At 39.1% G+C, this 57,671-nt stretch carries 47 protein-coding genes (2 of these 47 cut by a window edge); 38 read left to right on the top strand and 9 right to left on the bottom strand.

Annotated elements, in window-relative coordinates; genetic code table 11:
- From IFO69_RS10930 to IFO69_RS10945, 4 genes are all read right to left on the bottom strand, one after another.
- Positions 1-459 carry the 5' end (the start) of a C40 family peptidase gene (locus IFO69_RS10930; protein WP_192010140.1) on the bottom strand. Its footprint begins 711 nt before the window's first position, so 459 of the gene's 1,170 nt are visible here — the first part of the coding sequence; the start codon lies at positions 457-459; its stop codon lies off the left edge, out of view.
- 81 nt (positions 460-540) lie between these two features.
- Positions 541-1,845, bottom strand: a complete 1,305-nt coding sequence (locus IFO69_RS10935; RefSeq protein WP_192010141.1) for an amidohydrolase family protein — start codon at positions 1,843-1,845, stop codon at positions 541-543.
- A gap of 36 nt (positions 1,846-1,881) precedes the next feature.
- Complete coding sequence (locus IFO69_RS10940; RefSeq protein ID WP_192010142.1) at positions 1,882-3,261, bottom strand: amidohydrolase family protein; 1,380 nt, start codon at positions 3,259-3,261, stop codon at positions 1,882-1,884.
- 11 nt (positions 3,262-3,272) lie between these two features.
- Positions 3,273-4,949 carry an amidohydrolase family protein gene (locus tag IFO69_RS10945; RefSeq protein WP_225444096.1) on the bottom strand — a complete coding sequence of 559 codons (1,677 nt, stop codon included), beginning with the start codon at positions 4,947-4,949 and terminating at the stop codon, positions 3,273-3,275.
- Positions 4,950-5,235: 286 nt separating this feature from the next.
- Here IFO69_RS10945 and IFO69_RS10950 point away from each other — a divergent pair, with 286 nt between their 5' ends.
- The 5 genes from IFO69_RS10950 (at position 5,236) to IFO69_RS10970 (ending at position 11,009) form a co-directional block, all read left to right on the top strand.
- A complete protein-coding gene (locus IFO69_RS10950; RefSeq protein ID WP_192010143.1) occupies positions 5,236-5,595 on the top strand; it encodes a response regulator transcription factor in 360 nt (119 codons plus the stop codon).
- Between the two features lie 117 nt (positions 5,596-5,712).
- Positions 5,713-7,146 (top strand): hypothetical protein, encoded by a 1,434-nt coding sequence (locus tag IFO69_RS10955; protein ID WP_192010144.1) that lies wholly within the window; start codon positions 5,713-5,715, stop codon positions 7,144-7,146.
- A complete protein-coding gene (locus IFO69_RS10960) occupies positions 7,139-8,587 on the top strand; it encodes a glycosyltransferase family 2 protein (protein ID WP_192010145.1) in 1,449 nt (482 codons plus the stop codon). The genes IFO69_RS10955 and IFO69_RS10960 overlap by 8 nt, the downstream gene beginning before the upstream one ends.
- Complete coding sequence (locus IFO69_RS10965) at positions 8,584-9,816, top strand: YaiO family outer membrane beta-barrel protein (protein ID WP_192010146.1); 1,233 nt, start codon at positions 8,584-8,586, stop codon at positions 9,814-9,816. Before IFO69_RS10960 ends, IFO69_RS10965 begins: the two co-directional genes overlap by 4 nt.
- Complete coding sequence (locus IFO69_RS10970) at positions 9,816-11,009, top strand: hypothetical protein (protein WP_192010147.1); 1,194 nt, start codon at positions 9,816-9,818, stop codon at positions 11,007-11,009. Before IFO69_RS10965 ends, IFO69_RS10970 begins: the two co-directional genes overlap by 1 nt.
- Positions 11,010-11,020: 11 nt before the next feature.
- On the opposite strand, the gene IFO69_RS10975 is transcribed toward IFO69_RS10970, so the two are convergent.
- Positions 11,021-12,733 (bottom strand): LTA synthase family protein, encoded by a 1,713-nt coding sequence (locus tag IFO69_RS10975; protein ID WP_225444097.1) that lies wholly within the window; start codon positions 12,731-12,733, stop codon positions 11,021-11,023.
- 384 nt (positions 12,734-13,117) lie between these two features.
- Here IFO69_RS10975 and IFO69_RS10980 point away from each other — a divergent pair, with 384 nt between their 5' ends.
- The 28 genes from IFO69_RS10980 to IFO69_RS11115 all read left to right on the top strand — a co-directional run bounded on the left by IFO69_RS10980 (position 13,118) and on the right by IFO69_RS11115 (position 47,723).
- Complete coding sequence (locus IFO69_RS10980; RefSeq protein WP_192010149.1) at positions 13,118-13,660, top strand: class I SAM-dependent methyltransferase; 543 nt, start codon at positions 13,118-13,120, stop codon at positions 13,658-13,660.
- Positions 13,661-13,758: 98 nt separating this feature from the next.
- Positions 13,759-14,814: a PA0069 family radical SAM protein gene (locus IFO69_RS10985; protein ID WP_192010150.1), complete on the top strand. Its 1,056-nt coding sequence runs from the start codon at positions 13,759-13,761 to the stop codon at positions 14,812-14,814.
- 10 nt (positions 14,815-14,824) lie between these two features.
- The gene (locus tag IFO69_RS10990; RefSeq protein ID WP_192010151.1) at positions 14,825-15,031 is read left to right on the top strand and encodes a hypothetical protein; all 207 of its coding nucleotides are present in this window, start codon (positions 14,825-14,827) and stop codon (positions 15,029-15,031) included.
- A gap of 37 nt (positions 15,032-15,068) precedes the next feature.
- Positions 15,069-15,647, top strand: a complete 579-nt coding sequence (gene msrA, locus IFO69_RS10995; protein WP_192010152.1) for a peptide-methionine (S)-S-oxide reductase MsrA — start codon at positions 15,069-15,071, stop codon at positions 15,645-15,647.
- A gap of 111 nt (positions 15,648-15,758) precedes the next feature.
- Complete coding sequence (locus IFO69_RS11000; protein ID WP_192010153.1) at positions 15,759-17,426, top strand: DUF6909 family protein; 1,668 nt, start codon at positions 15,759-15,761, stop codon at positions 17,424-17,426.
- A gap of 250 nt (positions 17,427-17,676) precedes the next feature.
- Entirely contained in the window at positions 17,677-19,041 is a 1,365-nt protein-coding gene (locus IFO69_RS11005; protein WP_192010154.1) for a DEAD/DEAH box helicase, read from the top strand.
- A 562-nt stretch (positions 19,042-19,603) separates the two neighbouring features.
- Entirely contained in the window at positions 19,604-20,203 is a 600-nt protein-coding gene (locus tag IFO69_RS11010) for a DUF4255 domain-containing protein (RefSeq protein WP_192010155.1), read from the top strand.
- Positions 20,200-21,054: a hypothetical protein gene (locus IFO69_RS11015; RefSeq protein WP_192010156.1), complete on the top strand. Its 855-nt coding sequence runs from the start codon at positions 20,200-20,202 to the stop codon at positions 21,052-21,054. The genes IFO69_RS11010 and IFO69_RS11015 overlap by 4 nt, the downstream gene beginning before the upstream one ends.
- An 11-nt stretch (positions 21,055-21,065) precedes the next feature.
- Complete coding sequence (locus IFO69_RS11020; RefSeq protein ID WP_192010157.1) at positions 21,066-23,051, top strand: phage tail sheath family protein; 1,986 nt, start codon at positions 21,066-21,068, stop codon at positions 23,049-23,051.
- A gap of 40 nt (positions 23,052-23,091) precedes the next feature.
- Positions 23,092-23,523 carry a phage tail protein gene (locus IFO69_RS11025; RefSeq protein WP_192010158.1) on the top strand — a complete coding sequence of 144 codons (432 nt, stop codon included), beginning with the start codon at positions 23,092-23,094 and terminating at the stop codon, positions 23,521-23,523.
- A 3-nt stretch (positions 23,524-23,526) separates the two neighbouring features.
- Entirely contained in the window at positions 23,527-23,967 is a 441-nt protein-coding gene (locus IFO69_RS11030) for a phage tail protein (protein ID WP_192010159.1), read from the top strand.
- Between the two features lie 2 nt (positions 23,968-23,969).
- The gene (locus tag IFO69_RS11035; RefSeq protein ID WP_192010160.1) at positions 23,970-24,131 is read left to right on the top strand and encodes a DUF5908 family protein; all 162 of its coding nucleotides are present in this window, start codon (positions 23,970-23,972) and stop codon (positions 24,129-24,131) included.
- A gap of 38 nt (positions 24,132-24,169) precedes the next feature.
- On the top strand, positions 24,170-24,859 hold the full coding sequence (locus tag IFO69_RS11040) for a CIS tube protein (protein ID WP_192010161.1): 690 nt from the start codon (positions 24,170-24,172) through the stop codon (positions 24,857-24,859).
- Positions 24,856-26,601, top strand: coding sequence for a type VI secretion system tip protein VgrG (gene vgrG, locus IFO69_RS11045; RefSeq protein WP_192010162.1), 1,746 nt, complete (start codon positions 24,856-24,858; stop codon positions 26,599-26,601). The genes IFO69_RS11040 and vgrG overlap by 4 nt, the downstream gene beginning before the upstream one ends.
- A gap of 6 nt (positions 26,602-26,607) precedes the next feature.
- Positions 26,608-26,901 carry a PAAR domain-containing protein gene (locus tag IFO69_RS11050; RefSeq protein WP_192010163.1) on the top strand — a complete coding sequence of 98 codons (294 nt, stop codon included), beginning with the start codon at positions 26,608-26,610 and terminating at the stop codon, positions 26,899-26,901.
- Between the two features lies 1 nt (position 26,902).
- Positions 26,903-27,313 carry a GPW/gp25 family protein gene (locus IFO69_RS11055; RefSeq protein WP_192010164.1) on the top strand — a complete coding sequence of 137 codons (411 nt, stop codon included), beginning with the start codon at positions 26,903-26,905 and terminating at the stop codon, positions 27,311-27,313.
- Between the two features lie 13 nt (positions 27,314-27,326).
- On the top strand, positions 27,327-30,686 hold the full coding sequence (locus tag IFO69_RS11060; RefSeq protein ID WP_192010165.1) for a baseplate J/gp47 family protein: 3,360 nt from the start codon (positions 27,327-27,329) through the stop codon (positions 30,684-30,686).
- Positions 30,674-33,373 carry a hypothetical protein gene (locus tag IFO69_RS11065; RefSeq protein WP_192010166.1) on the top strand — a complete coding sequence of 900 codons (2,700 nt, stop codon included), beginning with the start codon at positions 30,674-30,676 and terminating at the stop codon, positions 33,371-33,373. The genes IFO69_RS11060 and IFO69_RS11065 overlap by 13 nt, the downstream gene beginning before the upstream one ends.
- A 12-nt stretch (positions 33,374-33,385) precedes the next feature.
- On the top strand, positions 33,386-36,856 hold the full coding sequence (locus IFO69_RS11070) for a PKD domain-containing protein (RefSeq protein WP_192010167.1): 3,471 nt from the start codon (positions 33,386-33,388) through the stop codon (positions 36,854-36,856).
- Positions 36,849-38,360 carry a contractile injection system tape measure protein gene (locus IFO69_RS11075; RefSeq protein ID WP_192010168.1) on the top strand — a complete coding sequence of 504 codons (1,512 nt, stop codon included), beginning with the start codon at positions 36,849-36,851 and terminating at the stop codon, positions 38,358-38,360. The genes IFO69_RS11070 and IFO69_RS11075 overlap by 8 nt, the downstream gene beginning before the upstream one ends.
- 15 nt (positions 38,361-38,375) lie before the next feature.
- On the top strand, positions 38,376-38,945 hold the full coding sequence (locus tag IFO69_RS11080) for a hypothetical protein (protein ID WP_225444098.1): 570 nt from the start codon (positions 38,376-38,378) through the stop codon (positions 38,943-38,945).
- Positions 38,942-39,817, top strand: a complete 876-nt coding sequence (locus IFO69_RS11085) for a DUF6734 family protein (RefSeq protein WP_192010170.1) — start codon at positions 38,942-38,944, stop codon at positions 39,815-39,817. The genes IFO69_RS11080 and IFO69_RS11085 overlap by 4 nt, the downstream gene beginning before the upstream one ends.
- A gap of 31 nt (positions 39,818-39,848) precedes the next feature.
- Positions 39,849-41,222: an eCIS core domain-containing protein gene (locus IFO69_RS11090; RefSeq protein WP_192010171.1), complete on the top strand. Its 1,374-nt coding sequence runs from the start codon at positions 39,849-39,851 to the stop codon at positions 41,220-41,222.
- Positions 41,223-41,254: 32 nt separating this feature from the next.
- Positions 41,255-44,599: an eCIS core domain-containing protein gene (locus IFO69_RS11095; protein ID WP_192010172.1), complete on the top strand. Its 3,345-nt coding sequence runs from the start codon at positions 41,255-41,257 to the stop codon at positions 44,597-44,599.
- Between the two features lie 8 nt (positions 44,600-44,607).
- Positions 44,608-44,994: a hypothetical protein gene (locus IFO69_RS11100; RefSeq protein ID WP_192010173.1), complete on the top strand. Its 387-nt coding sequence runs from the start codon at positions 44,608-44,610 to the stop codon at positions 44,992-44,994.
- Between the two features lie 38 nt (positions 44,995-45,032).
- On the top strand, positions 45,033-45,857 hold the full coding sequence (locus tag IFO69_RS11105; protein ID WP_192010174.1) for an N-acetylmuramidase domain-containing protein: 825 nt from the start codon (positions 45,033-45,035) through the stop codon (positions 45,855-45,857).
- Positions 45,857-47,164 carry an ATP-binding protein gene (locus tag IFO69_RS11110; RefSeq protein WP_192010175.1) on the top strand — a complete coding sequence of 436 codons (1,308 nt, stop codon included), beginning with the start codon at positions 45,857-45,859 and terminating at the stop codon, positions 47,162-47,164. Before IFO69_RS11105 ends, IFO69_RS11110 begins: the two co-directional genes overlap by 1 nt.
- A gap of 157 nt (positions 47,165-47,321) precedes the next feature.
- Positions 47,322-47,723 (top strand): endonuclease domain-containing protein, encoded by a 402-nt coding sequence (locus IFO69_RS11115; RefSeq protein WP_225444099.1) that lies wholly within the window; start codon positions 47,322-47,324, stop codon positions 47,721-47,723.
- Positions 47,724-47,836: 113 nt separating this feature from the next.
- On the opposite strand, the gene IFO69_RS11120 is transcribed toward IFO69_RS11115, so the two are convergent.
- The gene (locus IFO69_RS11120) at positions 47,837-48,253 is read right to left on the bottom strand and encodes an OsmC family protein (protein ID WP_192010176.1); all 417 of its coding nucleotides are present in this window, start codon (positions 48,251-48,253) and stop codon (positions 47,837-47,839) included.
- A 465-nt stretch (positions 48,254-48,718) separates the two neighbouring features.
- Here IFO69_RS11120 and IFO69_RS11125 point away from each other — a divergent pair, with 465 nt between their 5' ends.
- Entirely contained in the window at positions 48,719-49,114 is a 396-nt protein-coding gene (locus tag IFO69_RS11125) for a group III truncated hemoglobin (protein WP_192010177.1), read from the top strand.
- Positions 49,115-49,375: 261 nt separating this feature from the next.
- Here IFO69_RS11125 and IFO69_RS11130 read toward each other — a convergent pair whose 3' ends face one another.
- Together IFO69_RS11130 and IFO69_RS11135 are read right to left on the bottom strand one after the other, a co-directional pair.
- Entirely contained in the window at positions 49,376-50,842 is a 1,467-nt protein-coding gene (locus tag IFO69_RS11130; protein WP_192010178.1) for an SLC13 family permease, read from the bottom strand.
- Positions 50,843-51,507: 665 nt separating this feature from the next.
- Positions 51,508-53,340 (bottom strand): CPBP family glutamic-type intramembrane protease, encoded by a 1,833-nt coding sequence (locus tag IFO69_RS11135; protein ID WP_192010179.1) that lies wholly within the window; start codon positions 53,338-53,340, stop codon positions 51,508-51,510.
- A gap of 827 nt (positions 53,341-54,167) precedes the next feature.
- Here IFO69_RS11135 and IFO69_RS11140 point away from each other — a divergent pair.
- The 4 genes from IFO69_RS11140 (at position 54,168) to IFO69_RS11155 (ending at position 57,260) form a co-directional block, all read left to right on the top strand.
- Positions 54,168-54,386 (top strand): hypothetical protein, encoded by a 219-nt coding sequence (locus IFO69_RS11140; protein ID WP_192010180.1) that lies wholly within the window; start codon positions 54,168-54,170, stop codon positions 54,384-54,386.
- Complete coding sequence (locus tag IFO69_RS11145; protein WP_192010181.1) at positions 54,344-54,631, top strand: hypothetical protein; 288 nt, start codon at positions 54,344-54,346, stop codon at positions 54,629-54,631. The genes IFO69_RS11140 and IFO69_RS11145 overlap by 43 nt, the downstream gene beginning before the upstream one ends.
- Before the next feature lie 806 nt (positions 54,632-55,437).
- A complete protein-coding gene (locus IFO69_RS11150; RefSeq protein WP_192010182.1) occupies positions 55,438-56,199 on the top strand; it encodes a hypothetical protein in 762 nt (253 codons plus the stop codon).
- Positions 56,200-56,504: 305 nt separating this feature from the next.
- Entirely contained in the window at positions 56,505-57,260 is a 756-nt protein-coding gene (locus IFO69_RS11155; RefSeq protein ID WP_192010183.1) for a sulfite exporter TauE/SafE family protein, read from the top strand.
- Positions 57,261-57,306: 46 nt separating this feature from the next.
- Here the strand turns inward: IFO69_RS11155 and IFO69_RS11160 are convergent, their stop codons facing one another.
- A protein-coding gene (locus IFO69_RS11160) for a sialate O-acetylesterase (RefSeq protein WP_192010184.1) crosses the window boundary here: on the bottom strand, positions 57,307-57,671 show its 3' portion. It continues 463 nt past the right edge of the window; the window shows 365 of its 828 coding nt (coding positions 464-828); the start codon falls outside the window, past its right edge; it ends in the stop codon at positions 57,307-57,309.

The raw sequence follows: 57,671 nt of genomic DNA on the forward strand, positions 1-57,671 counted from the left end.
ATCTACCCAAGAAATATAATGATCAGGGGTTTGGATCAAATACCAACTGCCTTCCTGCTTAAGTACATTAACGGGAGTTCCCATAGTAGCTTGAGTCGCCAGTTCTGCAGAATGTTTTGGAGCACTTCTGATATTGGCCACAGAGATGGTCACCACAGCGTGGGTTCTTCCGTCCAAATCTGCGTCGGGTAACAGGGTAACTGCATTGACAAACTCAATTCCAGCACTATCCAATTTTGTTTCCAAAGCTTTCAATGCAACAGGTAAGTTGGTCTCTCCTGCAAGAGTGTCTCCAGACCATTGAATATCGAAAAGAGCAACACGTTTATCAGGAGCATATTGTTCTTTGACTGTACTTACCAAATCTGATATATCCTTTTTTTCCTCCTGGTGACAGCCAAAAGCAAATGCTGTAAGGACAATAAACAGAAAACAAGGGGCAATGTTAATCTTTTTCATAATTAGGTAATCTAAAACACAAGTGTAAAATTACTAATAAAAGAAATCCCCGGAAAGTTCACCGGGGATTTGCTTTGATACTTAGTGCTTTTCCAATCCTGGGTTTCGCTCCAAAAACTCTTGGTACAATCTGATATGTCTACTGGTCATCGGTATTTTATAACCATCTATAAAGACATGCATGATTTGGGTACTGGTTTCAAATGGATCACCATCAGAAATGAACAAGGTGGCGCTTTTGCCCTCTTCAATGGATCCTAGATGATCGTCTACACCGAAGATCTCAGCAGGCACAATGGTAATAGCTTTTAAAGCTTCTTCTTTGCCCATACCATAGGCAGCTGCAAATCCGGCATTGAAGGGTAAGTTTCTCACATTTTCAGCGTCAGAAGTCCTAATAGCCACTTTGACACCAGCTTCTAACATTTTGCCTGGATTGGTATAGGCTGCATCATATCGGTCAGAGCTTCTCGATGGTAAAGCCAATACTGGTCCAGTGATCACAGGAACATCGGCAGCTGCAATTTCATCTGCTACTCGGAAACCTTCAGATACGCCAGTTAATATGGCATTTTGAACCGCTTTCTCTTTGATCCATTTTAAGGCATTCTTAATATCTTCAGCCTTATTGACTTCAATCAATAAAGGCAGTTCACCTCTTACCACTTTGGCCAACTGTTGCATTTCAGGGTAATATTGAAGGTCAGCTTCTGCGTCCTCCAGCTTCATATAAGTACTTGCTCTTTCCCAAATATCATTGATGTCCTTCAATGCTTTTTCTGCGTCCTTCTTGATTTCATCATCACTTCTTCTGTCCCAGCGGCCCCTTCTTGCAGAAGTAGGGAAGTTCATCGGAACTCCGTTGAAACCTGTGTACATTTGATCAGGGGTATAGCCGTTCAAATTGATCAAAGCTGCAGTTCCGGGAAAAAGGCCTCCAGAAGGAACGGACAATACGGTGGTAACACCACTAACTCTTGTCACTGGAATGCTCACCGAGTTTGGGTTAATAGCAGTCAATGCCTGCATATTTGGTGTCACATTACCTATTTCAGAATAATCCTGTGTTTCGGCCAGTGAACCAACTTCCACCAAACCTAAACGGGTTCCAGAATCAATCATACCAGGGTAGATAAATTGACCGGAACAGTCAATTTCTGTTGCTCCACTTGCACTTAGACCCGTACCAATATTTGAAATTTTACCATTACTGATCAATACATCTGTATTTTCCAGAATCCCATTGGTTACCGTAACCACGGTAGCTCCCCTTAAAAGAAAGGAGCCTCCTTCTGGCTTCAGTACTTCCCCTTCAATTTGCCCATAAGAAAGCACAGGCAGAAGGAAGAATAAAAGCACATATATCGTTAAATTAATTTTTCTCATTTTATATATAATTTCCTAATTATCAAATAATTAAAATCAATGAGTATGGTTAAAAGCTGCAGCTTCTTGCATAAACAATTCCACACCATGCATACATCGCTCATCTTCTGCTTTAAGGTAAACAGGTTCTACCATTTCTGTGGGGCTAACCTTTATTCTTTGGTCATCTTCATCTTCATTGATATCAAAATATTTGACACCATCTATAAAGGTCATTTGTGGCACAGCATAAACCGAAAGAGGGTGATGGTCAAAAATAACCAGATCGCCTTGCTTACCTTCCTCTATGGAGCCTACAAATTCATCAATACCCAATTGCTTTGCAGGATTGATGGTAATCAATGATAGTGCTTGCTCGTCTGTCAAACCGCCATATCGTTGTGTTTTAGCCGCTTCATGATAAAGATGACGAATCAGTTCATCGGAATCGGAGTTGATAGAAGTAACCACATCGTTTTCCATCAAGATGGCAGCATTATAAGCAGTGGAGTAATACACTTCAAATTTATAAGCCCACCAATCGCTGAAAACAGATGCTCCCATAGTATATTTTGCCAATTCAGGAGCTACTTTAAAGCCTTCATTTACATGGGTAAACACCAACTTATCCACACCAAAATCCCTACAAACATTGATCAACATATAGATTTCATCAGCCCTGTAAGAGTGGCAATGGATGATGATTTTACCATCTAGGATATCAGCCAGGGTCTGTAATCTCAAATCATAAGTAGGAGGGGTAGCGGTGTTGTTTTTTTTGCCCTTTACCGAATTGTAACTTTCCCATGCCTTTTTGTACTGTTGCGCTTCAGCAAAACCATTTCGAATAATCGCTTCAACACCCATTCTGGTTCTAGGTTGGATGTTTTTACCACGACCATGTACTCTGGTAGGATTCTCTCCCAAAGCAAACTTAATCGTTCTGGGAGCTTCTTTCATGAAAATGTCTTCAGGATTAGAAGTGCCATACCTGAATTTCATGGTAATACTTTGTCCACCAATGGCATTGGCAGATCCATGAAGTCCATGTGCCACAGTAGTACCTCCAGCAAGGGCCCTATAGATACCAACATCAAAAGGGTTGACCACATCGGCCATGGATACTTGTGCTGTAATGGGTGCTGAGGCTTCATTGACCACGTCCAAAGCCAGATGACTGTGGGCATCAATAATACCTGGCATCAAAAATTTCCCAGTAGCATCTATGGTTTCAATATTTCCAGATGCGGAAAGGTCTTTCCCTATTTTCTTGATAATTCCATCTTCTACCAAGACATCTGTTTCTTCCAAAGTCCCTTGTGTAACTGTCAGCACCGTGGCATTTTGGATTAAAACGTCGCCTTTAGGTGTTTGTGCATACAAAGATTTTGCTCCAAACAATACGATTGAGAGCATGATATATGTAAATTTCTTCATAGTTCCCATCATTATAAGTTAAAATCCGGCTCTTTGGTGGCAGTAAAAGGGAATGTCCCCATGTCTTTGATACTGAGGTTTCCTTCAAATTCATTTCCACTCAATGTACCTTTGGTATTTACAACTATTTCTTGCCCTTGAACGATGATGGAAAAGGTATAAGAAAGCTCTTTACCATCATAATGGACGTTTTCTAGTTGACGGGTTACTTGTCCGCTTCCATCTGGATCATCTACCAGAATCTCACCCTTTAAATTACCTGACTCCTGAGCAAATGTAATGGTACCTTTGGAAGTACCTCCGGGAGTTTCAGACGTATAATTCCATTTCCCCACTACATCTTCTACATTTTCATTTTTCTTTTTGGATTTTGAAGCTTCATATTCAAACAAATAACCATCAGCCATCACATATTTAATTTTAGCATCCTTACTAAAAAGGCTGTCAGTAGTCAATACAAGGTTGGCCAGTTTCCCTTTTTCAACTGTTCCAGTATAAGAACTAATCCCTAGCATATTAGCTGGGTTTGTTGTTAAAGCTGCCAATGCTCCTTCTTCACTCAAGCCGTTTTCAATCATGGTTTGAATGTTTTTGAATACGTCACCATTTTTTGCTCCTTTGGAACTAAATGCAAATGGGATTCCTGCTGCTTCAAATGAAGCTGCTTCAGACAAGGCTTCTTTATAGGCGGCAACCACTCTTTCATGGGCTTTTTTAGCCTCTTCGGTGGCATCCTCCATTTTTGCTTTCGAGGCTTTGTCATCAGGAAGGTCTAGGGATAACACTATCTTAGCGTCAGCACCCTTGATATCTTCAGCTAATTTGCTTCCTTCTTTTACACCAGTGATGACAACATCAAATCCCAATTCTTTCTTAAGCCTTAAAACTCGTCTAATTTCCAATTCATCTTCAGCTTCAAAAACAACAGGGATTTGGCCATTGATTACTTTATAAAATGCTTCTAGGCTTGGATCTTTTTCAGGCCTATTAATCCCATTTCCCTTTTCTTTGAAGAGCGAAGCATGTTCATATTTGAGCTGGGCATTTTTATAAAGTTCCCTCCATTTGGCCATTAAGCCTAGGATGGTTCCTGGATAAACACCTCTCGCCGTTTCAAACTGTGCATAAAGCCCTGTGGATTCGGCAAGTATGTTGGTTGATTCTTTATCACCATAAACGACCAGGGCAGTTTGACCAGGCAGCATTTCTCCTTTTGGAACTAATTGTGCAATGGAAAAACCTGCTTTCCTCCAATTGGTGATTTCTCCATTATTAATATCCCAGTATTGAAGCACTTCTCTTTCAGGAGTGATACCTGCCACTTCATTACTTGGATCAGAGGGGTCCATATCATCAGACCTTTTTACGTCCTCAGGCTTGCTTACTCCAGCTTCGGATGCTACATCAATGAAACCCGCATATACAAATAAAGAATCTCCCTTGATGACTTGTGCATCAATAGGAATATTTAAATCATTACCGACGGCTTTGATCAAGCCATCCTTTAAAATAATGGTAGCACTGGAAATACTTTTACCAGGCTGAGTAAAAACAGTTGCATTAGTAATGGCGTAAGTTCCTGTAATCCTTCTTTGTCCAGAGTGATCGCTCTGTGCAAAAGCTGGATTGATAAACAGCAAACAAAACATCAACACTAAATACATTAAAGTGTTTTGTCTTTTAATCATACAAGTTAGAGATAGGTTGGTATTTATACTTTTGTTAGAAACCTTTAAACTAGTAAAAGATTTATTTTTGGCCACAGCTTATTTTTTGAAAGGCATTATTTTTTTTGGAAGGTAATTTTTTTTTAGCCTTAAAAACATTTAAAGGCATAAAAACAAGTTCAAACCGCAAATAACATAATACGAAAATAAAACAGAGGAAATCGTGTTTATACGAATGGTTTTTGTTAATAGAATTATGACTAAAAGTCTATATTTTTAGGAATTAAAGTAATTTTATTAATCTGTCATGAAGGATATTTTAGTGATTGAAGATGACCAGTTAATTTTAAAAATGGTAGAATTCCGTCTTAAAAAGGAGGGGCACAATGTAAGTATTGCAGAAGATGGAAATCAAGGTATTCAAGCATTGGAAGAGCACTGTCCAGACCTAATTATTACAGATATCATGGTGCCGTTTAAAAGTGGGATCGAGATCATTGAATTCGCAAAATCCAAATACCCTGACTGTCCCATCATTGTTCTTAGTGCCTTGGGAGAAGAAGAAGGTACTGTTATGGAAGCTTTTAATATGGGGGTATCCGATTTTGTTCCTAAGCCTTTTAATCCAAACGAGCTGGCTATCAGAGTTAGGCGGCTCATTAACTAAAGGGAGTTTGTTGAAGTGATAAAAAAAGTTTGCTATTTCATTGTTTTTCTTTCGCTTGGCTTAGTCAATACCTCAGAAGCTTTTCAAGAGAAGGATTCTCTAGTTACTACTACATTTTTGAAAAAAGTAGGTAGGGTAGAATCTATGACTTTCAAGGTATCTAAAAATGATGATCAAACGAATAGCCTACCAGGGGAAGTAGCCAAAGAGTTTAATGACTTTAACCAGGCATTATCTTACAGAGACTCGCTACTTTTAACTGGCTTTGGCGATGCTGCTATTAAGTTTTACATATTTGATGAAGAAAAAGCTTTTGATGGAGTAAAGGAATACATTTCCATAATTAAGACAAATGACCTTTTTATTCCTGAAACAGAAATCATGGAGGCTAAAAATGAGATACTTTTGGCAGCCAATAAGCTGGATTTCAAAGCCTATTATACGTTAAGAAGCAGGATTTTTAATGATATTAAATTTATGATCCTGATGGGGATATTGACCCTTTTTATCATCACGTTCTTGGTATTATTATTTTTTCTCACTTTCGTAAGGTCAAAAAATAGAAATAAGGCCAATAGGATAAAGTTATACCAAAGTATCGTCGCAGATCCATTGAGTAATTTGTTGTTTACTTATGAACTTGAAGAAATTCAAGCTATGGACTACCAACAAATAAAAGGAATTTTCAATACGGAATATTTCGAAGAGAGCCTGTTCAAGGACACCTTGATAAAAGAAATTATCTATGTGAATAAAAACTTGAAGGGGGATTTTAAAGATAAACTGAAAGAAATATACCTGATCTTAAAGTTGAACAACTTTTCCCTAAAGAAGCTTAAGAGCAAAAACTGGGAAGACCAAGCATCCGGAATAGTAGAGCTTCATGAGATGAATATCAAAGAAGCTGTGCCGCAGTTAACACCATTGCTGCAAAGCAAGGTTTTCCTTGTGCGTACCAATGCAGTGAGGGCCTACTTGCACCTTTCTCCCAGCAAAGACCTCAAGTTTTTGGCCGATCAGGATTTCCCTCTTTCAAGATGGCAACAAATGTCTTTGTATAGGGTGATCAAACAAATCTCAAAAAACGAACAAGTCAAAGTAATTAACCTTCTTGATTCCGATAATCCCAGTATCAGGGTATTTGGAATTAAATTGGTTCGCCTCTTGGGCAGAATGGACAGGATTTCAGAATTATCAAAAATGTACCCTATAGCTACTTTAGCTGAAAAGGTAGAAATTTTAATCACTTTCAAATCTCTCAATGCATTTACCGAACTGGATTTGACCCACCGGGCTTTTTTGGGGCCTGAACCAAAGTTATCGGTTTTGGCAGCGGAGCTGATGGGCGTGATAGGAGATGAATCATCTGCAGATTTACTTTTTGAAAAGTTAAAACAAAAAGGCAACTCATTTGAGTTATTAAAAAGCATGATGGTGAGTTTGTTCAGTCTTGATAAGCAGAAGTTCGAAACAGTTGTGGAACAGCAGGATAATGAACAGTTGTATAAATTGAGAGCACATATTAAAGATTCTTTATTAGCCTATGTATAGTTTATTGTTTGAGCTTATCGTCCAAGTTTTTGGCATCTTCTTTTTGCTTTACGGGTTTGCCGTAATCATGATTTACATGACCATTACTTTACTTTCCGGACTAGAGCTTAGGAAACAACTTAAAAAGAACAAGTTTGTGGACTATAAAGATGTGATTACCACGCCTGTTGGCCCTGGCGTTTCAATCCTTGCTCCAGCATATAATGAAGGAAAGACTATTGTCCAAAATGTAAGAAGTTTGCTATCCTTGCATTACAGCAAATTCGAAGTGATTATCATCAATGATGGCAGTAAAGATGACTCTATTGATATTCTCATCAAAAATTTTGATTTAAGAAAAACCGATTTCGCTTTTGAGGCCTCCATTGAAACACAGCCTATTAAGGGAGTGTACAAGTCTAATAACCCTTCATTCGGTAAATTAATTGTTGTAGACAAAGAAAATGGAGGAAAGGCAGATGCTTTGAATGCAGGCATTAATATTTCAGGCCAAGAGCTTATAGCCTGTATTGATGTGGATTGTATTTTGGCGCCAGATTCAATTATAAGGATGCTGAGACCATTTTTGGAAGAAACCAACAAAAAGGTCATTGCAGTAGGAGGGGGCATTGGAATTGCCAATAATTGCGATATCAAAGACGGGACGGTGATAAAATACAGGGTGCCGGATACTATTTTAGGACGGTTTCAAGTCATCGAGTATTTCAGGTCTTTCTTACTGGGCAGGATGGCTTGGTCAAGGGTCAATGGTTTACTGCTGATATCAGGGGCTTTTGGCTTTTTTGACAAAGAGTTGGTGTTGAAAGTAGGTGGTTATTTTTCAAAAACAGTAGGAGAAGACATGGAACTGGTTGTTCGGATGAGGCGCTATATGGAAGAACAAAATATTCCGTATAAAGTAGCTTTCGTTTCGGATCCGTTATGTTGGACAGAAGTGCCTGAATCCGAAGAAATCCTTAGTCGCCAAAGGAACAGGTGGATGCGTGGCACCATAGAAACCCTTCAATTACACAGAAGTATGCAATTTAACCCAAAATATGGAATCACCGGCATGGTATCCTTTCCTTTTTGGGCCATGTTTGAGAAAAATGCACCCATTATTGAGTTTTTAGGACTGATTTACACAGTGACTTTGATTTTTATGGGAGAATTTAGTTCTGTCTATTTCATCAGCTTGTTTGTCCTCATTTATTTTTTCTCAGTAATGCTATCTTCATTCAGTATTCTATTTGAGGAATTGGCATTCAACAGGTACCGGGAAAAAGGGGATTTATTGAAATTAATTATAACAGTATTAAAAGAGCCACTTTTTATCCACCCAAAACTGATGCTTTGGTGTATGAAAGGACATTGGAATTTTATCAAAGGCATTGGTGGCTGGGGTGAAATGGTCAGAACAGGTTTCAACAATACAATTAAAAAAGGTACAGCTCAATCATGAACAGTAAGTGTATTATAGTGTGTTTGGTAATGCTATCCATTGGTTTTCACGCAAAAGCACAAGAGAATTTTGATCCTGACAAAAAATTCTTTGAAGCTAGAGAGATGGCTCTCAATGGACAAAGAGAAGAGGCTATTGAGCTGGCTTTGAAAATCGTAGAGAAATATCCAGGATATTCTGATGTTTGGATACTCTTGGGCAGAATCCACAGCTGGGAAGGGAAAAATGATTCTGCTTCTGTCTACTTTGAAAGGGCCATTGAAGAAAGTCCAGATTATGAAGACGCCTATATTGGCTATCTTGACAATTTGTTCTGGGCAGAACAATATGATAATGCGGAAAAAGTATTGGACAGAGCTTACAAGCAATTTGGAGAGGGGGCATCGTCCCAGTTAAAATATAGAAAGTCTAGGCTGTATTATTATAGAGAGGATTATAAAGAAGCCATTGACATAGCAGAATCCCTCTATGAAAATGAGGCTAAAATAGAAGGCCTACTCTCATACATTCAACGCTTAAAACGACTAACCATAAAAAGTGCAGTAGGGTTTACTTTTGATCATGATAGTTTTGAAGGCCAAATAAGTCCTTGGCAAACCTATTCCTTATACGCTAGAACACAAGCGGGCTTTATGGGAAATGTCATTGGTAGAGTGACTCATTCCCATCGTTTTGATGGATATGGTACACAATATGAGCTGGATGCATATCCCAGTTTGGGAGAGAATTCCTACGCTTATCTAAATGTAGGTGTTTCAAATGCCTCCTTTTTTCCAAATTATAGGTTTGGAACATCCATCTATTGGAGCCTGCCCAAAGCTTTTGAGTTTGACATAGGTTACAGACACTTGAACTTCAGTGAAACCACTCACATCATAACCGGATCAGTTGGAAAATATACTGGTAATTGGTGGCTAAACTTAAGGGCTAACCATGTACCCTCCAGTGCTGGGGGTTCGATCAGTGGAAACTTCCAGGCTAGGTATTACTTCAAGGGAGCTGAAGATTATTTTATGTTTCAATTCAGTACAGGAGTATCTCCCGATGAAGAGGACAGGGACCTTCAGTCTCAATTATTGGATTCTTACCGCGGAAGAGTAGGTTACCAACAGCTTTGGAGTCCTAAGTGGTTGGCGTATGCTTTTGTGGGCTATTCATATGATGAAATTACACCTGATAATTATCGCCCCAATCTTAATATATCTGTAGGAACGGAATTCAGATTTTAATGCCATCTAACCAATCTCCCTATAAGTTTACCAAAAGTGGCTTGAGCCTGATATTCACTTCTTTTCTGATAGTGATTACTCCTTTGATTGTAATTCCTGGAATAAGCCACTTGATCTGGAAGGTAAAACCATCTTCCAAGATGGATATCTTGGTAATTGATAAAACAGTCCCTGATAAAAGTCGTTTGGAACATCGCTCTTTTTTTTGGGCCTTAAAGCATCTTCGGATCAAAAGGCAGGATGGAGCATTTTATCAATATGATAAAGATTATTTGGGCTTTTATCCGAAGAAAGACGGAAACCACAAAGTAAAAAGTTTAAGGTACTACAGTGATGAGAAAATAGATTCTATATCTAAAGCATTGGATGTACTATACTTGGCTGACACTTATGGGGTTTATGAGTCTGATTTTAATGACCAGAGTGAATTGGAATTTTCCAGAAAAATCTATGGGGGGCTATCCTCCAATGACCTCAAATTGACCCAAAAAGTAATTGATGCAGAAGGTTTATTAATTGCCGAGTTTAATAGCATCGGCGCACCCACTTCATTTGCTTTTAGAACCCAATTCGAAAAAATGATGAATTTCAAATGGACCGGATGGATCAGTAGGTATTTTGATGAATTAAATCCTGAACTTAATGAAGAAATTCCAGAATGGCTCATTAATAATTATAAAGAACAACACAATGGAATATGGGAGTTTGAAGGTGCAGCTCAGGTCTTTGTGAGTGAAGAAGGAAGGATAGAAGTGCTAAAATATGGAGAGGACATAAGTAACCAAGTGCCCAAAGTTATCTCTACATTACAAAGCCAACAAAAATTTGATATACCAAAAGAAACCAATTATCCTTATTGGTTTGAAATATTGCGGATAGACAGGTCCTATGAAGTCATTAGCTACATCGATATGGCACCAACAAAAAGTGGAGAAGAAAAGCTAAGGGAAATGGGCTTGCCCAGATACTTCCCTGCTACTATTGTGAGAAATAACGGCAAAGGAAAAATCTACTATTTTACCGGAGATTATGCAGATAACCCAATTCCATTGAGTTCTGCACCGTTTTTTGGAGTTCCTACAATTTATAAATTAGTCAATGACAAGAACGATTACTCCAATAGGACTTCATTCTACTGGAATTATTATTTCCCTTTGATCAAGGAAATATTGGAGGAACATAGCCTAAACTAATACTTGTCTCTTTATTTTTGAGGCAAAATAGCATTGTTTTCCATTGCAAAATTATCTTTTGCTTTATACTCCTCAAAACTGCTATGAAGTCTGGAAAATATGTCTGGTCTGTCGATTAAATCTATATTCATATTATCAGAAATCATATATAGGTCATTGTCCGAAATAAAATAGTATCCATCCAAATAATCCCCAAATTGGTATTTGTTTCTCATCAATGCATGGGTAACCTTTGATTCAAATTGCGCTACCGTATCCAGGACTGTACCTCTCCATGCCACGGACTCAGGCATTTTTAAATTATAATTATGCTGAAGAAAAGCCAATAATGAAGGGGCAATTTCAAAATGGGTATTGACAGCATCCATGTATTTACTTCTTTTGAGCTTTGGTGAATAAATTATCAATGGAACATGAAACCTGTCTATTTTAGTAGACATTGGTATCTCAGGCAATCGATGATCCCCTGTAATGATAAAAATGGTATTGGCTGCTTTCTCCTTTTTTAAATAAGTAGTTAGAAATTCCTTGATCGCATCATCTACGTATAATATACTGGCCAGTTCTCGCTTATAATTTTCCAATTTAATGGTTGTGTGACTATAGTCCTTTTCTCTCAGAAACTTTTCAAATTTTTGATTGTAAACTTCCTGTTCTGGAATTACAAATGGAGAGTGTGAAGACATGGTCTGAAAAATATTCACTTGGGCCTGATCTGTAACGGGTAGCCTTTTTAGACCATTTCTGAAGTTCTCCTTGTCAGCATACCCCCAAGTAAATCCAGAAACTGATGGTGACTTTCGAAATTCAGGATCAAATTTATCTATATCCACCAAATTGTCAATTCCTTGATAGTTCATAAAAGCGGCAACATTGTCAAATTCTTTATCAGCGCCAATATAATAATTGACCTGATAACCATCCTTTTTTAACATTGAAAGCATGGTTGCATGATAAGGAATGGGAGTTTTTTCCATAAAACCGTTTTTACCAAATGGCAAGCCTCCAAAAATTCCAGATAATACTCCAAAAGTCCTTCCAGTCGTGGACAGGTTATTTTTCCAGTACAGACTGTGGTCTGCTAAAGAATCCAAAAAAGGCGTCCAACTCCCCAAGTAGGCGTCAGGACCTGAATAGGCTTTACCTAACCCTTCCACGATAATAAAGACTAAATTAGGTATCGTATCAAATTCAGAGAAATAAGGACCCAAAACGTCCGGGTAACTGTTTTTGTGAAGGAATGGATAGGATGGATCCAAGTATTCTTTTTGGACCAAGCTGTTTTGGTTAGAACTGTTTTCCAAATAAAAGTCAAAATAGATGTTTTGCGACTTAGAGAAATAATCGTAGGATTCCTCATAGAAATACAAAGATTTATTCTCTGCAAGGTTAGTTTCCAAATTAGAATAACCTGCCGGCATGGCTACTGGAATGATTAAAAGAACAATTAGAAAAATATAAGTAAAGACAGAAAATACGATTGTCGTCTTAAAACTATATTTAAATAAGGTCCCTGCATTTAAAATTAAAAAAACTATTGCCAAAGCAATAATCGCCCCTATCATACTAAATACATTCAATGCCCCCGCTGCTCTTACTGTTTCAATTAAATCAGCTACTGAATAAGTAAAGAAATCGGCACCTAGCGGTACCAGAGTTTCTGAAAAATAAAACATCAGGCAAACCTGTCCCAGTATCAAGGCACTGAGAATCAACTTATACATAAAATATGAAACCTTTGGCAGAACAACCCCCATGAGCATTTGGATAATAAAAAATATTCCCACCGTATATAACCCCCACTGGAAGCTTTGGAGAAGGTTAATCAACAAAACACTCTTGTTCGAAAGTGGGGCTACGCCGTGAATATTACCGACCCAAAAGACCTCAACTACGCTCAACAAAATCAATAATAAAAGGAAAACAATACTGATTTGCCAGAATTTATTCAAATTACTAGTAATATTACTGAACAAATTGGATTGAATAACCGTTTTTTGGCCCATTGTGCTTTGATAAATAATAAAATTTAGAAACCATTAAGGTTTCAATTCAAAAACATTTTGATACAAATTAACTATATTGTAAAACAAATTTGACGATTAAAAATGAATAAAAGTTCCTTAATTAAAGAACTCTTTGCCAACATAAAAACTACAGGCGCAGTAACTTTTAGCTCTAAATCCCTGGTTAACAAAATGCTATCTTTTGCTGATTTTGAAGGAGCAAAAATAATAGTAGAATTGGGTGGGGGAGATGGAAGCATAACACGTGGAATTATTAATCGTATGGATGAAGATTCCATACTTTTAGTCTTTGAAATTAGTAAACCTTTTTGCGAAAACTTGAAGAAAGAATTTCCTCAGGACAATGTCCACATCATTTGTGACTCAGCCGAAAATATGGACCAATACCTTGAAGGTAAGTCTGCTGATTTGATTTTATCTTCACTTCCTTTTAGTCTTATACCAAAAGAATCTCGCAACGAAATTTACAAAAAAAGCCGTTCACACCTGAATCAAAACGGTTATTTTATACAGATTTGTTATTCATATCTGCTTAAATTTCAGTTTGCCAATTATTTTCAAAGTATTAGGACTGCATTTACCCTCAAAAATTTCCCACCGGCTTTTATTATTATTTGCAACTGAGGACAATAAATTGCACGAAACAATGCTGAATTTTCCTTTTTGAGACATTTTGTGTCCACAGCTTTTGGACTTTATTTTCATAAGCTTAACTTGAATTGATGAACAAGGATGTATTCAAAGGAAGAGGAGCAAGCATTTCACCAGACAACCCTTATTTAAAGAGAAGGGAAGTTCTGGAGCATATTGAAGGTTTGGATGAAGAAAAATACATTAATAAACCCCAAACAAAGTTTTATAAAGAACACACTAAAGGTGGCTTGAGTAAAAACGATAGCCCTGACCTGCCCTTAAACTATTCTGTAAACCCATATCAAGGCTGTGAGCATGGTTGTATTTATTGCTATGCGCGTAATTCACATCAATACTGGGGCTTTGATGCCGGTTTAGGATTTGAAACCAATATCATGGTAAAAACCAATATTGTGGAAGTATTAAGGGAACAATTCAAGAAAAAAGGACATCAGCCTCAAGCCATCATGCTTTCCGGAAATACGGATTGCTATCAACCGGCTGAACGTAAGTTTAAATTGACCAGAAAGATACTTGAGCTGTGTTTGGAGATGGGGCATCCGGTAAGTGTCATTACAAAAAACACCTTGATACTACGCGATCAAGATATACTGGCAAAATTAGCTGATAAACAGCTGGTGCATGTCTATTTCTCCATCAATCATCTTGATCACCAACTCAAAGCTTTGTTGGAACCAAGAACAGCAACAGGGCAGAAGAAGATTGCTGCGATCAAGACATTAAAAGATAGAGGTGTTCCTTGTGGCATTATGGTTGCGCCAATTATTCCAGCTTTGAACACGATGGATATCGCCGATATCATTCGACAAAGTGCTGATGCTGGTGCTTTAGCTGCAGGCTATACAGTGGTCCGTTTAAATGGAAATGTAAAGGAAGTCTTCAAACATTGGATCAAAGAACATTACCCGGAAAGAGCGGACAAAGTACTTCACCAAATTGAGCAATTACACGGCGGTAAATTGAACGATACCGAGTGGGGACGAAGAATTAAGGGCAGTGGGATTATTGCTGAAATGATCCATCAAATTTTCAATACTGCCAAACAAAAATATATGAAGGATAGGTCCATGCCTGATTTTAATTATGATGCCTTCAATCCCCACGGACAATTAAAACTATTTTAATCTATTGATCATGGATAATATACTTGAAATAGCTATTTTAGAAATGTGCAGACAGAAAGGAGAAAAGTCTTTCTCATGCGATGAGGTGATTCAATGGATGTATCCACAAGATTGGGAGAAATTTACAAAGGATATTCATTTAGCTGCTCAAGGATTAAAGCAAAAAGGTAAAATAATGCTCTCTGAAAGCTGGGAAATCAACGAAGTAAAAAATTGACCATGCATGCAATGAGGGCTATAATTGTTTAAAAAGAATGACGAAACTTCCTCAAACTTCAGTTGAAAATATTCCCGATGGCCTTGAAATGGCCACTTTGGGATCTGGTTGTTTTTGGTGTATAGAAGCAGTTTACCAAAACATACGTGGTATTTCCAAAATAGAACCAGGATACAGTGGTGGGCATATTGAAAATCCAAGTTACCAAGAGGTTACTACTGGAACAACTGGCCATGCTGAGGTAATACAGTTTTTGTATGACCCAAAGATCATTTCATTTCAGGATTTATTGGAGGTATTCTGGGCAACCCATGATCCAACTACACTCAACCAACAAGGAGCTGATGTAGGGCCTCAATATCGGTCAGCCATATTTTATCATTCTGACTCACAGAAAAATACGGCTATAGAATTTAAGAAAATTATTGAGGATGCGGAAATATATGATAAGCCCATTGTCACAGAAATAACTCCTTTTAGTAATTTCTATCCGGCAGAAAACTATCACTTTAATTATTATGAAAGTCATAAAAACCAACCTTATTGCCAGTTTATCATTAGGCCCAAAGTAGAAAAACTGAAAAGAGTATTTGGTCAACACACCAAGCTGATTTAAGTAAAAGACAGGCAAACGCACAACTTTATATCCTATATACAGTGGAAAAGTCTAATGCCTTGATTTTTTATCCAGCAGTGATGTTTTAATTTGTTTAACAAAAAATCGATTATGAGAACCAGAGCACAAGAGTCAAGAGCAGCAATTGAACGGTTGTATATTACCATGAGGCACCTATTTATGCGAGGTACCTACAAGCCTCTTGGGGTCTCAGGAGAGTCACTGATCGATGCCCTTTTGATCCTTAGGCCCGAAATTTACGGTTTGGTTTCAGAAATAGAAAAAGTAGAACTGGATGGCTTATTGTATATAATGGAAAGGCTGCCCCGAGGAATAGAAGAATGTCGTTATATTAGGTTGATCAGCCGGGAAGGATATGAAAATTCAGATTTTGAAAAATTGATTCCGAGTAAAAGGAGAAGGAATTGTTACAGGGTGGATAAAGACCAGATGTTTGTAGAAATGACACGCGGTAAAAGCGATATATATGATATCCTTACCCATCTTACTTTCCTATACATAGAAGCTGAAAAGATCAGAAGGAACAGCACTGATAGCAAAGGTAGAATCCACCTGAATTGGAATATGCTGAAAAAGATAGTTCAACAGGAAGAAAAAGGGGAACCTTACGATAAAGAAGCTGCTTGTTCTTACTTGAGCCACCTTACGGGTCGGACTTTTGATGAAACGCATCAAGCTATCCAAAAATTTGAAGCTTCTAGAAACTCCAACAGCTTATTTTCCATTATCTATCATCTGGGCAGGCTATCCATTGATGAAGCACTCAACGACAATGATCGTGAAATCTCCTTTTCTGCTACCCTAAGAGAAAGGATAGGTCATCATGTCTACGGTGAGATGTGGGCTCAAAACATCAAGGCAATCTTGGATGAGCATGACCTCCTTAATCGTCCCATCCATATCATCAGCGCGAACCTTCATAGTGTTGTCAATACGATTTATGGACATCAAGCTTTAGGCCTATCCTCATTTGAAGATATAGAGCAAATGGCCATAGATATCAGTTTGGGCAATAAAAACAACAAAGCTAAGGAAATCGAAAAATACGCACTGAAACATGGTTTTGTGAGTATACCCGATATCTCAGGTACCAATATAGGCGCTCAGATCATTGACACATCCAAAATGGTTGCTGAGACATTGATTCCTGGTGTAGAGCTTCCTGAGGATGTCAAAAAGAAACCCGTTATTGTTGTGATGGATTATGCATTTGGAGAGCAGGCTTATGAATGTTTTGACGAATTGTTGAAGCCATTTGAGGTGGGGAATCAATCAATACCTCTGGACGTAGTGTCAGCATCTATCATGGGAAAAGCTGGGATTTTAGAAGGTAACAAAGGGGATTTGATGATCCCCAGCAGTCATGTATTTGAAGGTACAGCAGATAATTATCCTTTTAAAAATCAATTGAAGCCTGATGATTTTAAAGGTTATGATTTAGGGGTTTATGAGGGGCCTATGATTACTGTGCTAGGTACTTCTTTGCAAAACAAAGATGTGCTCAATTATTTTCTGGAATCATCATGGAAAGCCATTGGTCTGGAGATGGAAGGAGCACATTATCAAAAGGCCATCCAATCAGCTAGTAAAATAAGAAGAAGCATTCGGAAAAACGTAAAGGTCCTTTATGCCTATTATGCTTCCGATAATCCATTAAAAACAGGAAGCACATTAGCTTCGGGGAGTCTTGGAATGGAAGGAGTGAAGCCTACATACCTGATTACCTTCAAGATTTTAGAGACCTTATTTGCCAATTAAGGTTGATACAGTTCAATTAATGCGTAAATGATAGCATTATACTTTAATTAAAGATCGATTACTTCAATACATTGGTTATATTTGTCAAAGTCAAAGCTTTATTTACATTCAATACTTTGACAAAATCCAGACAGGTCCCTTATAGGACATGTTCCGATAGTAATAACTCCATCCCAGTCAGTTTTTAGTACTTAAACCCTATTGAACTTACTTGAAGGGTTGACGACTTCGGACAAACATTCATTATTTTATGGAAATAGACAATTTCAATAGTTTTAATTTCAATGATTCCCTACAAGAAGGTCTTGATGCAATGGGATTCAGCAAGCCTACTCCGATACAACAGCAGGCCATTCCGGAGATATTAGAAGGGAAAGACCTAATAGCCTGTGCTCAGACAGGAACAGGCAAAACTGCTGCTTTTATATTACCAGTCTTACACAAAATAGCCGAAAAAGGCGAAGGTAAATTAAACACCTTAATTTTAGCCCCCACTAGGGAGTTGGCCATTCAAATAGATCAGCAAATTCAGGGACTAGCCTATTTTGTAGGTATCAGCTCCATTCCAATTTATGGAGGGGGTGATGGTTTGGCTTGGGAACAACAAAAAAAGGCCCTTGAGCATGGTACTGAAATTGTGGTGGCCACACCAGGTAGATTGATAGCCCTTCTTGCCGGAGGAAAAATCAACTTGGATAGTTTGGAGCACCTCATATTGGATGAGGCAGATAGAATGCTGGATATGGGATTTTCAGATGACTTATTGAAAATCATCAATTATCTTCCTTCGCAGAGACAAACTGTCCTTTTTTCAGCCACTATGCCTTCCAAAATCAGGCAGTTCAGCAAAAAGATCCTTCAATCTCCAGTAGAAATTAATATAGCCATTAGTAAAACGGCCGAGGGAGTCAGCCAAATGGCATATCTCGCTTATGATCAACAAAAGGAAAAACTTTTGGAAAATATTCTGTCCCAAAAATCCTATGAAGCTGTGGTGATTTTTGCTTCGACAAAAGACAAGGTGAAGAATATTTTCAAAATCCTGAAAAGAAAGTTTGAAGTTGAAGCTTTTCACTCTGACTTGGACCAAGTTGATCGGGAAAAAATTATGTCTCGTTTCAAAAACAAGACGTTAAAAATCCTGATAGGTACCGATATTATTTCAAGGGGAATTGATGTGGAAGGTATCGAACTTGTAATCAATTATGATACACCTAGTGACCCAGAAGATTATGTACATCGAGTGGGGAGAACAGCCAGGGCAGACAAAAAGGGGGAAGCGATTACTTTTGTCAATGATAAAGATCTTTTCAAGTTACATAAAATCCAAAATTTGATTGGAATTGAAATCGACAGAATACCTTTACCGGAAGGATTTGAAGAAGGTCCGTCGTATAACTCACCGAGTAAAAGATCTACTTCCGATAAAGGAAATTCCAAATCAAAAAACAGAGGGAAATTCAGCAAAAACCGTTCAAGAAAGCCAAATTCAAAAGGCACTAGTACCAAATCAAACAGTAATGGTCAGCCAATGAATACAGGACATTCACCTCAAGCAAAACCGAAAGATTCATCAGGGAAATTTAGGGCAAGGACAAATGTGAAGAAGGACTAAATACCAAAGTTTAAACTGAAAAGACTTGTTGGCGACCAAACTTTTGGTCGCTTTTTTGTTTGTCTTGAAATATAGCTGTCTGAGCTGTTCTTATGTTTCATTGATATCTTTTTATATTCCATTTATTGATAATCTTGGCCAGTTGGTTAGAAATGAGGCCTTAAATTTTACCTAAATAAAAAAATACCGCTAAATAGGTAAATTAGAAAAAGCATGGAGATGGATTAGTAAACCTATATTTGTAATTAGAATAAATCAATAATTAATTTCTTAGTATCGAAATTATATTTTTAAAAGTAATTTTACCACAATAATTAATTTGATTTTTAGCTGCAATCATCTAACTTTATATCACACAAAATTTTGTAAGGACTGTTCTGACAGTCAGTGGAGTAATAGTATCACAGTTATTGCTCAAGGTTACTGAAACGAGTTTTGAAGCATAATTTTTGAACGTTTCTTCAAACTCCAGTAAAGCACATACACCAAAGTTTCAATTCCGATCACCTTGCCTTTTTAGGTGCTTGTGGAATTTGATTTTTATAGTTGAATCTTTTGTAAAATGATTTTCGAAGTTCTCAAGATAATTGCTGGAGAGGTAAATCAGTATTTTGTTGAATTAGAAATGGAAGATTCCGAGGTGATCCTCGAGAATGTGGCCATGATCGATTCACAACAGGAAAATGCTGATGCATTAAAAAATAAATTGATCCTTTCACTTATAAACCTGAACGAAGAAGTTACTTTAAAAAACTTCCCTAACCATGTTTTGGAAGGTACGAAGGTCACCTATAAAAACCCTATCGTCAACCTTAATCTTTTTTTAGTTTTTTGTGCCAACCGCAGCGTTTACAAAAAGTCACTCAGTGATCTTTCCAGAATTCTCGAATTCTTTCAGTCGAAAAAAGTGTTCACCCAATCCAATACCAACTTTGATAGGGATTTGGATGAAATGAGTGGAATCAAGAACTTCCGTTTTACCGTGGAACTATTTACTCCAACTTTTGAGGAACTGAACTACATCTGGGGAACCCTAGGGGGTCGACAGCTACCATCCATTTTTTATAGACTTAATCTTGTTGAAATCAATAGGGATCTTTCCACCTCCGAAGATGCAGTTATTTCTCAAATAAGCAGAAACTATAAAAATATACTGAAATGAATGTATCTTCTATCTATAAAACCTTAGCTACTGTTTCCATCTATCACAATTATTTTTTGGACAATGGGGAGACATCCTTTGCATCCATGAACACTGATGAACAAGCTGAACAATTAAAATACTTTGACTTCAGAAGTTTCCTAAAGATTACACCAACACAAGAAACTTTGAAAGTAATGAGTGGTCAAAAGATCATTTTTAAACTTTATCCAAATAGCATTTTACTCGCCATTAAAGTCGGCGCAACAGACGAAAGTATTCCCTTTATTCCACTAGAGGATTCATTAAAGCTTAATTTCAATTTATATATAGTTGATTCTTACTTTGAAAATTATACCGCCTTGGAGCTGGATACGAGTAAACTAATGTTCTTTTCCAATGAATCCCCCATATTTCCTGATCCTGCTAGTTTTGAGTCCATCCCAAGGTTTAACCAAAATAAGTTGATTGATGGTGATTATTTATATGAGGGTAAAAACAAAGATTTTTTGTTGGCCAATTTTGCAGACAATCCACTTTTACTGAGTGGTATATTAAGTATCCAAATCAAGTCAAGTAATACTGCCGATAGTTTGATCAACAACGATGGAAGCTTAAAAAACACACCACCTCACTTTAAAATACAATTTGATAACCAGAAAACCATTTGGAAATATATCCACCGTAAAGATGAGTTTGAGGTAGAGACCAAACAGGCAATGCCCCTTACCAAGTATGGATATATCAAATTGGAGAATCCTACTGATTTTAAATCTTCGCCACCCAGTCCTGATAAATATCAATTTCCGAATCCAAGCGCTAATAGCGTTAAATTAATATCTAACCAACTCTATTCAGAAATATTCATTTAAACCTTTTTATTATGGCAACATCATATAAAACACCCGGTGTCTATGTCGAGGAAATTTCCATTTTTCCTCCTTCAGTGGCACAGGTAGAAACCGCCATTCCGGCCTTTATTGGCTATACCAAAATGGCAAAGGAAACCATAAGTGATGATCTTTTAAATGTCCCCACAAAGATTTCCTCCGTACTGGAATTTGTCCAGTATTATGGTGGAGCTCCGGACATAGACATCACTTCTATCGAGCTCGATGCATCCAATCAGGTAACTTCTATTCTGATGGATGACAAATATTATATGTATGAATGTATTAGAATGTTTTACGCAAATGGGGGTGGAGACTGCTACATTACTGCAGTGGGAAAATACGGTGAAACGCCACAAAATGGCGATGGGATCACGGCAGGTTTTATAAAAGGTCTAAATGAAATCAAAAAGGTGGATGAACCAACAATTCTTTTAGCCCCTGATGCTGTTTTGATGAGCCAATCCAACATGAATTCATTGCATCAAGCGATGTTGGCACAATGTAACGAGCTGAAAGATAGGTTCAGTATTTTCGATCTCAAAGAAAATACAGGCTCCCATGATGATGCTGCTGACAATTTTAGAAACGGTATTGGGATTAATTACCTGAAATATGGAGCTGCTTACTCACCTTGGCTCAAGGCAAACTTACCCAGAGCGGTCAACTATAAAGACATCAAGGATAATTTGGTATCTGGGGGTGGTTCGGTAGATTTAGCTGACTTAGTAGCAGATCCTGAAGGAAAAGATCTAGCAAATCGTTTAGATAACTTGGTGGATGATCAATTGGCAATAACAGCCGAGAAGGAAAGCTTACATGCAGGATTCAATTCCTATGAAAGTAAATATGAAAGCCTATCCACAACGCTGAGTACCAATCCTTCCAAGGCTAATTTAGAAGCCTTGCTAAATTATTATGTACAATGCATAGACTTTGTAAGGGACACCATAGAAGTAGGGACAGATGTATCAATAAGCCTTTCAGATGTGAGTACTCCTGCAGGTGATACCGAATATTTATTTGATTATTTAGTTTCCAAATTAACAGGAAGTTTAGATACTACCATTACAGCTTTGCAGGACATCTATGCTGATTCTGCGGACGCTGGCTCCACTCTTACTGCGCCGCCTTTAAACTTACCGGCTCCTTCTCCAACAGGAGTGGACTATACAACTGGAGGCACTGCCAATGGAGATTATTTCACCACAGGAAGCACCAATATTGAATCCATCACACCTAATATTTCAGATTTTATTGGTTTGTGGACCAATATTAAATCTGCCATGGACCTGATTGTTACATCAGCAGACAATTATGTAAGTACATTACAAGAGTCTGCTGTAGAGGCTATTCCGCCCCTTAAAAACATTATACGCGCCATTTCCAATGAACTGCTTACCCTTCCTCCAAGTGGAACGATGGCTGGGGTTTATGCTAGGGTGGATAATGACCGAGGAGTTTGGAAAGCACCTGCCAATGTTTCCTTAAACAATGTAGTTGGGGTCAAAACTTTGATAGACAATAAAAAACAAGAAGGATTCAATGTGGATGTAGTAGCAGGAAAGTCAATTAATATCATCCGCCCATTTACCGGAAAAGGAATATTGGTCTGGGGAGCCAGAACCTTAGCTGGTAATGACAATGAATGGCGCTATGTTTCCGTCAGACGCTTCTTTAACATGGTTGAAGAATCCGTCAAAAAGACGACAGAACAATTTGTTTTTGAATCCAATGATGCCAATACATGGGTAAAGGTAAGGGCCATGATTGAGAACTTCTTGATTCTTCAATGGAGAGCGGGCGCACTTCAAGGAGCCAAACCCGAGCAAGCGTTTTTTGTAAGAGTAGGTCTTGGACAAACCATGACGGCTTTGGACATTCTAGAAGGCAGAATGAATGTGGAAATCGGTATGGCAGTCGTAAGACCGGCCGAATTCATTATCCTTAAGTTTTCACACAAGATGCCTGAAGCATAAGTTTAATTAATTGTTTTAAAATACTTAAAATCATAAAGTTATGGCTGATTATCCTTTAGCAAAGTTTCATTTCTCAGTAGACTGGGGAGGAACTAAAATCGGTTTCACTGAGGTATCTGGTTTGGATGTGGAAACGGAAGTAATAGAATACCGTGATGGTGCTATGCCCGAATATAGCAAGAAGAAAATGCCAGGAATGCAGAAGTTTGCCAACATTACCATGAAAAGGGGCACATTCAAGAGTGACAATGAATATTTTGCCTGGTGGAATACGGTAAAGCTCAATACCATAGAAAGAAGAGATATCACAATCAAATTGTTAGATGAAGAGCATAATCCTGTGGTGGTTTGGAAGGTAAAAAATGCTTGGCCGACAAAAGTCCAGTCGACAGATTTGAAAGGTGATGGCAACGAAACAGCTATTGAGTCGATTGAACTAGTCCATGAAGGTTTAATGATCCAAAACGAATAGACGATGGCTGGCTATTACCCTCCGGTAGGTTTCCACTTCTTAGTTGAGTTTACTGACATTGACACTGGAGACAATGATCAAAGATTTCAATCGGTTGGAGGGTTATCTGTGGATATAGAAACAGAAAGTATCATCGAAGGTGGAGAAAACCGATTTAAGCACAAATTTCCTGTCAGGACCAAATATCCAAATTTGGTCTTAAAAAGGGGAATGCTGCTTGATTCCAAAGTGATCAAATGGTGTAAGGATGCTATTGAAAACTTTATTTTTCAACCTTCTGACATTACTGTAAAGCTTCTAAATGAGGAACACCAACCATTACATACTTGGAAAATTGTCCATGCTTATCCTGTGAAATGGTCTGTTGAAGACTTTAATGCCGAAGAAAGTAAACTGGTGGTTGAAACCATAGAATTATCTTATAACTACTATACCTCTGAATAGTCATGCCGATAGAAATCAAAGAACTACATATCAAAATCAATGTAGATAGCGAAAAAGGGAAACCAGAAGGCGCCAAAGGAGATCAAGGAAAAGGCAAACAGGATGTCGTCTCCAATTGCATTGAACAAGTAATGAATATCATAGCAGCCGAGAAGGAGAGATAGGCTTTCATTGACCACACAAAAATCAAAATCCTAATGTTATGAATGGTGAACTTAAAAAACTCAGTATTGTAGCTTATAGCGATCCTCAGTTTGACAATAAAGTAGCCGATGGGGAATTCAACACTTTGCTAAATCCTGAGAAATATACTTTTAAGTATAAGATCGAGTCCAATAACGACCAAGCTTCTGGAACCAGCGACCTTTCTCCAAAATTCAATAAAAAACTGCCAGAAGACCTTGAACTGGAATTTGTATTTGACCGATCTGGAGTCATTCAAGGCTTTGAAGCCACAGAGGATGGGATTATTGATGATATAGAAAAGTTCAAAAAAGTCATTCTGGATTATAACGGCGATGAACACAAACCCAATTACCTGATCATCTCATGGGGATCTCTTCTCTTTAAGGGAAGTCTCATGGAAATGAGCATTGAGTTTAAGCTTTTCAAACCCAATGGAGCTCCCATAAGGGCCATTGCCAAGGCTAAATTCCAAGGGTTCGTCGAAGATGACCTTAGAGTGGCCATGGAGAACAACAAGTCCCCAGACCTTACGCATTTAAGGACCGTTATGGATGGAGATACTTTACCACTGATGGCTCACCGGGTTTATGGCGATTCCAAATATTATTTGGAGGTGGCCAAAGTCAATAACCTCACCAGCTTTAGAAAACTTCATGTAGGAGATCAATTATTTTTTCCACCGATAGAGAAAACAACTACAAAATGAACAATAGTGATGTCATACAGACTTCAAAAAGTGCCGATTTGGTGACCCAAAAGGTATTAGTGGATGGCAATGAGCTTTCCAAAAAATATCAGGTAAAACAATTGGTGGTCAATAGGGAAATTAACAGGGTTCCTACTGCTACGATCATATTAATCGATGGAGAGGCATCAAAAAGAGACTTTGAACTCAGCAATGAGTCACTTTTAATTCCTGGTGCTGAGGTAGAAATCACAGCCGGTTACCACAATGACGAAGAAACGATTTTCAAAGGAATGGTCATCAAGCACAGCCTTAAGATTCGAGAAAACTCAACTCTTTTGATCATAGAATGTAAAGACAAAGCTGTCAAACTCACTATTGGGCGGAAAAGTAGGTATTTCTATGAAAGCAGTGACAGTGCTGTTTTTGAGGAAATCATTGGTGCTTACGATGTAGACCAAGAAGTAGAAAGTACTGATGTGACGCACAAAGAGTTGGTCCAGTACCATTGTTCAGATTGGGATTTTGTACTGTCCAGGGCGCAGGCCAATGGCAAACTCTGCATGGTGGAAGACGGGAAAATGATCATCAAAAAACCTGACCTAACCGCCTCGGAAGTGGAAACAGTGACCTTTGGTGCCACCATGTTGGATTTTGATGCAGAAATAGATGCCCGAAATCAGTTCAATAAGATTTCTAGCTATGCCTGGAATTATTCAGACCAAGAGGTATTGCAAGTAGAAGCCAATAATCCAAACGCAGAAGGCAATGGAAATCTAAGCCTTAGTGAGTTAGCAAATATTATAGGCTTGGAAAACCTAGAATTGCGACACGGAGGAGCTGTTAGCGATACTGAATTGCAGGTTTGGGCAGATGCCAAGCAATTGTTTCAGCAAATGTCCAAAGTAAGGGGCAGGGTTAAATTTCAGGGTATTCCTGCTGTGAAACCAGGGGTCATCATCAAACTGGAAGGAGTAGGCGACAGGTTTAATGGTAAAGTATATGTAACCGGAGTAAAACATCAAATCGCTGAAGGGAACTGGACTGTTGATGCCCAATTTGGACTTAATCCTACCTGGTTTTCAGAGACCTTTGATATAAATCCCATGCCAGCTTCAGGGCTTTTATCTGCTATTTCAGGACTTCAAATCGGTATTGTAAGTCAACTGGAAGAGGATCCTGACGGTGAAGACCGGATATTGGTTCAAATCCCGATCATCAATAACGAAGAACAAGGTATTTGGTGCAGAGTAGCTTCCCTAGATGCTGGAGAAAACCGGGGAGCCTATTTCAGGCCTGAAATAGAAGACGAGGTCATTGTAGGCTTTATTAATGATGACCCCAATGATGGTGTGGTGTTGGGTATGCTTCATAGCAGTGCAAAACCGGCTCCCATCACCGCCAGTGATGACAACCATGAAAAGGGCTTTGTCACCAGAAGCGAGATGAAATTGATTTTTGATGATGACAAGAAGTCCATCAAAATAGAAACCCCGGCGGGAAAAACTATTGTCTTGGATGAAGATGAAGGAACCATTGTCATTAAAGATGAAAATGGTAATAGCCTAACGGTGGATAGTTCAGGTATTGTGATGGAAAGCAATGGAGATATTAATATCAAGACATCCGGTGATGTCAACTTGGAAGGCACCAATGTCAATATTAAAGCCAATGCCCAGTTCAAGGCGGAAGGCTCTGCAGGTGTGGAAATGTCTTCAAGTGCCATCGCTGTAGTCAAAGGATCTTTAGTTCAAATTAACTGATTCAATATGTCATTCGCCGCAAGAATAACCGATATGCATACTTGCCCTATGGTCAACCCTGGAGGTGCCCCCCATGTTGGAGGACCAATTTTACCAGCAGGAGAGCCTACTGTACTCATAGGAGGTTTACCGGCTGCCAGAGTAGGGGATATGGCAGTTTGCGCAGGACCTCCAGACACCATTATTATGGGTTCTTCCTCAGTTTTTATTGGAGGTATGCCTGCAGCAAGAATGGGAGATACCACAGCGCATGGAGGCAGTATTATTTTAGGATGTACCACTGTAATGATAGGAGGATAATATGGCTTTTGATCAATCATTTTTAGGAACAGGATGGAGTTTTCCTCCTGAGTTTAACAGGCCCAAAAGAGGGGTTGTCATGACCTCAAACGAAATAGATATTCAAAAAAGCCTTGAGATCTTACTGAGCACCAAACTGGGGGAGAGGATCATGCTGCCCTCATACGGTTGCAACTTGGATGAACTTTTATTCAAGCCTCTAGATCTAACCCTTAGAACCTATATCTCAGAATTGATCCGCAAGGCAATTCTCTACCATGAACCTAGAATAGATGTTTTGAAAATTGATCTAAGCGAGAGTGATGAATTTGAAGGGAAAGTTTTAATCCACATTAATTATATCATTAGAAGTACCAATTCCAGAAAAAACATGGTATTTCCTTTTTATAAAGAAGAAGGGACAAATCTTTAAAACATAAGCCAGAATGAGCGAAAACTGTAACCATATAGATGATGTGATTTTTCAGAGAAATGGTACCGATCAGAAAAACCGTTTCACTAAAATACTCGATCCTGATTCCATTGAACTTCACGATTTTGATGTGGAAGACTGGATACTTTTTGCTTATAATTTTGCTCAAAATATCAATTATTTCAAAGTCGACAATGACCAAATCCCATCAGGTAATTGGCAGGACTTTTTCAATCATTTTGGCATTGCTTCATCTACTATCCCCAAAAGGATTGATCCAAGTTACAAATCACTAAAAGAAAGTATTTCCACCACTTTATCTGACTTAGAGTCAGAAAGTGCGGTTACTCCTCATATGACCCTCTTTATTTGCTTTTTGAGGTTATTGGAGCTTTCTAAAGACCGCCTTAATGGATTGACAAAAAAGCACCTTGATTTTTACTACCAAGAAGTGCTCCAAATAAGCAAACTGGAACCTGTTGCGGATCAAGTTCATGTCATTTTTGAAATTGCAAAGAAAAGTGTAGATGAAAAAATAGAAGTCAATACGAGTTTGGATGGTGGTAAAGATGGCTTTGGACAAAAAAGAATCTATAAGACGAAACAAGAACTGATTGCCAACAAGGCCCAGGTCAGCCAATTAAAAAGCCTGTATATCGACCATGATCTACAAGAGATCAAAAAGTGCCCTGTAAGCAATTCCTTTGATGGAAAAGGGAAAGCGCTGGTCAAAGAAAGTCCTTACTGGTGGCCATTTGGCTATAGTTCGGAAGAGGAAAGCTATGACCCTTTAGATTCAGCCGACTTGGGCTTTGCCATTGCATCCCCTATGTTGGCTTTACAGGAGGGGGATAGGAATGTGTCTATCAGCATTAGTTTCAAAAGTAATTTCAATTTCTCTTCCTCTGAATTGAACGATGACGACTTGATCAAACTTATTCAGGTCTATTGCAGTGGTGAAAAGGAATGGTTGGGGCCTTTTAACCTGTCCAAAGACTTGGCCTTTTTCAACGGAACAGATGATGACACCATTTCCTCATCCATATCAGGAAACCAACTCAATTGTGTTTTCAGCTTACCTTCTGATCAGGAAGCTATCAGTCAGTATAATCAAGATATATTGGGTGAAAATATCAACTCCAACTACCCCGTGGTTCGGTTTCTCATCAAAACAGAAGAGGAGCCCTATAAGCAAAAGATACATTTTCTATTTAGGCAACTTGTCAAAAAGGCCATCAGCAATATCAATGTAAAAGTAGATGTCAGAGGAGTCAAATCTTTGATTATCGATAGTGATACAGGTCAGCTAAATCCTCAAAAGCCATTTTATCCCTTTACCACCCAACCGGTCAAAGGCTCTTCATTCAAGATCAGCTCTCCGGAGATGTTTTCGAAAAAATGGAAACACGCTACTATAAATATCAAGTGGATCAATACTCCAGATGACTTTGGGCTACACTATGGAGCCTACAAAACTGAATACATTTCTTCTATCAGCAAGCAGTTGTTTATAGACCATATGTTTTTGGCAGCTACTTCCAAGGTATTTAAATCAGCCAACCAGCCAGAAAGCCCAAAGAAGGACATTAGAACAGAGGCTATCAATGATGACCTAGAAACCAATTTTCAAATTGATACGAGCAACAGGATTGTACCGAATAATGATCACTTCAAAGGCACATTAAGCATTCATCCTGAAACAAATACAGCTGGAACAAAAAATAACGTGATACTTTTTCAAAAGACCAATGGAGATTTTGAGATGAACACCGTTGCGGAAGGGACTGGATATGAGTTGGGTAAATCTGGGCCTATAGAAATAAGTTTGAACCAATCATTTTATCACTCCTTGTTTCCCAGACTCTATACGCTGGCCATGATGGACACCAATAAGGAAACACCTATTCCCAATGAACCTTATACGCCATTTGCTGAATCCATCACGCTGGGATATACAGCTGAAGAAAGCACTGATTTCAATGTCTTGGATCATATGGCCTTTGAGAAAAATAGAATCAAACTGTTCCATGAAGCAGCTTTTGGACAAGCAGAAGAGCATGGATACCTAAAAGTTCAAGCAAAAGAAAAAGCAATTTTAAATACCAATGCCACCAATGACTGTTGGTTGGTACCAGATTACTGCCAAGGTGGAGAATTATATATTGGGCTTTCCGATGCACTGCCCACTCAGCAGGTGGCCTTATTGATCCAAGTTCTGGAGGGAAGTGAAAACCCAGAGGCAGACTCATTTGTCGGAAGGCAAAAGGTAGAATGGTCTATTTTATGTAACAATCAATGGAAAAATATAGAAAACAGTATCCTCTTAAATAATATAGACAACTTCCTTAAATCTGGAATCTTTAAGTTCAGCATTCCAGCACAAGCCAATCAGGATAATACTGTTTTACCGAAAGGACATATTTGGATCAGGGCGAAAATCCACAAGACTTTTGACGCTGTTTGTAAGTTGATAGACATAAAAGCCCAAGCTGTTTTAGCGGAATTTGAAAACAATGGCAACGAACTTTCTCACTTGGAAAAAGGATTGCCCGCTGGAAGTATTTCAAAATTGATTACCCGAGTTCCACAAATTAAAGGTATCAACCAACCCTTTAATTCATTTGGTGGGCAGCCAGAGGAATCAGATGATGTCTATTACCGAAGGGTCAGTGAGCGCTTGAGGCATAAAAACAGGGCTATTACCCTATGGGATTATGAACACTTGGTCTTGCAGAAATATCCTGAAATCTATAAAGTAAAATGCCTGAATCATACCTCAGACACTTCCTTTTTAGCACCGGGACATGTATTACTAGTAGTGGTTCCTGATATCATCAATAAAAACGTTTTTGACATTTATGAGCCTAGAGTGAGCAAAGCTGTCCTCAACAACATTCAAGCTTATTTGAACCAGCTCAACTCCAAACTAGTCAATGCCAAGGTGATCAATCCTCAATATGAAAAAGTGGTGGTTAAACTTGGAGTGAAGTTTTATCAACAATATGACGAGAACTTTTATAAAGGCCAATTAAATGAAGATTTGACAAAATTCTTGTCTCCGTGGGCATTTGATAATACACAAGACATCACTTTTGGGACAGAACTCCATAATAGCATCTTAATTGATTATGTAGAAAAGCTATACTATGTGGACTATTTGGAAGAGCTAGAATTGGCCAAGCTTCCTAATGAGATAGAAATTCCCGAAGACCCAACTTCCATCTCTTACTTGAACCAATTGGACTTTGGTCCTATCCTAAAGCCTGAAAGTCCCAAACATATTCTGGTCTCGGCCAAAAAACATTCCATTTTCACCAATATCAAAAACTGCTCAGAAACCAGTATTGAAGAATCAGAAACATGTCAGTACTAAAAGAACATATCAGCATTCCCAAAAAGGTCTCTTCTAAAGACGACTTGGACTTTCATTATCTTAGGGAGTTGGGAATAGCCTATATCGAGCAACTTGGAGGTCAATTATGGACGGATTATAATTCCCATGATCCAGGCATCACCATACTCGAAATGCTTTCCTATGCCATTACTGATTTAGGGATGAGGCTAGACTTACCCATTACGGATATCTTGGCATCCAATGATCCTTCGAAAGATATCAACAGTCAATTTTTCAAGGCATCTGAAGTACTGCCCACCAGCCCCATTACCGAAATTGATTACAGGAAACTCTTTATTGATATTAAAGGTGTAAAAAACTGTTGGTTGGCCAAGCATGAAAAAACGGTATATGCCAACTGTAAGGACGCAAAGCTTTCTTATGATCCAAACGCCTTCAACACGATTCCTCAAGGTCAGAAAAAGTCTTTTGAGCTCAATGGACTGTATGATTTATATGTGGACTATGAAGATCTGGAACCTGAAGAAATCGAGGAAATTGAAGGACAGATCAGAAGCAAGTACCATCAAAACAGGAATCTTTGTGAGGATTTGATCGACATTCACCCTGTGGATAAGTATCCCGTGAAGGTATGTGCAGATATAGAAGTAGAAGCTGGTGCTGATGAAGAGATGGTTCATGCCTTAGTGCTCAACGCTTTGGACAAATATTTCTCTCCTTCCGTTAACTTTTATTCAATCAAGCAAATGATGGACAAGGGCTATGGGAGTTTGGAGATTTTTGATGGTCCTACCTTAGAACACGGATTTATAGACAACAAGGAACTGTCCGAGGCGAATCTAAGGAGTGAAATTAGGCTTTCTGATATTATGCAGTTGATAATGGATGTGCCTGGAGTAAAGCTGATCAAGGAAATCACAATGGGCAACTGTGGAGAAGTGGATGAAGGTAATGAGTGGGTGATGTGTCTAAAACCCTTCGAGAAGCCATTGCTTTGTAGTAAAAGTGTCTTCAATTACAAAAAGGGTCTTCTTCCCTTGAGTATCAACAAAGCTCAAGTAAGCAAATACCTAGAAGAACTTGAAGCCCAGGAAGAAGCTTCCATCATAGCGGCCAGTCAAGACAAGGATATAGAAATCCCAAAAGGTACTTACCTAAAGACAGACTACTATACCACCATCCAAAATGACTTTCCCCAAACTTATGGCATCGGTAAATATGGCCTGCCAGACAGGGCAACTGTAGCCAGAAAATCACAAGCAAAACAACTGAAAGCGTACCTTTTGTTTTTTGACCAAATACTGGGAAGTTATTTCAAACACTTGGGACAGGTGAGCCAATTGCTTTCCGTCAACAGAAACCTCACCAAGACATTTTTTGCCCAAGCCATCGATGATATCAAAGACCTTGATGAGATTGTGAATAATTATCCCATGAATGATGATGAATTATTGACCAATGAGCTTTTTGAGGAATTGGACAATAATTTTCAACGGAGGAATGAAATTTTAGACCACCTTTTGTCAAGATTTGCGGAAAGGTTTTCAGAATATACTTTCATCATGAAATTGCTGTATGGCACCGCTACAGATGAAATGGTACTCAGAAGCAAGGAGGATTTTTTAAAAGAATATAAAGTAGTCAGTACCAATAGAGGCAAGGCTTTCAACCTCCATCCAGAAAACCCCGATGAGCTTTGGGATACCTCCAATGTCTCAGGTTTCCAAAAAAGAGTGGCAAGACTACTTGGTGTCAAAAATTACAATAGAAGGCATTTATCGAGGTCCTTTGTGGATTTGTACAGCTTGACCAATAGTCAAGGAAATAAAGTTTATAGATGGCGTATCAGGAATGCCGACAATACCATTGTATTATCGGGTACAGAGGAATATTATGATACTTATTTGGCCAATAGGGAAATGTACTTTGCGATCCTTCAGGTCATACAAACCAGCCCTTATAAAATTGAAGCTGCCTTTCAGGAAAATATTACTGTGCCCTTGGTTGTGGATAATATTCAGGTTCACCAGTCCAACTCAGGCAAATACAGTTATGATATCATCAATCCCGCTATAGGTGATAAAAATCACCCTGACTGGATTGTGGCCAAACGCTATAGTTACTATGGTTCTCAGGAAACCGTGAAAAACTCCATTTTGGACCTTATCACCTTCTTGAAGGAAGTATTTACTGAGGAAGGGATGTTCCTGGTTGAGCATATCCTATTGAGACCGGACATCAAGGACAATAATGCGGCAGAAAACACCTTTCTGCCTATCTGCGATGAAGGCTGCACAGATTGTGAACCTTTGGATCCTTATTCTTACAGGGTCAGTATAGTGCTGCCAGGATATACCATGCGTTTTTCCAATACAGATTTCAGAAACTATATGGAAAAGGTCATCAAAGAAGAATTGCCTGCCCATGTGCTTGCCAAGATTTGCTGGGTTGGCTACAGGGAAGGAGAGGTAGATGATCCGGCCGACAATGAGCTCTTACAGTTTGAAGATGCCTATAAGGATTATCTAGAAGCCAAAACTTCATTAGATCAGGAACAGCCCGAACCGGAGCTGATAAAACTCATAGAAGCCTTGATGGGATTGAACAATGTCTATCCAGTAGGTAGGTTGTTTGATTGTGAAGACGAAAATGAGGAGTTGGGAGGAAAAGTCATTCTTGGCAAAACGAATTTAGGATCACTATAAAATAATATTACCATGTCAATCAATCTTCAAAACATCACAACCAAGTACCGAAGGTTTACCAAGAACCAGGTGCTTACTGCTGGACATCTCAATGAGATGGTAAACTTTTTTGACGACCAGGATCGTTTGACAAGGATTTGCCTCAGTGGAGTAGGAATAGTATGTGGATTTAAGGTAACCTATGATCCTATTGGAGGAATCCTGGAGATTAGCCAAGGAGCCGGAGTCACCACAGATGGAGATCTTTTTCAGTTGTATGGTATTGATCTGGAGACAGGAGAAAAAACAATAGCCATTGAAAGCAAACTATATGGCCACTATAAAGTCCATGATAATGAAAAGGCCAACTATAAGCCATACTTCTATGATGGTGACACCCAATTGGACATATATGAATTGCTCACTGAAGAGCAGCAGGCTGTAGAAAATGATGACAATTTTGGGTTATCCACACTGGAAGCCAATGAAGGAATCAGCATGGATGATGCAGTTATTTTACTCTATTTGGAATGTTACGAAAAGGAAAAAGATTTGTGCGTGAGTTTGTCATGTGATAACCAAGGTTTGGAAATTATAGGTAACTATAAAGTACTCTTAGTCAGTAAAGCAGTGGCCGCGCAAATCAACAGTCATGATACCATTATCAGTAAGGCCAATTACTCCCATCTTTATCATCAAATGGAGGATGTATTTGCGAATAGGGTGGTATTGTCCACCGAAAACTTCAGCAATTACGATGAATTAAAGAAAAGCTTTACCAATGGAACGTTGAGAAATGATGTGGTAAACCAGCTACAACAAGGTTTTGGAACTTTGTTGACTGTATTGAACATGCCCCTTTTGCTAAATGCCTTTGAAGATTACCTCACTACCATTTTTGATTACACTGAGAGCAATACCCCTCCAGATTTCCAATACCGCTACGACTTGCTCAAAGATGTAATAGATACTTATAATGAAATAAAAGACATTCTCTTCAACATGGATAGTGGTGATTGTTGTCCGGACATCAAGGCATTTCCGAAACATTTGATGTTAGGTGAAATATTTAAAGAAGATGTTTGCTATGAATATCGACATGGTTTTTACAAATCCCCCATCCTAAAAAGCCAAAACCTCAGCACTTGCACGGATTGCCTGACCAGCATGCCCATCATCGATATTGGTCCCGAAAACACCCTGGAAGAAGAGGTGATAGATTTGGGAGAGGAAGAAATGGACATCTGCTATGGCAAAGGCACTGATGAATCCAGGCTTTTTAGCTTAATTAAAAGAGCAGTACAGCTGCTTGCCAATTACAATGCCAATTATAATTTCATCAAAATCACGCCTTCTTTTCATTTGGGGCTTCTTAGTAAAAAGGCCATTCCGTTTTACAATAATGTCGGAAACCATTTGATCCAGCTGTGGGACTTTAACAAAACTTTAAGGGCCAAGCATCGAAACAATGTCAGCTACCATAATGCCTTTTTAAACATCAAAGAACCTCTGGAAATCACCTTAGACCATGATTTTTATAGAATTGAAGGGCATCAAGGAAGAAATTATAAGGACGCATTGTCGATTATTGAAGGTATCAGAAAAGAATACGGATTAGGCTTCAATGTCATTGCCTTAGGTATCAATGCCAATGAGGACATGGAATTTGTAGAGGACTTTACCACCTATTACTTGAACAAAAACCATGGGTACGAGCACAAAGCAGGTGTACAGCCAGGCGGGACCTTTATCATGATATATGTTAGAGGACTGTACAGTGCCTATCCCTATCCATATGGTTATGGATATCCTTATGAATACCCTGGAGACGGTTCTTTAGCAGGTGATTTTGAAGGTGAAGCTGACGAAGATGAAATTGTAGTACTCAACCCGATTGTAGCTGATTTTACCTTGCCTTATTTATGCTGCGGGGAAAACTTAGTAGCCTTAAGCCTGCCTTTAGAAGAACTCTGTTTCAATGAGGAAACAGAACCTATCCCATTCCATGTGATGCCAACCGGTGGCTATGTAGAAGCTGAAGTAGAGGAAGGTCTGTTCGGAGGAGTTACCCAAGATGATTTCGGCGCATTTGTATTTGATCCATTCTTGGTCAGTGAGGAGCTTTATGGTGTCCCTATCACGTTTACAGTCAATAATTTCGAAACGGACTGCCAAATTACTGTTTACAGGCAGCCAGTGTTTGATTTTGAAGTGGACAATATGGATCCGGGACAAACCCAAGTTTATGTTCAATTTAATATTATAGGTGATGACCTTATTGAAGGACAAGAATATCAATGGGACTTTGGAGATGGAACGGCTTTGGTTAATTCTACAGACCTATCTATTCAGCATATTTACCTATTAGATAATATTGATGGTAATGCAGTAACTGTGACAGTTAATGCCGGTGAAGGAAATTGTGCACTTGGAGTGGAACATACCATTGTTTTGGATGTACCAGTTGATATTACCTTAAGCATGGACCAAACTGAATTCTGCCGAAATGATGAAAGTAGCCACAATATCTTTATCACTCCTGATGATGGAAATGTTCAATTGGGAGGGCCAGGGGTTTCGCCAACAAGAAATGATGGAGGCAATTACTTCTTTGTTCCAGCCAATGTTCCAACAACGGCAGGAAATCAAATAACGATTTTGCTGAATGGTACAGCATCAAACCTCAACATCAATTTGCTAGCACCACCTGTTGCCTCATTTGTTACTAATATCCAGAACGGAAACTTGGTTATAAGCAACAACTCCCAAAATGCAACAGATTTCAGATGGTTAGTCGATGGAGAAGAAATACTTAGAGATGATACCAGCGAAATTGTTCGCAGTGTTTCAAGTTTTAACAGCAGGACGATTACTGTTTCTCTCACAGCTACCAATAGATTATGCGGTGCATCAGTGGATGGGCCAAGACCGGTAATCATATCGGACGGTCCGGAAGTCCGTACGTGTCTGCAAGTGGCCAGTAACTTCATAGAAAATGGCTCGGGAATTATCAATCAAATATTGGAAGTCAATGACAACATCTCCGGAGAAACCACTGAACTGGCTTCATTTATTGGTAGTCTTTTGGAAACTGTCCAGAATGAACTGGGAGAATATATAAATGGAAGTCATAATGGTAGGTTGGGAAATGATGATCATTTTAGCCAACAAATATACAATAGGTTGTTAGCTGCTGCCAGGGCATCACAGAGTAGGGAAGATCAGGCCGCTATCCGCAATTTGATAGAAATCTACATTGGGCTTTTCTACACCATTTTACGCTGTCAGGAAGCAGGTATAATTACAGAATTCCGAGAAATCATCTTAAGTATCACCACAATGATCAACGGTTTCTTGCAAGGTTTGCTAAGATTGGAATTCAATCCTGACCCCGATGGAACCTTGAAAGAGTTGATGAATATCATCCAAGCTGACTTTGAAGATTCTCCTTTCTTAATCGATGAGATCAATGCGCAATTAGAACTTTTAGCTCGAAATGCATAGTAATCGACAACATATTATTCATAAAGTTTATCTGGAAATAGGTACAGCGGATTTGGACTATGCCCACCACCTGAAAGATCATCTCAGCGACTTTTTACAGGAGGTTCTCTTTCCAAAGTTGGAAAGTTACTTTGATCAGCTAGCCTCTCAGTTCTCAGGAAACACTTTACAGCTGGACCAGGTGAAAGTCGAAATTATGGATAGTGACCAACTTGACTTGGTGGATATAAGTATTTCGGTTAATGATAAAGTACAACAGGCTATTGAAACAAAGCTGAACAAAACCATTTCGTCCGAAAAAAGAAATGAAATAATTATCAGTGAAGCGTTACAATGGAGCAAAGCTTTCTTTCACTTTTTTGACGAGGGCACGCAAGCATGGTGGGATCTTGAAAAAGAAACCTTTATTCCTCTACACGAGTACCACAATGGCCAAGAATATTTTACTCCGGCATTTAAGAGCGAATTGAGGCTTAGACTATTGGTTCATTCATTTAGAGAACGACTGATCAAACAGTTGGATGATGAGCAATTAGAATTCCTTTTATCTGAGACGGGTATTGTTGGGATAGAGAACATACTAGGGAACAAAGATATTGAAGAATATTTAACCAAGTTAAACAAAAGTCAAAATGATGATATTAGACTAAATATCAGATTGTTCTTTTGGTACACCCTGATCAGTCAAGCTATCAATGAATCCAGTCAAACAACCAGAATCCTTCGAGAAAAACTTATCCATCTACTCCTAAAAGGATCAGGAATAAGCTCAACAATTGCTGCAAGCCCTAAAGTCAAGAATTACATCTCAAGTGAAATAGATCAATATTCTACCGAACAATTGATTTTGGAATTACCTCTATTGATGGAAAAAATACTGGAATATCTGAAAGTGGATCAAGCGCAAAGCGATAAAAAGTTAATTGATCAAAATATTGATAACCTAACTAAAGAACCTTTTATCAGCGATCCTAATGATGGGGTTTTACCCGATTCTGAGCAACAAAATGACATGGAATTAATTGTTCCCAATGCAGGACTGGTATTAGTACATCCTTTCTTAAAACAGCTATTGATCAACTGTGATTTATTGGATGACCGCAAAAACCTAGTAGATCCTGAGGCCACAGCCCATTTACTGCATTACATCGCCACCAAAGAGGAATATGCATATGAACACCAAATGGTATTTGAGAAATACCTTGTGGATATTACTTCTTCACGATCTATTCACCGATTGATTTCACTTTCTGATTATTGGAAAGAACAGGTTGAGGAGATGTTGGAAGCCGTACTGTCTCATTGGCCAGCTTTAAAAAATTCATCTGCCGATCTCTTAAGGAATGAGTTTTTACAAAGATCTGGCAAGTTGATTTTGAAAGAAGGTGCCTCCAAACTTATTGTGGAGAGGAAAACCCATGATATACTGTTGGAAAAAATAACATGGAACATTTCCTTGGTAAAACTCCCTTGGAAGGAACAATTATTATTTGTGGAATGGTAAGAAAATAAATTGGTAATGAAACAATTAAGCCACATCAACTATGACGAATCCCATATTTACGAAGAGCAAAAGGCTGCTTTCCGTCATGTGTTTGATTTGCTCGATTTGGACAAGATTGCATTTGTAGGTGGGGTAGCTGACTATCTGAACCTTAGGGATTATTATGAAATGCCAGTCCACGACTTGGATATTATTTATGAAGAAGAAAGTGACATTGCCCCAATTATAGACACAGATGGTGTAAAAAGGCATAAAAGTAGATTTTATAAATTCAATTCTGATGAGGTCATAGTTTCAGAATTCTTTATCAATGGAAAGCGGGTCCATATGGATTATTTCAGAAGGATATTTTACAAAATGCATTTGACCCAATCGACCTTGTTGGGCAAAACGGTATGGCATGCTTCCTTCTTAGAGATGAAAGGCTTCCACAATAATCAAATAGAATTTCTCACTTCTGAACATATGAAAGAACTGTATGATTGGAAACGACTATATAAGCACAGTAAAAAAGCTGCCTTGTATAACAATGTCTCCTTTTTGGAAGAAAAGAACATGATTCATACCCTAAACGCACACCAATGAAATCAGCACCAAGAATCATATTCAGTTTGGATGTACATCCCCTGATCAACAATCGGTGGTACATGGGAAACCGTCTCAAAGAAACCATTTATATGACGGCTTTGAGTGTCCTATATGCACATATGTGGTACCGGGATATTGAGCTTTATGTAGATGATCTGGCCTACCAATTTCTCTATATGCTTCCTTGCCGAGTGACGAGATTGGATGTAAAACCGGATAAAGACATCTGGATGAAATCCAAAATAGAATGCATTGAACAACAAACCCAACCCTTTGTTCACTTGGATACTGATGTGTTTATCAAAAGAAAAATAGATTTTGATTTTGACAAAGTACTCTTGGAACGTCAGGAGGGAGGATATAGGATTCATTACAAAAGACAAGTTGATTTTTTCAATCATTACACCCAAGACATCAAACACTGGCACCCGGACTTAGGACATACTTTTAGTTGTGGAGTACTTGGTTTCAATGACCTGCACTTAAGGAACAAATTCATTGAGGCTTTTTATCAGTTGGAAAGGATATACAATTTACAGAAAGAAGACTTTGCGAAGCTCAAGAAGACAGGACAGGAACCCTGCATTCTGATTGAGCAATACAATCTTGCGTGCCTACTCCATCATTATGGCATCAAGCCGGAGATTTTGCTAAAAGGCAGAAATATCAAAGAACATGGAAAATACGCCGAACAAATGGGGTATAGCCACCTTTTCGGTATCAAAAAATACAGAGAGAATATCGTCAAAGAAATTGAATATAGGCTATTCAAGATCTTTCCCTACTGGTACGCCCAGGTAAAATTAGCACTTGAAAATGCGGGAGTCATGGCACAACATAACCCTTTGAGCAAAAATCAAGTAGCTTAAGCACTCCATTCACCATTAAACAAGATAAATCATGAGATTTTTCAGAAAGAAGAAACATGGAGCAAAAACAAGTCAAAGCGGTCCCTTTATACAGCCCAAACTAAGTGTGGGAAAATCCGGAGACAAGTATGAGCAAGAAGCGGATCATATGGCTTCCAAAGTTGTAGATACACAAACATCCAGCATCCAAAAAAAAGGGGCTGCTGAAGAGGAACAAGTCCAGCAAAAATCACTTGCAGAATCCACCACAAAGGTTCAGAAAAAGGATTTAAAAGAAGAGGAACCTGTACAAAAACAGGAAAAAGCGGAGGAGGAAGAAGTACAGGCCAAATCTGCTGAAGAAGAAGAGGCCGTCCAAAAGCAAGAGGGTGAAGAAGAAGAATTACAGACAAAAGGAGAAGAAGAGGAGGAAGCTGTTCAAGCTAAAGGAGAGGAGGAAGAAGAAGCCTTGCAGGCAAAGGCAGCTTCGACCCATGTGAAAAGACCCAATAAAATTGAGCATCAACTTCACCAATCCAAAGGTGCCGGACAAACCATGACCCAGGAAGCAAAACATAAAATGGAGCAAGGTTTTGGAGCCGATTTCAGCAAAGTGAAAATCCACACGGACCAATCTGCCATAGAAATGAACAAGACCTTAGGAGCCCATGCCTTCACCAATGGCAATGATATTTATTTCAACACAGGAAAATATGACCCAAATTCAAAAAACGGGCAATTGCTTTTGGCGCATGAACTTACCCATACCCTGCAACAGCAGGGAGCGGTAAAAAAAAAGATCCAAAGAAAGGTCAAAATAAGTGGCACGGATGAAAAAACACAGGAAAAGTTTCTAGGTAAAATCAATGATGGAACACCAATCAAATTCAAATTGGACAGCCAGCAGCTGGAACCAGAAAATAAAGACGCCAAAGGAACAGACACATTTACCAAAAAAATGTTGGGAGCCATCAAGGCTGCTCAGAATGTAGATCTCAAACTCATTACAGAAAACGACCAGGTTTTCATTGATAGTTTCAACTCTGGCAAGGTCGATACCGCAGACATGTTTGGACTTTCATCCAATATCTTCAAAAGCTGGTTGCTTCACTTTGTTATTGAAAGGTTCGCCATAGCAGACTATGACAAGAAAAAATCTACTGCTACAAACGAAGATTTCGAAAAAGCTCACGAGGCTGGACATGAAGCGCAGGAAGCTTTCTTAAAGGAGCTATACCCTAAAAAGACCATCAAATACAAAAGCGAAGGCTTTGATGAAACTACTAAAAAAGTGGACAAAAATAATGATGGTACGATCGATTACATATTTGATTTCACAGATGTGAAATATGTGTTTACCCAGCCCATCAAGAATGGAAAAACACTGGAAAACATTACCAAGGCCGAACTGAAAGAGGTAAAATGATTTGAGTTGAACTTTAAGCTAATTTTTGGCTATTGAATTACGCGAGCAAGACACATCGTCCTAAAAGCAAGTCTAGGTCATTAGTGACCCCTACTTTTTTTCAGGCCAAACTCCAAGTGGGTAGGCCCGGGGATAAGTATGAACAGGAAGCAGATAGGGTAGCAGATCAGGTCATTTCACAAGATCATGTTGCAGAGAAATCTGTTGACACTCCTTCTTTTTTTAAGCCAAATGCCCCTCTACAGAGACAATTTGAAGACGAAAATCATCACGAGCATAAAGAAAATGCTATCTCTGATAAAAGTATTCAAACAAAGGAATCAAGCCCTAATATCTCAACCATTAGGTTGCAGAGAGAAATAAGTCCTTTATTCAGCAAGCCCAGAGAAGAACAGATTCAAAGAAAAGAAGAGGAACAGGAATTAGAGCAAGAAGAGGAAGAGGAAAATGCTCCCGTCCAGGAAAAAAGTGCACTTGTCCAAAGAAAGGACAAAGGAGTACCCGATGTCACAGGGGATCTTACCACAAGAATCCAAAAGGCTTCCTCAGGAGGACGTCCACTTCAAAAAGGAGTAAAAACCTATATGGAGCCTAGGTTTGATTCAGATTTTTCAGGTGTCAGGATCCATAATGACCAAGAGTCAGCCAGCCTCAATAGCCAGTTAAGCGCTAGGGCATTCACTTACAAAAACAATATATTCTTTGGTAAGGACCAGTACCAACCCGAAAGCACAGGGGGTAAACACCTTTTGGCCCATGAGCTGACTCATGTGGTGCAGCAAGGCCACGCCATACAAAGGAAACCTGAAATCAGTCAAGAAAACACAGCTCCCAAGGTTCAACGTCTAGGTATCAGTGATGCTTTGGACTATTTCGCGGACAAGGCTTACCTGATTCCAGGTTTTAGGATGTTTACCATCATTTTGGGAGTAAATCCCATCAATATGAGCAGCGTAGACAGAAGCGCCGCCAATATCATGAGGGCGATTGTAGAGTTTCTCCCCGGCGGATTCTTGATTACAAGGGTACTGGACAAATACAATGTGTTTACCGATGCAGCTAATTTCATGAAGGAAAAGCTGGACACCTTGAACATCACTGGTAGGTCCATCAAGGATGCGATTGATGAATTTCTGGACTCCCTTAGTTGGTCGGATATTTTTGATTTGGGAGGTGTCTGGAGCAGGGCGAAACGGATTTTTACCACTCCAATTACCAACTTGATCAACTTGGGTAAATCCGTCTTATCAGCCATTTATGATATGGTCAGAAAAGCGGTGTTGAAGCCTCTGGCATCACTGGCAGAAGGAACCAGGGGTTATGACCTTTTGAAGGCTTTGCTGGGAGAAGATCCAATTACCGGGGATCCTTATCCACCTACCGCAGAAAATTTGATCGGGGGCTTTATGAAATTGATCGGACAGGAAGAAGTCTGGGAAAACATTAAAAAGGGAAATGCCATTGCTCGGGCCTATGCTTGGTTCAAAGGAGCCTTGGCCGGCTTGATTGGCTTTGCACGGGCTATTCCTACTACCATTATCAATACCATCAAATCCCTGACTTGGGATGATTTTATCATCCTTCCGAATGCCTTTATGAAGGTAGGTCGGTCTTTCCTCAACATTGCTGGCAAGTTTATGAGTTGGGCTTTGGGTACAGTGATCAATCTATTGGAAATCCTTTTCAGTGTGGTCGCCCCAGGCGTACTCCCTTATATCAAAAAAGCCCAAGGTGCCTTCTCAACGATCCTTAAAAACCCAATTGCCTTTGTGGGCAATTTGGTACGAGCCGCCAAACAAGGTTTCCAGCAATTTGCCTCCAAAATTGGTGAGCATCTCAAAAACAGCTTATTGGATTGGCTCTTGGGCTCAATGGCAGGGGCTGGAATCTATATCCCCCAAGGTCTTGACTTCAAAGAAATCATCAAATTTGTAGCTTCAGTTTTGGGTTTGACTTGGGAAAACCTTCGGGAAAAACTGGTCAAACATATGGGAGAACCAGCGGTAAAAGCTTTGGAGTCGGGTTTTGAACTGATCCAAATTCTGATTACAGAAGGTCCAGCCGCCGCTTGGGAGAAAATCATGGAGCATTTGACCAATCTCAAAGAAATGGTGATTTCCGAAATCAGCCAGTTTGTAATCGTGAAAGTGGTACAAAATGCCATTGCCAAGCTGGTAACCAGCTTGAACCCCGCTGGAGCCGTTATACAGGCTATTATTGCCATTTACCAAACCATTACCTTTCTGATTGAAAAGATTCAGCAGATTGCTCGGGTGGGTGCAGCCATCATCGATTCCATTGCTGCCATAGCCAGCGGAGTCATCACGGCGGCCGCCAATAAGGTCGAGGAAACCTTGGCCAATATGCTCACTTTGGCCATAAACTTTTTGGCCAAGTTTGCAGGCTTGGGCAAGATTTCGGATGCCATTATCAATATCATCAATAAAATACGTGCCCCCATTGACAAGGCCATGGATAAAATCGTGGGCTGGGTAGTCAGTAAAGGAAAGGCTTTCTTGAAGAAACTGTTTAAAAAAGAAAAGAAAGAAAGTGGAGAACAATCAAAAGATGTTAAGGCCAATGTAAGGAAAGAAATCGGAGCAAGCTTACAGAAGCAAATTAGTGATCCAAGTGAAGTTAAATCTAAACTCCACAACATTTTTACAAAATATAAAAAAGATGGATTAAAATATATCAAGGTTCAAAGAGAAGGAGATAGTGCAAAATTTAATATTTCAGTTTCAGCTTCTGAAGAAGAACCAGCGGGAGATTTCGTGCTCTCACCGGAGAAAATAGAATTTAAAGACCTTGTTCCACAATCAAGAGCTGATACAGTTGTTACCTGGATCATGGCCAAATATAATGAACAAAACTTACAACGTATTGAAAATACCCCTGGAGGCAACCACGCAGAAGAAAATTTAGTAAATTACTTAAATAGTAATTGGAATAGCTTACCTCATAAAAAAGAAGGAGAAGGAAAAAATCAATTGTCAGTTGATATCAATAACTCACCCTGTGGGGAAAGCACTGGCCATAATTGTAGTGCAACATTACATAATTTTGCGAGTCAAAGGGATGTTATACTTAGATTAAGAATATTAAGTTTCTATAGTGGTCAAAGCTATAAACATACTGGAGGAAAATCTAGTAAGGGTGTTCAAAAGGCTTCTGGCAGTCTTGAAGGGCTTGAATTGATGCTAGGTAACCCTAATATTTCGATTGATATACTATCAGTAGAAGACTTGAAAGAACACGGTTTTGATCCTGAAATATTAACCGCAAGTCAAAAACAAGCCTTAAGTAAAAGAATTGATAGAAGAGCAAACCGCTTGAGAAAAAAAATAGCTGAAGCAGAAGGAAGTGATCAACAATAAAACTAAACATGGATACAACTCAACAACTTGAAGAAATATTGATCAAACATAAATGGTCTCTATTGGATGGAGAAACAGATGAACCAGTAGAAGGGAATTTCGAATCATACGATATTTCAGGATTAACCTTTACAGACAACTTTGAGGTGGCAATTTACTACTCGAAAAAAAATAATGTTTTAGTTAACAAACTCTTTAAACCTGACAACACCTTGTTTAGCAACTTAAGGATTCATTCTAAAGATATAATTTCCGTTCTAAGCTTAATTTTCGAATGGGCACCAAAATTGACCAAGGAAAATTTTTCTGTTTATGTCCAAGAGCTACACAAAATAAGTGATGAGTTAATATTTAACAATAATGGACAATGGGTAAAAGTCAACATCAACACATAAGCATTCACTAATCATTGTAACTTTTAATCTAATCAACCATGCAAACACTACGATACCGATCGCGAGGACCTGAGGTTCAATATTTGGAAGAAATACTGACCACTTTAGGCTATGACCTGGAAGTATCCAATTACTTTGGGATGGACACCCACCGGGCAGTTTGGGACTACCAGTCAAAAAATAATCTCGTCGTGGATGGTGTTGTTGGTTTAAAAACCTGGACAAAGCTACTGTCAGAGAATCCCCAGGCGCTGTTGGAAGAGCAAAGCAAGTTCCTCGCTGAGCAGGACCTGATCAATTTTGCCCAAACTTATGGATTAGAAATGGCCACAGTCAAGGCGGTCAATGCAGTGGAAAGTAGTGGTAAAGGATTTTTCACGGATGGCAGGGCCAAAATACTCTTTGAAGGGCATGTTTTTTGGAATGAACTGAAGAAAAGGGGTATTCAGCCGGAAGCATTTTATAATCCCGACTCTCAGGATGTGCTCTATCCCAAATGGACCAGGGCACATTATAAAGGCGGCCCAGCAGAATATTCCCGTCTCCAAAGGGCTTCCCAATTGTCGGATCAACCTGCTTTTGTGGAAGCTGCCTATTGCGCTGCCTCTTGGGGTGCTTTCCAAATCATGGGATATCATTTCAAAAACTTGGGCTATCCTTCCATCACCGACTTTGTGAACAAAATGCAAGAACATGAACGGGAACATTTAAAAGCCTTTGGGAAATTTCTGGAGGCCAATAACCTGATCAGGTACCTGAAATCCAAGGACTGGGCAAAATTTGCCAGAGGCTATAACGGTCCACTATACGCCCAAAACAAATATGATATCAAACTGGAGCAAGCCTATAACAGATTTTCATAATGAACCAATTACTACATTTTTTAAATATTGCCATCAGGTCTCGATTGGATTTCGAGTTGGGTAGGGTAGAAGACCTCCAAAAACCACAAATGGACCTGCACCTTAGCCAAGAGGATGCTTTGGGGAAGTTTATTTTTGAGCACCAAATACAAAATCAGAATTTGCTTCTATTGATTTTGGCCTTGGTCCCTCATGTGGATCCGGGCTTTTTGAACAAAATCGTCCAAGACTATTTTCCAAATGGTGGTGAATTTCCAGAATTTGGTGGGATCAAAACCAAAAACCATCGAGGAATCATCCCAACAGGAGAAACCGCCCTGTATATTTTGGCCGGAAATGATCCCAATACCCGAAAACAGTTCTTTCCTGTCTTTCAGGAATCCATGCTTTTCAAAAAAGGCATCCTTTATATGGATGAGGTGGGGAGAAATGAGCCTGAATGGTCAGGTGCTTTGCTATTGGATACAGAATACGCGGAGCTCTTCACCACGGAGCATGTCAATAAACCCAAGCTTAGCACCAATTTTCCAGCACAACTGATCGATACACAACTGGATTGGGAAGACCTTGTCCTTAATTCAAAAACTTTAAACCAAATTCAAGAAATAGAGGAATGGTTAAAGTATGAACACACACTAATGCAAGACTGGGGCATGCACAAAAGGTTGAAGCCGGGATATCGGGTGATGTTTTTTGGTCCTCCAGGCACAGGAAAGACCCTCACCGCGAGTTTATTGGGGAAATACACGCACAAAGATGTCTATAGAATTGACCTTTCCCTAGTGACTTCCAAATATATAGGGGAAACGGAAAAGAATTTAAGTTCATTGTTTGACAAAGCAGCCAATAAAGACTGGATCCTATTTTTTGATGAAGCGGATGCCATCTTCGGCAAGAGAACAAATGTCCGCGATGCCCATGACAAGTATGCCAACCAAGAGGTTTCCTACCTGCTCCAAAGGATTGAAAACCACCCTGGGCTGGTCATTTTGGCCTCCAACTTTAAAAGCAATATAGACGCTGCCTTTACCAGAAGATTTCAGAGCATCATAGAATTCCCTATGCCAGTAGCCGCTGAGCGTTTAATTTTATGGGAGAAAAACATTCCAGAGAAGGCCGGACTTGCCAATGGGCTGGATCTGAACAGCTTTGCCAAAAAATATGAACTGACAGGAGCCAATATTGTCAATATCATCCAATTTGCCAGCCTCAAGGCCTTGTCCAAAGAGACAACTGTTTTAGAAGAAGATGATCTGTTGGCCGGTATCAAAAAAGAATTGATCAAAGAAGGAAAGATGGTGAATTAGTTATCTTATTCTTTTAACCCAACTACTGTCGTGGGCAATTAATGAAAAGAACCAAACTTGCCTGCTATAGGCAGTAATCTAGACCATGTAGCCCAATAACTGATCAAAGAATGTGTTAAGAACAATTTTTGGTATTAGCAAATATAATACTCGTTTAATGGAATTAAATCTAAGGCAAATGGGGTTTAAAAAAATCATATATAATGTACCTTACTTAAAAGCAAAAAGAAAATCACTAAGAAACAATAGCACGCCTGCTGAAGCTACTTTGTGGAAAGCCTTAAGTAATAAAAAGCTAAATGGAAGAAAATTTAGAAGGCAATATAGCGTAGGTAATTATATCTTAGATTTTTACTGCCCATCCGAAAGATTGTGTATTGAATTAGATGGAACACATCATTTTACTGAGGCAGGATATGAATATGATAAGGAAAGAACAAAGTATATTGAAAACCTAAATATTAGCGTAATAAGGTTCAGAAATGAAGAGGTATTCAATTCACTTGAAAGCGTTTTATCCGAAATCAAACGTAATTTTACCACCCCTAACCCCTCCTAAAACTTAGGAGGGGAACTTAATCATAATTTTTTATATAAATCATATTTTGAAAGATAATCAATGCTCCCCTTTATTTAAGGGGAGCTGTCCATAGGACTGATGAGGGGTCAACTTCACACCAATTTTGCATCCATCGTGATATCTGTATTGAGCAGCACAGAGATAGGGCAATTTTCCTTAGCATCCTTGGCGGCTTTTTGAAAATCCTCCTCGCTCATCCCATCTACTGTGGCACTCAGATCCAAATGGATATTCGTTATTTTTCCATCTTCAAAAGTAACCTTGGCTTTGGTGTCAATATTTCCGGGGGTAAAGCCCATTTCGGCAATGACAAAGCTCAATTTCATGGTGAAACAGCCTGCATGCGCGGCACCCACCAGTTCTTCAGGGTTGGTTCCTTTTCCATCCTCGAATCGGGCTTTGGTAGAGTAGGGTGCCTTATCCAAGGCTCCTGTTTGGGTACTGATACTTCCAGAACCGTCCGCTCCGGTTCCTTTCCAATTCGCTGATGCTCTTCGTGAAAATTTCATAGTTTAGTTTTTTAGGTTGTGGTACAATTTACATTGCTTTAGTGAGCTTCACAAGTTCAAAAAAACTACCAAGATCGAAAAGCTGAATTATTTCTTCGAACTAATTCATTGATTTACTGATTATTTAATTACATTTGGCCAGTCAAAATATAATATTGCCAATTGATCCAATACAAGATGTTTTGTGGGTTAACTTTACCACTATCAAAATATGAATCTAAAATATAGTTCTCCTATCGATTTTCGAAAATGACTAGCGGTTCGACGGATTTAAAATTTTAATTTTGGTTTAATAAAAATCAGCTGCATAGCCGGGCAAGTCTAACTTGTCCGGTTTTTTTTGTGATGGAGAGAAGCAGTAACTTTTCTCCTGGCTACAGACTCATTACTTCTTGCTTTTTACTATCTCAATCATAACGTCTCCAATCACATGTATAAATATTACTATAATCACTAAATTGCAGCATGGTTAAGCAGGATATCCAGAACAGAGCAGATGTGGAAAGATTGGTACATACTTTCTATGGTCAGGTTCGACAACACCCTAATTTAGGACCTATTTTCAATGGGATTGTCACCAACTGGCCAGAGCATTTGGAGCGGTTATCAGACTTTTGGGAAATGATTTTGTTGCAAAGCGGACCAGGCAAAAACAAGTTCAACCCACTTAAAGCCCATAAAGAAGTAGACCAGAAGACAGGGCAGGGGCTAAGCCAAGTCCATTTTGGCAATTGGTTGGAGCTTTGGTTTACCACCTTGGATAGGCTTTTTGAAGGCAAAATAGCCGACCATGCCAAGGAACATGCCAGGAATATGGCCAGTATATTGTTTTTGAGGATTTATGAGGCAAGGGATAATTGAGATATAAGACGCTAGATGTGAGACTTTAGATTTACCTGACAAAGGAAGGATCTCTTTAGTTAATGGAAGAGATGCTTTCCCGAAAGTATCGGGACAGGCTCTATTGTCAGCATGACATCGATATATATAGGAAAGGCTTAATATTAACGATCCCTGCCCATATGTTACTCTTTTTTTCCCCACGATACGATTATTCCCAACGGAATCACATATCAACAGAAATCCAATCTAACATCTCATGTCTCCAATCTAGCGTCTCTCTTAAAACGGATAAACCCTCAGATCCAAACCCCAAAGCATCGGCATCACATAATATACAAAAAGGCTGATAAAGATAATGGACAATATATTCATCCAGAGCCCGGCTTTGGCCATGGCTGGGATGGTGAGGTAACCTGAACCAAAAACCACCGCATTGGGGGGAGTGGCCACGGGAAGCATAAAGGCACAACTCGCTGCCAAAGTCGCCGCCACCATCAAGCCGTAGGGATGTACACCCAAAGCCAATGCTACTGCTCCCAAAATGGGCAACAACATGGAAGCTGTGGCCACATTGGAGGTGATTTCTGTCAGGAAGTTGACTGATGCCACAATGATCAGGAGGAAAATCAAATAATGGATGGACTGTAAGGCTTCGAAATGCCCACCCAACCAAGCTGCCAAACCAGTTTCCTTAAAACCCGCAGCCAAGGACAGCCCACCACCAAAGAGCAATAAGATGCCCCAAGGGATGTTTTCGGCTGTTTTCCAGTCCAATAGCCTTTTATTTCCTTGACCGGAAGGAATGATAAACAATAATAAAACACCAGCCAAGGCGATAATGGTATCATTTAAAAAGGGGAGGAGCTCCTGCAATAAAAACACCCTGCTGATCCAACAAAAACTCACCAGGCTAAAGACTGCCAAAACACGTTGTTCCTGTTTTGATATTTTGCCCAAGGCCTTTAGCTGTCTTTGGATTTCTTGTTTGCCACCAGCAAGTGCCATATCCTTGGGAAAAGGATAAGCTACCTTCACCAAATACCACCAGCAAAGTACCAGCAAGCCCAAGGAAATGGGCAATCCGATCATCATCCATTCTGCAAATCCGATTTCTATTCCATATAATTCCTTGACAATGCCCACCAAAACGATATTGGTGGGTGTACCGATGATCGTAGCCACTCCGCCTATGGAAGCACTATAAGCAATCCCGAGCATCAAAGCTTGTCCGATCATGGTTTCTGTAACCTTGGTTCCTTTGATGCCTTCAGCCAACTGATGCACTACGGCCACCGCAATGGGCAACATCATCAGGCTGGTAGCGGTATTGGAGATCCACATAGACAGAAAGGCCGTGGCCAGCATAAAGCCCAGCACAATAAAACGCATATCTGTACCAATAAAGGCAATGATGGACAGGGCGATACGCTTGTGCAGGTGCCATTTTTCTATGGTGACCGCGATCATAAAACCGCCCATATACAACAACACTTTAGGGTCAGCATAAGGGCTGGCGGTATCATCCATGGATAAGGCACCCGTAAGCGGTAAAATCAACAGGGGCAATAAAGCCGTGGCAGCAATGGGAATGGCTTCAGAAATCCACCAAATGGCCATCCAAACGGCCAAGGCCAACACTGCCAAAGCATCTGCAGACAAATCCTGAGGATGAAAAAATAGCAGTATCAATGTAAAGGCGAGTGGTCCCAGTATTAATCCTGTTCGCTTCCAAAGTAGGTTATTCATAAAGTTCAGTGACTTAGAAGAAACTAAAGCCTCAATAATAAGGATAATTGTCCATAATTACGTCATTGCAATCCCGCTTTAGGATATTATTAGCCACAGATACACACAGATCAACACAGATGGTTGCACGTCATTACGAAAGGTAACCAGTGCAAAGTAATCTGTGATCGGCTTGGCTGTAAACTGTTGCTCGTTTGAGCTTCCATGGCTTGGGGTTTAAGAGCATGCGGAAGAATCAACATCAAAAGGGGAGCAAATAAAATGTCAGAAGGAAGCTTCCAGCATTGGGCTCTGGATCAAAATATAGGAGGTGCTCAATCCTTTATTTAACATAATGTAAATTATATAACTATTATAATGATTTGCTGGTTAGGTCGACAGACCTAATTAACGTAAGATCAGATATAGAATCTGTGTGTTGGCCTGTGAGCTGATAAGTTCTATATCGGTAACGATCTTATGTTAAAAGCAAATCCAGAATAATTGTGTTTTCCCGACCCACCGTATCGTAGATCGATTAGCTCACAATTGATTAAAGCTGGCTAACATAAAATCATTTATTATATAACAAATATCCATTAATAAGGTGGCTTTACTGATTACATAATTGAGTACACCTGCGATCCGTAACACCGCGATTGCCGTCTGGCTTTTTTAAAATAACCTTAGGATAGCCGAGAAAGTATTATAAATGCGAAAAAATTATTAGTTACATGAAATGCAATACTAGGAGCAATACTTTTTGATTTCCTCACTAGTGTACCTGCAATTAACCCAAAAGCCAAATAGAAGAAAAAGAGATTCAAGTTGCCGTGAAGTAAAGAAAAAATAATTGCTTGAATAATATTTGCACTCATAAATTTAATCCGCTTTTCCATGGAACTAAGTGCAATTCCTCTAAAAAGGTATTCTTCATAAAAAGGTATTAGAATTACTATAAATAGGAAACTTAAGGCCGGATGGTAATAAGAACTAATGGAAGCAAAGTAATCTTGAACTGAGCCAATTACAGATGCATTGGTTTTAGGAATAAGTCCAATTCTCACCAATGAAAAATATACAGAGCGGAGTGCAAAAGCAAGACCAATCCCAATCGCAATTCCTTTACCGGTTGACCATTTTTCAGCATTCAAATATCTGTAGTCTTTCTTTTTAATAAATAATAAAACGACAATTAACATTCCTACAAAGAAAAACAGACCCAAATTAGCTTGATCAAAACTAACATTAACCTTCTCTTCAATGTAATAATCGTTAAATAATGTTGAAAGCAGACCTTGATAATTGAAAATTATTGATGCTGCAAATTCAATCAACATAACAGCAGCAGAAATAATCCAAAAATCTTTAAGTCCCCATCTTACTCCATTTAATGAAGTGGTTACCTCCTTAATTTTGAAATAATTCGATATATAATGAATTGGTAAAATCCATAAATATGGTAGTATGATTAGAAGAATAATTGATAGAATGAAAATTAATAGTTTAATCAAATCATAGATATCCCATGCAGAAAAAGGAGCTATTGTAAACATCATAAACCGGTATTTTCCAAAGGCATCATTCAAAAAACTAGCAGAATTTAGCTGACTATACGTTGTGAGTGTAGTATCAGCGGGACTGTGTTTGTAGTCATAAGCAAATAACTGATGTAAAGATGCTGATGAATAATATGCTTCACTAAGATCTTTAAGTAGAAACTCTCTGGCTTCAGCATATTTACCATTATCGATTAATGCTTTAGCAATAAGTCCATTATCTATCCATATACTTGTATCACGCCGTGCATAATTAAATGCTTGAAGTGCTTTTTCTGGCTCGCCTAGCTTAAGCAATAAATTCCCTTTATTTTGAGACTCCCAAGCATTATCCATTGAATCCAAACTTCTAAACAATTCCTTTTTTGCTTCTTCATAATTATTTAAAGCCATATATTGTTCGGCAACTAAGGCACTTAAGTCTAACGTATCGTTCAATTCTTCAGCAATTTTAGCATTTTCAATCGCCTTTCTCCACTCCTCCTTATAACTGTATTGCAAAGCTAATTCTTGGTAGAACTTAGCAAGTTTATAATCAGGCCACTTTCCAGGGTTCATACGGTTAGTATTAATAACTTGATTACAAAATTCTAAGGATGAATCACCGTATGTGTTTTTCAATTTGAACAATAGTACTTCATGATTTTCAGGAAAATCTTTTATTAGATCATTCAAGCATATTTCAAATTCCTCATATTTTGGGTTATACTCCTCATAGCTATCATAATAAGCTTGATCAATTATGATACATTTTTCAATTCTTGCATTATAATCATTAGGGTGATCATTCAAATAATTATCAAACTCTTTTAATATTTGAACATATAATGAGTCTTTTGAATTTTTTAATTTGTTAAGGTAAACTTCTGAACTAAGTGGCTTGACAATTTTCTCTTGACCATAAAGTAAAGTATTAGTTATACAAAGAATTAAAACGCCTAATAATATTCGTGATTGCATAAGTAGATTGAGAAAAAGGTTTTTATAAGTAATTAAGTAAGTGAGAATTAAAGAAAAAACACTATAAAAAGTCACCAATGAATTTGCCTCAAAAATAGGCTCAGGGCAGATTCTTCAGTTACACCTAGGTTAAATGTATTAAATACAAATTTCAACTGCAATATTCCAAACAAAGTATTTTTCTAAATATAACATGATTTTTCTACTAGTTTTGTAGCCAATTCTCTGCCTACTGTAGCTTAATTTCACCTTCCTGTATCGCTTCACCCCTCCCCTTTCACCTTATCCATCCTTTTTGCAGCCTTTGGGTTGCTTCCTGTCTGACCGGAAGGCATTGGGCACCTACAGGACGGGCTAAAGGCCTGACAGGAAGCCCTCATACTGAAGTGGTTAGAAATTACATCATCAATCAGGACAAACATCATTCAAAGAGGACTTTTCAGGAAGAGTATAGATTGTTTTTGAAGAAATATAATGTGGAATATGATGAAAGGTATGTATGGGACTGAGTTGCTCCCTTTGCTCTCGCTCCTTTGGAGCTTCGTCGTAGGAAAGAATTACTATCGCAGGGCTTTGCCCTCCGCTAGGAATTTCGCTCCTTTGGAGCTTTGATGCGAAATCAGCTACTTTATAAAAAGTAACCAGAGAAAGGAAAAAATGATATCCCCCATCGCACTTGAGGAATTAAAATTGATAATTTTAATGAGTTATCAGCATTAACCTCATCTAATCAACTCTCTTCCCTAAATTCTAAAACATCCCCTTTGAGAATACTTTATCCCACTGTCAATTAAGATCTTCGATAGCCTATACTAAAATCTACCGCTATGAAAAAGAAGAAAGCTAAAGTGACCCTCGTGGAGCAATATGCCGAGTATGCAGAGATCGGAGATATGTATACTTCCAGATGGAAAAAGCTGGACCTGTTGATCCCCAGTAATTTTAGGATGCTATGTGCTATCCTCCAAGTTAAGCCTGAAAAGATACTGATGGATTTATGTGGATGTTGTGCTATAGTAATAAGGATGCAACGGAAAAGCAGATAAAACCTGCCCAGCAGTTCTTTCTTTCCTGCCGTTTTGGCCAGCCCTCCTATTCCAAGAAGGATATCAAGCAGCTATTTGCGGAGTTAAAGGCTGTCTGGACCATATATAATACCTCGGAGAAAATGGATATGGAGGGCAAGGAATTGTTTTGGAAAAGAAAGCATATGTACACCGAGTTCTGGTTTAAGCGTTGGTTTGAGAAGAATGCCAGAAAGGATGATATTTCTGTATTGGAGGAGTATTGATTTTTATACTAAAAACAGGGAGGCCAAGCCTCTGTTTTAGTTAGTCCCGCAGTGCAACTGGAGGGACAATGGGAAAACATTTCTGTCCCCATGTTCTGTGTCCTCACAGAACATTAATTATATCCTTTCTACATTCGATTACAGACCTTTGCGGACACAGCTCAGGATCCTTGATTTCACTAGCAAGGACCTTCGGCATTAGCGGAAAAGGAAATGCACCCCAATCTTTTTGGCTGCTAATGTTGGGGACCTATTTATCCCATTACCCCGGGCGGCACAGGTTTGCCCGGGGCTGCCCCTATTGCCCCCCTTTGGGGAGTCTTTTCAACTCCCTACCTTCAGAAGATGGTCGCTCTACCTGACAAATTAAGTCATCTAAATGTTTATTTGTGAGTGTTGGTTCCCCCTTCAGGGGATTAGGGGGTAATTGGAATAGTGTTGTAGGCTCCAGTGAAAGGAGATAGAAATTGAAGAGGCTAAGCCTCTAATTTATTTGGTCCCGCAGTGGAACTGGCGGGACGACGGGAAATTCACTTGAGAAGCACTCCCTTCTTTCGAATATAAGGTTGCCGCGCACTCCTAGGGTCGGCTCGCTATAATGTGAAGGACAATATTCAAACAACTTATAACCAAACCATTAAAAGGTAGATACCCTTGGTTTTCTAAGACTTTAGGAGTAGATTACCATAACTCTTTATTAATACAAACACGGCTTAAACACGGGATAAACACGGCTTAACTAGGGGTTAAATACGGGTTAAACGATGGCCGTTAAACATGTTAAATCCATTAATTTTTTGAAAATCATGGGAAAATTATCAGGTGTTTTAAAATTTGTGGGCTCTTTGAGCGATATCACCGTAGTGAAACGGGGAAATGAATTTATTGTCAGAAAGAAGAAGCCCAAGATTGGCAAAAAGAAATACAAAAAGGATCCAGCCTATGTGGAGAGCCGAAAGATGAACGACGAATTTGGCCGAGCTTCTTCTTTGGCCACCGCTTTCCGAAGGTTCTTGGAACCGGAATGTGATGGCCTGGTATTAGGCTATCTTCACTCCCGCCTTTCGGCTGCTTTTAGGAAGGTCATGCTGACAGATCAGGCCCACAAGCGTGGCATTCGGAAGCTTTTTGATGGGGAACTAGAACTTCTCAAAGGCTTTGAAATAGCAAAAACACATCGGGTTGCTGCCTGTTATTATGACCTACCCGATACCCACCTAGTATCGGATAGCCCGATGATGAGGTTTGATTTTAGTAAAAGTACTGCTCTGATCAAGGATAAGGTTCCTAAAGCTGCTAGTCATTTTGAATTGGTGCCCATGGTCCTTGTCCTAGATGAGCAAGTTCCTAACAATAGTTACTTGACCAAGGTGGACCTGGCCTTTCATCAAATTGATGGTGACTTATCCCAACTTGGAGAGGTCTTTGTCCCCTTTCGCCCCCATAAAAACCCGGTGGCTTTGTTTTCTCTACTGAAGCTTACTTTTATCCAAAAGATCAATAATGGCTATAATGTGCTGTATGAAGACAGTGGCTGCAGGGTGCTGGATGTGGTTTTGTTAAAGTAAGGGGCAATCGCGTTGGAAACGCTGGGATTTAAGAGTCCTCGTTGCAAACGAGGACTAGAGATCGTTGTGAAACGAGCATCGACGCTAACCCGCGTTTGCAACGCGGGTTGCTAGATCAAAGCATTTGCAATGCGGCTAAGGAATATAGTGGAATGGTGCGTTCAAAACGCTGGGATTCAGAGGTCCTCGTTACAAACGAGGACTAGATTCGGTACAATTATATGGTTCAGCCTAAGGCAGCTTCAAGTGATTTTTTTAAGTTTGCGAAACAAAAATATTTCACCCATTGCCTTAGTTGCCAATTTATGCTTTTATCTATCATTTCAGAAATCAATACTACTTCATGGATTCTAAGTTTTTTGGCCGCTTTTGTGATCGGATTGTCCAAAGCCGGCATCAAAGGAATAGCGGTCATCAATGTGGTTTTTATGGCCATTGCTTTCGAGGCTAAACAATCCACTGGTATTGTCTTGCCCCTCTTGGTGGTGGCAGATGTGTTTGCAGTGATCTATTACAATCGACATACCCAATGGAAATACGTGGCCAAATTTCTTCCCTGGATGATAATAGGAATTGTGCTGGGAAGTTGGTTTGGAATGGACCTGCCTGAGCAAGCCTTTAAAATCTGTATGGCCACTATTATCTTCCTTACCATAGGCTTTATCGTCTGGTGGGATCAAAAAAAGGTCAAAAATGTCCCCACGCACTGGGCTTTTGCAAGCGGTGTGGGGACCTTGGCTGGCTTTACTACCATGGTCGGTAACCTGGCCGGACCCATATCCAATATTTACTTTTTAGCCATGAGGCTGCCCAAAAACCAATTTATAGGCACCGCTGCCTGGCTTTTTATGATTATCAATGTTTTCAAATTGCCTTTTCATTTTTTTGTTTGGCATACCATTACAAAGGAATCCCTGCTCCTGGATGCAAAATTGATCCCAGGGATTATTCTTGGCTTTGTACTAGGAATCAAACTCGTTAAAATGATCAATGAGGCCTTTTTTAGAAAAATGATCTTGGTATTGACAGCCTTGGGAGCAATCATCATCCTGTTTAAATGATGTACAAAGCAAGCTCCTTTGCCTACTCTTCTACCCTGCTTTAGGACTAATCAGCACCTTGAATTGTTGAACTAAAGACCTTGGCATACCTTTTACCCAGTTCCCGCTGGGCTGCTGAGCTGAAGTGCAGGTGATCTCCTTTGTGATCCAGTCCCTGGGATGAAACATAATAAAGGTCAGGGTTTTCTTTTGCCACTTCCCGAATAATTTGGTTAATGCCATCAAAATTGGTAGCCTTTTCCTCAGGTAGGACAAATCGACCTAGCTCTCCCATCACAATCGGAAGGGTGTCATTTCCTATTTCAGCCCTAAAAATCCCAAATAGTTCCAAAAGCGCTTCCTCATAGACCGGAATATCGTTCGGGTTGGCATTGCTCTCTCCTTGGTGCCATAAAATACCTTTGATCACTC

This window comes from Echinicola arenosa (assembly GCF_014841125.1).
Taxonomy (GTDB): domain Bacteria; phylum Bacteroidota; class Bacteroidia; order Cytophagales; family Cyclobacteriaceae; genus Echinicola; species Echinicola arenosa.

Bases quoted from the DNA above. Each gene is read 5' to 3' on its own strand.
- IFO69_RS10935 (WP_192010141.1), bottom strand. From the start codon at position 1,845: ATGAGAAAAATTAATTTAACGATATATGTGCTTTTATTCTTCCTTCTG.
- IFO69_RS10940 (WP_192010142.1), bottom strand. From the start codon at position 3,261: ATGAAGAAATTTACATATATCATGCTCTCAATCGTATTGTTTGGAGCA.
- IFO69_RS10945 (WP_225444096.1), bottom strand. From the start codon at position 4,949: ATGATTAAAAGACAAAACACTTTAATGTATTTAGTGTTGATGTTTTGT.
- IFO69_RS10950 (WP_192010143.1), top strand. From the start codon at position 5,236: ATGAAGGATATTTTAGTGATTGAAGATGACCAGTTAATTTTAAAAATG.
- IFO69_RS10960 (WP_192010145.1), top strand. From the start codon at position 7,139: ATGTATAGTTTATTGTTTGAGCTTATCGTCCAAGTTTTTGGCATCTTC.
- IFO69_RS10965 (WP_192010146.1), top strand. From the start codon at position 8,584: ATGAACAGTAAGTGTATTATAGTGTGTTTGGTAATGCTATCCATTGGT.
- IFO69_RS10970 (WP_192010147.1), top strand. From the start codon at position 9,816: ATGCCATCTAACCAATCTCCCTATAAGTTTACCAAAAGTGGCTTGAGC.
- IFO69_RS10975 (WP_225444097.1), bottom strand. From the start codon at position 12,733: ATGTATAAGTTGATTCTCAGTGCCTTGATACTGGGACAGGTTTGCCTG.
- IFO69_RS10980 (WP_192010149.1), top strand. From the start codon at position 13,118: ATGAATAAAAGTTCCTTAATTAAAGAACTCTTTGCCAACATAAAAACT.
- IFO69_RS10985 (WP_192010150.1), top strand. From the start codon at position 13,759: ATGAACAAGGATGTATTCAAAGGAAGAGGAGCAAGCATTTCACCAGAC.
- IFO69_RS10990 (WP_192010151.1), top strand. From the start codon at position 14,825: ATGGATAATATACTTGAAATAGCTATTTTAGAAATGTGCAGACAGAAA.
- msrA (WP_192010152.1), top strand. From the start codon at position 15,069: ATGACGAAACTTCCTCAAACTTCAGTTGAAAATATTCCCGATGGCCTT.
- IFO69_RS11000 (WP_192010153.1), top strand. From the start codon at position 15,759: ATGAGAACCAGAGCACAAGAGTCAAGAGCAGCAATTGAACGGTTGTAT.
- IFO69_RS11005 (WP_192010154.1), top strand. From the start codon at position 17,677: ATGGAAATAGACAATTTCAATAGTTTTAATTTCAATGATTCCCTACAA.
- IFO69_RS11010 (WP_192010155.1), top strand. From the start codon at position 19,604: ATGATTTTCGAAGTTCTCAAGATAATTGCTGGAGAGGTAAATCAGTAT.
- IFO69_RS11015 (WP_192010156.1), top strand. From the start codon at position 20,200: ATGAATGTATCTTCTATCTATAAAACCTTAGCTACTGTTTCCATCTAT.
- IFO69_RS11020 (WP_192010157.1), top strand. From the start codon at position 21,066: ATGGCAACATCATATAAAACACCCGGTGTCTATGTCGAGGAAATTTCC.
- IFO69_RS11025 (WP_192010158.1), top strand. From the start codon at position 23,092: ATGGCTGATTATCCTTTAGCAAAGTTTCATTTCTCAGTAGACTGGGGA.
- IFO69_RS11030 (WP_192010159.1), top strand. From the start codon at position 23,527: ATGGCTGGCTATTACCCTCCGGTAGGTTTCCACTTCTTAGTTGAGTTT.
- IFO69_RS11035 (WP_192010160.1), top strand. From the start codon at position 23,970: ATGCCGATAGAAATCAAAGAACTACATATCAAAATCAATGTAGATAGC.
- IFO69_RS11040 (WP_192010161.1), top strand. From the start codon at position 24,170: ATGAATGGTGAACTTAAAAAACTCAGTATTGTAGCTTATAGCGATCCT.
- vgrG (WP_192010162.1), top strand. From the start codon at position 24,856: ATGAACAATAGTGATGTCATACAGACTTCAAAAAGTGCCGATTTGGTG.
- IFO69_RS11050 (WP_192010163.1), top strand. From the start codon at position 26,608: ATGTCATTCGCCGCAAGAATAACCGATATGCATACTTGCCCTATGGTC.
- IFO69_RS11055 (WP_192010164.1), top strand. From the start codon at position 26,903: ATGGCTTTTGATCAATCATTTTTAGGAACAGGATGGAGTTTTCCTCCT.
- IFO69_RS11060 (WP_192010165.1), top strand. From the start codon at position 27,327: ATGAGCGAAAACTGTAACCATATAGATGATGTGATTTTTCAGAGAAAT.
- IFO69_RS11065 (WP_192010166.1), top strand. From the start codon at position 30,674: ATGTCAGTACTAAAAGAACATATCAGCATTCCCAAAAAGGTCTCTTCT.
- IFO69_RS11070 (WP_192010167.1), top strand. From the start codon at position 33,386: ATGTCAATCAATCTTCAAAACATCACAACCAAGTACCGAAGGTTTACC.
- IFO69_RS11075 (WP_192010168.1), top strand. From the start codon at position 36,849: ATGCATAGTAATCGACAACATATTATTCATAAAGTTTATCTGGAAATA.
- IFO69_RS11080 (WP_225444098.1), top strand. From the start codon at position 38,376: ATGAAACAATTAAGCCACATCAACTATGACGAATCCCATATTTACGAA.
- IFO69_RS11085 (WP_192010170.1), top strand. From the start codon at position 38,942: ATGAAATCAGCACCAAGAATCATATTCAGTTTGGATGTACATCCCCTG.
- IFO69_RS11090 (WP_192010171.1), top strand. From the start codon at position 39,849: ATGAGATTTTTCAGAAAGAAGAAACATGGAGCAAAAACAAGTCAAAGC.
- IFO69_RS11100 (WP_192010173.1), top strand. From the start codon at position 44,608: ATGGATACAACTCAACAACTTGAAGAAATATTGATCAAACATAAATGG.
- IFO69_RS11105 (WP_192010174.1), top strand. From the start codon at position 45,033: ATGCAAACACTACGATACCGATCGCGAGGACCTGAGGTTCAATATTTG.
- IFO69_RS11110 (WP_192010175.1), top strand. From the start codon at position 45,857: ATGAACCAATTACTACATTTTTTAAATATTGCCATCAGGTCTCGATTG.
- IFO69_RS11115 (WP_225444099.1), top strand. From the start codon at position 47,322: ATGGAATTAAATCTAAGGCAAATGGGGTTTAAAAAAATCATATATAAT.
- IFO69_RS11120 (WP_192010176.1), bottom strand. From the start codon at position 48,253: ATGAAATTTTCACGAAGAGCATCAGCGAATTGGAAAGGAACCGGAGCG.
- IFO69_RS11125 (WP_192010177.1), top strand. From the start codon at position 48,719: ATGGTTAAGCAGGATATCCAGAACAGAGCAGATGTGGAAAGATTGGTA.
- IFO69_RS11130 (WP_192010178.1), bottom strand. From the start codon at position 50,842: ATGAATAACCTACTTTGGAAGCGAACAGGATTAATACTGGGACCACTC.
- IFO69_RS11135 (WP_192010179.1), bottom strand. From the start codon at position 53,340: ATGCAATCACGAATATTATTAGGCGTTTTAATTCTTTGTATAACTAAT.
- IFO69_RS11140 (WP_192010180.1), top strand. From the start codon at position 54,168: ATGAAAAAGAAGAAAGCTAAAGTGACCCTCGTGGAGCAATATGCCGAG.
- IFO69_RS11145 (WP_192010181.1), top strand. From the start codon at position 54,344: ATGTTGTGCTATAGTAATAAGGATGCAACGGAAAAGCAGATAAAACCT.
- IFO69_RS11150 (WP_192010182.1), top strand. From the start codon at position 55,438: ATGGGAAAATTATCAGGTGTTTTAAAATTTGTGGGCTCTTTGAGCGAT.
- IFO69_RS11155 (WP_192010183.1), top strand. From the start codon at position 56,505: ATGCTTTTATCTATCATTTCAGAAATCAATACTACTTCATGGATTCTA.